This window comes from Colwellia marinimaniae, from assembly GCF_002207865.1.
Classification (GTDB): Bacteria; Pseudomonadota; Gammaproteobacteria; order Enterobacterales; family Alteromonadaceae; genus Colwellia; species Colwellia marinimaniae.
The window spans coordinates 115,344-173,014 of record NZ_BDQM01000006.1 but is presented as its reverse complement, the minus strand read 5'-3'; the positions used below and the strand labels follow the sequence as shown (position 1 = coordinate 173,014).

38 protein-coding genes (2 of these 38 cut by a window edge) are annotated in these 57,671 nt (G+C 41.0%); 19 read left to right on the top strand and 19 right to left on the bottom strand.

Translation table 11 applies throughout. The annotated features are described in order from the left end of the window. From glmS to MTCD1_RS05930, 10 genes are all read right to left on the bottom strand, one after another. A protein-coding gene (gene glmS, locus MTCD1_RS05975) for a glutamine--fructose-6-phosphate transaminase (isomerizing) (protein WP_057183337.1) crosses the window boundary here: on the bottom strand, positions 1-34 show its beginning. Its footprint begins 1,799 nt before the window's first position; the window shows 34 of its 1,833 coding nt (coding positions 1-34); the start codon lies at positions 32-34; its stop codon lies beyond the left edge, outside the window. Positions 35-128: 94 nt separating this feature from the next. Beyond that, the gene (locus MTCD1_RS05970) at positions 129-893 is read right to left on the bottom strand and encodes a DeoR/GlpR family DNA-binding transcription regulator (protein ID WP_057183339.1); all 765 of its coding nucleotides are present in this window, start codon (positions 891-893) and stop codon (positions 129-131) included. 212 nt (positions 894-1,105) lie between these two features. Beyond that, positions 1,106-2,494, bottom strand: a complete 1,389-nt coding sequence (glmU, locus tag MTCD1_RS05965) for a bifunctional UDP-N-acetylglucosamine diphosphorylase/glucosamine-1-phosphate N-acetyltransferase GlmU (protein ID WP_057183341.1) — start codon at positions 2,492-2,494, stop codon at positions 1,106-1,108. A gap of 127 nt (positions 2,495-2,621) precedes the next feature. Beyond that, complete coding sequence (locus MTCD1_RS05960) at positions 2,622-5,345, bottom strand: nitrate reductase (RefSeq protein WP_057183343.1); 2,724 nt, start codon at positions 5,343-5,345, stop codon at positions 2,622-2,624. Between the two features lie 47 nt (positions 5,346-5,392). After that, the gene (gene nirD, locus MTCD1_RS05955) at positions 5,393-5,749 is read right to left on the bottom strand and encodes a nitrite reductase small subunit NirD (RefSeq protein ID WP_057183345.1); all 357 of its coding nucleotides are present in this window, start codon (positions 5,747-5,749) and stop codon (positions 5,393-5,395) included. Positions 5,750-5,764: 15 nt separating this feature from the next. Further along, on the bottom strand, positions 5,765-8,353 hold the full coding sequence (gene nirB / locus MTCD1_RS05950) for a nitrite reductase large subunit NirB (protein WP_269432638.1): 2,589 nt from the start codon (positions 8,351-8,353) through the stop codon (positions 5,765-5,767). 484 nt (positions 8,354-8,837) lie between these two features. Further along, positions 8,838-11,603, bottom strand: a complete 2,766-nt coding sequence (locus tag MTCD1_RS05945; protein ID WP_057183350.1) for an EAL domain-containing protein — start codon at positions 11,601-11,603, stop codon at positions 8,838-8,840. A gap of 651 nt (positions 11,604-12,254) precedes the next feature. Next, a complete protein-coding gene (locus MTCD1_RS05940; protein WP_057183352.1) occupies positions 12,255-12,695 on the bottom strand; it encodes a hypothetical protein in 441 nt (146 codons plus the stop codon). A 165-nt stretch (positions 12,696-12,860) separates the two neighbouring features. Further along, the gene (locus tag MTCD1_RS05935; protein WP_057183353.1) at positions 12,861-14,639 is read right to left on the bottom strand and encodes a sodium:solute symporter family protein; all 1,779 of its coding nucleotides are present in this window, start codon (positions 14,637-14,639) and stop codon (positions 12,861-12,863) included. Positions 14,640-14,641: 2 nt separating this feature from the next. Next, positions 14,642-14,893 carry a DUF4212 domain-containing protein gene (locus MTCD1_RS05930; protein ID WP_057183355.1) on the bottom strand — a complete coding sequence of 84 codons (252 nt, stop codon included), beginning with the start codon at positions 14,891-14,893 and terminating at the stop codon, positions 14,642-14,644. A gap of 383 nt (positions 14,894-15,276) precedes the next feature. On the opposite strand from MTCD1_RS05930, the gene MTCD1_RS05925 reads away from it, so the two are divergent. The 3 genes from MTCD1_RS05925 to MTCD1_RS05915 all read left to right on the top strand — a co-directional run bounded on the left by MTCD1_RS05925 (position 15,277) and on the right by MTCD1_RS05915 (position 19,386). Further along, a complete protein-coding gene (locus MTCD1_RS05925; RefSeq protein ID WP_057183357.1) occupies positions 15,277-17,151 on the top strand; it encodes a putative nucleotidyltransferase substrate binding domain-containing protein in 1,875 nt (624 codons plus the stop codon). Then, positions 17,151-17,867: an exonuclease domain-containing protein gene (locus tag MTCD1_RS05920; RefSeq protein WP_231733108.1), complete on the top strand. Its 717-nt coding sequence runs from the start codon at positions 17,151-17,153 to the stop codon at positions 17,865-17,867. Before MTCD1_RS05925 ends, MTCD1_RS05920 begins: the two co-directional genes overlap by 1 nt. A gap of 157 nt (positions 17,868-18,024) precedes the next feature. Further along, positions 18,025-19,386, top strand: coding sequence for a leucyl aminopeptidase family protein (locus tag MTCD1_RS05915; protein ID WP_057183359.1), 1,362 nt, complete (start codon positions 18,025-18,027; stop codon positions 19,384-19,386). A 678-nt stretch (positions 19,387-20,064) separates the two neighbouring features. Here the strand turns inward: MTCD1_RS05915 and MTCD1_RS05910 are convergent. Together MTCD1_RS05910 and MTCD1_RS05905 are read right to left on the bottom strand one after the other, a co-directional pair. Beyond that, a complete protein-coding gene (locus MTCD1_RS05910) occupies positions 20,065-20,814 on the bottom strand; it encodes a substrate-binding periplasmic protein (protein WP_057183361.1) in 750 nt (249 codons plus the stop codon). 145 nt (positions 20,815-20,959) lie between these two features. After that, the gene (locus MTCD1_RS05905; RefSeq protein ID WP_057183363.1) at positions 20,960-22,405 is read right to left on the bottom strand and encodes an MFS transporter; all 1,446 of its coding nucleotides are present in this window, start codon (positions 22,403-22,405) and stop codon (positions 20,960-20,962) included. A 230-nt stretch (positions 22,406-22,635) separates the two neighbouring features. Here MTCD1_RS05905 and MTCD1_RS05900 point away from each other — a divergent pair, with 230 nt between their 5' ends. From MTCD1_RS05900 to MTCD1_RS05885, 4 genes are all read left to right on the top strand, one after another. Continuing rightward, on the top strand, positions 22,636-24,729 hold the full coding sequence (locus MTCD1_RS05900) for a S9 family peptidase (protein WP_057183365.1): 2,094 nt from the start codon (positions 22,636-22,638) through the stop codon (positions 24,727-24,729). Between the two features lie 817 nt (positions 24,730-25,546). Continuing rightward, the gene (locus MTCD1_RS05895; protein WP_057183367.1) at positions 25,547-26,641 is read left to right on the top strand and encodes a DcaP family trimeric outer membrane transporter; all 1,095 of its coding nucleotides are present in this window, start codon (positions 25,547-25,549) and stop codon (positions 26,639-26,641) included. A gap of 773 nt (positions 26,642-27,414) precedes the next feature. Next, positions 27,415-27,774, top strand: coding sequence for an ATP-binding protein (locus tag MTCD1_RS05890; protein WP_057183369.1), 360 nt, complete (start codon positions 27,415-27,417; stop codon positions 27,772-27,774). Positions 27,775-27,908: 134 nt separating this feature from the next. Next, positions 27,909-29,543, top strand: coding sequence for a methyl-accepting chemotaxis protein (locus MTCD1_RS05885; protein WP_088568915.1), 1,635 nt, complete (start codon positions 27,909-27,911; stop codon positions 29,541-29,543). A 760-nt stretch (positions 29,544-30,303) separates the two neighbouring features. Here the strand turns inward: MTCD1_RS05885 and MTCD1_RS05880 are convergent. After that, positions 30,304-32,682 carry a Tex family protein gene (locus MTCD1_RS05880; RefSeq protein ID WP_057183373.1) on the bottom strand — a complete coding sequence of 793 codons (2,379 nt, stop codon included), beginning with the start codon at positions 32,680-32,682 and terminating at the stop codon, positions 30,304-30,306. A gap of 239 nt (positions 32,683-32,921) precedes the next feature. Between MTCD1_RS05880 and greB the strand changes: the two genes are divergently transcribed. Continuing rightward, a complete protein-coding gene (gene greB / locus MTCD1_RS05875) occupies positions 32,922-33,404 on the top strand; it encodes a transcription elongation factor GreB (protein WP_057183375.1) in 483 nt (160 codons plus the stop codon). 34 nt (positions 33,405-33,438) lie between these two features. Here the strand turns inward: greB and traF are convergent, their stop codons facing one another. Next, entirely contained in the window at positions 33,439-34,947 is a 1,509-nt protein-coding gene (traF, locus tag MTCD1_RS05870; RefSeq protein ID WP_057183377.1) for a conjugal transfer protein TraF, read from the bottom strand. Positions 34,948-35,138: 191 nt separating this feature from the next. Beyond that, a complete protein-coding gene (locus tag MTCD1_RS05865; protein WP_057183379.1) occupies positions 35,139-36,002 on the bottom strand; it encodes a peptidylprolyl isomerase in 864 nt (287 codons plus the stop codon). An 85-nt stretch (positions 36,003-36,087) separates the two neighbouring features. Here MTCD1_RS05865 and MTCD1_RS05860 point away from each other — a divergent pair, with 85 nt between their 5' ends. The 10 genes from MTCD1_RS05860 (at position 36,088) to MTCD1_RS05815 (ending at position 48,383) form a co-directional block, all read left to right on the top strand. Continuing rightward, a complete protein-coding gene (locus MTCD1_RS05860; RefSeq protein ID WP_057183381.1) occupies positions 36,088-36,798 on the top strand; it encodes a DUF445 domain-containing protein in 711 nt (236 codons plus the stop codon). A 240-nt stretch (positions 36,799-37,038) separates the two neighbouring features. Beyond that, positions 37,039-38,229 (top strand): amino acid aminotransferase, encoded by a 1,191-nt coding sequence (locus MTCD1_RS05855; protein WP_057183383.1) that lies wholly within the window; start codon positions 37,039-37,041, stop codon positions 38,227-38,229. Positions 38,230-38,473: 244 nt separating this feature from the next. Continuing rightward, entirely contained in the window at positions 38,474-39,130 is a 657-nt protein-coding gene (gene gmk / locus MTCD1_RS05850) for a guanylate kinase (protein WP_082606612.1), read from the top strand. Between the two features lie 166 nt (positions 39,131-39,296). Next, positions 39,297-39,584, top strand: a complete 288-nt coding sequence (gene rpoZ / locus MTCD1_RS05845; RefSeq protein WP_057183385.1) for a DNA-directed RNA polymerase subunit omega — start codon at positions 39,297-39,299, stop codon at positions 39,582-39,584. 412 nt (positions 39,585-39,996) lie between these two features. Continuing rightward, positions 39,997-42,105, top strand: a complete 2,109-nt coding sequence (spoT, locus tag MTCD1_RS05840; protein WP_057183387.1) for a bifunctional GTP diphosphokinase/guanosine-3',5'-bis pyrophosphate 3'-pyrophosphohydrolase — start codon at positions 39,997-39,999, stop codon at positions 42,103-42,105. A gap of 124 nt (positions 42,106-42,229) precedes the next feature. Continuing rightward, positions 42,230-42,622, top strand: coding sequence for a RidA family protein (locus tag MTCD1_RS05835; protein ID WP_197410313.1), 393 nt, complete (start codon positions 42,230-42,232; stop codon positions 42,620-42,622). Between the two features lie 227 nt (positions 42,623-42,849). Further along, entirely contained in the window at positions 42,850-43,557 is a 708-nt protein-coding gene (gene trmH / locus MTCD1_RS05830) for a tRNA (guanosine(18)-2'-O)-methyltransferase TrmH (RefSeq protein ID WP_057183391.1), read from the top strand. Positions 43,558-43,566: 9 nt separating this feature from the next. Beyond that, positions 43,567-45,660, top strand: a complete 2,094-nt coding sequence (gene recG, locus MTCD1_RS05825) for an ATP-dependent DNA helicase RecG (RefSeq protein WP_057183393.1) — start codon at positions 43,567-43,569, stop codon at positions 45,658-45,660. A 259-nt stretch (positions 45,661-45,919) separates the two neighbouring features. Next, positions 45,920-47,296, top strand: coding sequence for an SLC13 family permease (locus MTCD1_RS05820; RefSeq protein ID WP_057183395.1), 1,377 nt, complete (start codon positions 45,920-45,922; stop codon positions 47,294-47,296). Between the two features lie 58 nt (positions 47,297-47,354). Beyond that, positions 47,355-48,383 (top strand): substrate-binding periplasmic protein, encoded by a 1,029-nt coding sequence (locus tag MTCD1_RS05815; RefSeq protein WP_082606613.1) that lies wholly within the window; start codon positions 47,355-47,357, stop codon positions 48,381-48,383. Positions 48,384-48,477: 94 nt separating this feature from the next. Here the strand turns inward: MTCD1_RS05815 and polA are convergent, their stop codons facing one another. From polA to MTCD1_RS05795, 4 genes are all read right to left on the bottom strand, one after another. Continuing rightward, positions 48,478-51,270 carry a DNA polymerase I gene (gene polA / locus MTCD1_RS05810; RefSeq protein WP_082606614.1) on the bottom strand — a complete coding sequence of 931 codons (2,793 nt, stop codon included), beginning with the start codon at positions 51,268-51,270 and terminating at the stop codon, positions 48,478-48,480. Positions 51,271-52,112: 842 nt separating this feature from the next. Continuing rightward, the gene (locus MTCD1_RS05805; RefSeq protein WP_057183397.1) at positions 52,113-55,286 is read right to left on the bottom strand and encodes an efflux RND transporter permease subunit; all 3,174 of its coding nucleotides are present in this window, start codon (positions 55,284-55,286) and stop codon (positions 52,113-52,115) included. A gap of 17 nt (positions 55,287-55,303) precedes the next feature. Then, on the bottom strand, positions 55,304-56,653 hold the full coding sequence (locus MTCD1_RS05800) for an efflux RND transporter periplasmic adaptor subunit (RefSeq protein WP_057183399.1): 1,350 nt from the start codon (positions 56,651-56,653) through the stop codon (positions 55,304-55,306). A 93-nt stretch (positions 56,654-56,746) separates the two neighbouring features. Continuing rightward, positions 56,747-57,142 carry a hypothetical protein gene (locus MTCD1_RS05795; protein WP_057183401.1) on the bottom strand — a complete coding sequence of 132 codons (396 nt, stop codon included), beginning with the start codon at positions 57,140-57,142 and terminating at the stop codon, positions 56,747-56,749. Positions 57,143-57,464: 322 nt separating this feature from the next. On the opposite strand from MTCD1_RS05795, the gene MTCD1_RS05790 reads away from it, so the two are divergent. Further along, positions 57,465-57,671, top strand: the start of a protein-coding gene (locus MTCD1_RS05790; RefSeq protein WP_057183402.1) for a DUF4399 domain-containing protein. Its footprint extends 234 nt past the window's final position; the window shows 207 of its 441 coding nt (coding positions 1-207); the start codon lies at positions 57,465-57,467; its stop codon lies beyond the right edge, outside the window.

Sequence of the window (57,671 nt, the reverse complement as noted above, 5' to 3'; positions counted from 1 at the left end):
CGCGTTGGGCTACTGCGCCGACTATGCCACACATAATGTTGATTCCTTTATTTTTACGTTATTTATTGTTTATGATTTATACACATCATTGCTTTAATCTGGGCTTAACAAAGCTTCTCTGAACTCAGTTAAGCTTTGGCGATAATTAGCTTTACGCCTTGTTCACTTAGCGCGGTTTGCATTTCATCTGAGAGACCATCATCGGTGATCAGGGTATGAATTTGTTGCCAAGTTAGCTCTAAATTAGGGATTTTCTTACTTATTTTGGCCGACTCAACCATGACAATGACTTCACGGGAGACTTCTGCCATAACCCGGCTTAAGCCAATTAATTCATTAAACGTGGTGGTACCACGGTTAATATCAATACCATCGGCACCAATAAATAACTGGTCAAAGTCGTAAGAGCGTAATACTTGCTCGGCAACTTGCCCTTGAAACGCCTCTGAATTGGCATCCCAAGTACCACCGGTCATCAATAATGTCGGTTCGTTTTCTAATGCGTGAATTTCGTTAGCTATGCTAAGAGCATTGGTCATCACCACTAAGCCTTTTTTATTGGCTAATTCACTCACTAAAGCCGAAGTGGTTTGGCCGCTATCAATAATAATGCGGTTATGATCACGAATAAGCGTTGCTGCTGTTTTGGCAATCAGTAATTTTTGTTGCGACAGTTGCTCGGTCTTTACTTCGGTAATTTCACTGGGCAAGGCCACCGCACCACCGTAACGCCTTAACAGCAAACCACTGGTTTCAAGGGCGGCTAGATCTTTTCTGATGGTTACTTCTGAAGTATCAAATTGCTTGGCTAAGCTGTCTACGCTCACTTCACCCTGAGCATTTAAGTCGGCAATAATATTATGACGACGTTGTTGAGTATTTCGTTTAGACATAGGATTTTTGTGTTTAACTGCTATGATTAATTTGTTTCGAAAAGTTTCGAAGTGCGTAACTTAGTTTCGCTATAACGGTTATTATGTTTCATACCGAAAGATAAAGCAATTTTTTCCTTTGATCTTGCCATCACTTACCTTAAAAATTTGTCACAAAAAAAGCGCTAAAAATAGCGCTTTTGTAAAGTATACTTACATTAAGCTAGTCCAAGTTAACGGCTATTTTTTACCGGTCGTTGCCAGCCGGTGACATTGCGCTGTTTAGCTCGACCCAGGGCTAAGTCATTTTCTGCTACATTTTTAGTGATCACAGAACCCGCACCTATGGTCGCTGACTTGCCAATAGTTACTGGTGCTACCAAGGAGCTGTTTGAACCAATAAAAACATTGTCACCAATTTCTGTGATCGACTTATTAACGCCGTCATAGTTACAGGTAATAGTACCAGCACCAATATTTACCTTGCTACCAATTTGGGCATTACCCAGGTAACTTAAATGACCGGCTTTACTGCCAGCACCTAAAGTGGTTTTCTTCATTTCAACAAAGTTGCCAATATGAGAATCTTGTTTCATTACTGAGCCCGGACGAATACGGGCAAAAGGACCAACAGAGCAGTCTGCTTCAATAACAGCGTCTTCAATAATACTGTTGGGCTTAATTTCGACATTATCGGCAATAGTGCTGTTGGTGATAATACAGTTAGCGCCGATAAGTACGTTATCACCTAAAGTGACGTCGCCGGCAAAGATACAGTTAATATCAATAGTTACTTCCATGCCTGTGGTTAACTTGCCACGAACATCAATGCGAGCTGGGTCGCGTAAACTCGCACCAGCAAGCATCAACTCTTCGGCTATACGAGCTTGGTAAGCGCGCTCTAACGTGGCTAATTGTACGCGGTTATTCGCGCCTTCCACTTCAATTTCAGTATCAGGGTGGGCGGTGGCAATGGTTTTACCTTCAGCATGGGCAGCAGCAATGATATCCGTTAAATAATACTCGCCTTGGGCATTATCACTGGATAAGTTACTTAACCAACGCTTTAAATCAGCACCGTTGGCAAGTAAAATACCGGTATTGGCTTCATTAATTTTTAACTGCTCGGCGCTGGCATCTTTTTGCTCAATAATACCAACCACTTGCTGTTGGCCGGCTATTTCTTCACGGACAATACGGCCATAACCCATAGGGTTGGCTAAATGTACGGTTAACAGCGCCATGCCATTTTCTGGTTTAGCCGCCAGCAAACGTGCCAAGGTAGATACTTTTGTTAAAGGTACATCCCCGTAAAGCACTAAGACGTTTTCATCATCTGATAAAAAAGGTGAAGCCTGAGCAACCGCATGTCCTGTACCTAGTTGTTCTTTTTGCTCAATAAACCTTAGGTCGTCACCGGTATTGTCTTTAGTGAGTGTCGCTTTTAACACCTCACCACCAAAGCCGTACACTAGGTAGATATTACTGGCGCCTAGTTGACGAGCACTATCGATAACATGAGCCACCATAGGTTTGTCAGCAATATTATGGAGTACTTTTGGTAAAGAAGAGCGCATGCGAGTACCTTTACCCGCAGCAAGAATAACAACAGAAAGTGACATGATAAATCCATTCATTGAGCATTTTTAAGAGCGCGTATTGTAACCAAGTTAGCCCTTACTTTGCTAGAGATTGTTTAGGGTGATCGCTTTACTGTGTTTTGTTTAGCAGCATCACGCTTTCATGCCATCAACCCGCACCGAGTTCATTTACAGCCAAGGGTTCTGAAGCTTTATGCAAACTAATCATGCTGGCCAATTCCGGCTTACATGATCCACACTTAGTACCACATTGCAGCTGTTCGCCCAATTTATCGACACTAGTACAACCTTGCGCTATGGCATTAACAATAGTTTTTTCACCAATATTGAAACAACTACACACTTGTTTACCTTGATTAAACTCATTACTGGCAATGCCCAACAATAGCGATTGTATGGTGGCAAACTCCAATGTTTCTTCACTTAAAACATGCTCAAGCCAGCTAACATCTAACACTGGCCATTGCTGAGAGAAGTACGCTAAGGCGACTAATTTTCCCGCTTGCAAGCAGACGATATAGGATTGACTGTCTTGATTAAATTGCAACCATTCTCCAGATAAACCGGTCGCTTGTTGGCACCACAACATGGCATCGACAATAGGTTCATCAAACGCGGCTTGATAAGCATCACCGTAAGCCGTGGTGTTTTTCAGCCAAAAATCTGCCGAGACTTCAAGTTCAACATCACTCACTGTGTGCAAGCTTAAATATTGACTATAACTTTTTTTCGTTAACGCCACCGCGCCTTGTTTACACTCGGCTTGGCCTGAAATGGGGTCAACAATGCTTTGATACAAAGCGCTGACATTAGCATGGGAAGCAAAACTTTTATTCCAATGTATTGGCATAAAACATTCACCCGCGCGCTGTTTATCATCTAACTTGACGTGGGCAATCGCGTGACCCGTACTGGCGGTAATGTTAAGCATATCGTCATCAACGACCGCTAAGGTTTTCGCATCACTGGGGTGCAGGTAAAGATAAGGTTTGTCGGTATGCGCGACCAGCTTACTGGTTTTGCCCGTGCGAGTCATGGTATGCCATTGATCACGAATACGACCACTGTTCAGCACAAAAGGAAACTGCTCGGAAGTTCTTTGTTTTGGCAGCTGAGGACTCACCGCGATAAATTGCGCTTTACCGGAGGCGGTATTGAATTGTCCATCGGCATAAACGCGATCACAACCTTGCGGGTATTGCTCGTTAACCGGCCATTGTATCGGTGTCAACTCATGGTATTCTTGCGCCGTTAATTGGCTTAAGCCGCTTAAATCAAGCAAGCGCTCACCATTATTTTCAAAGTGAGTTAATTGTGCATGTTCTTTAAAAACATCGCTAACGTCTGCAAAATCAAAGCCAGAAAAACCCATGGCTTGGGCAACATCACGGATAATTTGCCAATCATGCTTGGCTTGTCCTGCGGGTAAAACCGCATTACGTTGACGAGAAATACGTCGCTCAGAATTAGTCACTGTGCCATTTTTTTCTAACCAAGGTGTTGCTGGCAATTTAACATCGGCAAAAGCCAAGGTATCATTTTCGTCAACACAATCAGATACCACCACTAATTGACACTTTTTCAACGCTGCGGCAATTTTGTCGCGATCGGGCAAACTCACCATAGGATTGGTGGCCATTATCCACACCGCTTTAATTTCACCGCTAGCAATTTTATCAAACATATCTATGGCTTTAGCGCCTTGCTTAGTGGCTATGGTCGGTGATTGCCAAAAACGCTGCACTTTATCTTGATGTGCGGGGTTATCAATATCCATATGGGCAGCCAGTTGATTAGCTAAGCCACCGACTTCCCTACCGCCCATGGCATTAGGTTGCCCGGTAATTGAAAAAGGGCCACAACCGGTTTTGGCCATTTTTCCGCTGGCTAAATGACAGTTAATAATACTTTGACACTTATCGACGCCAGAAGATGATTGATTAATACCCATAGAATAGAAGGTTATCGCCTTTTTACTCTGGCAAAACAACTGATAAACCAGGGTTAATTCTTGCTCGCTAACGTGGCAATATTCAGCCACTTTCGCCACCGACCACGTTGTGGCTTGTGCCAGTGTTTCAGTAAAACCTTCGGTGTTTTTCGCTATATAGTCAGCGTCTAAACCGCCATTTTCACTTAAATAGTTCAACAAGCCATTAAAAAATGCACCATCACTGCCTGGTTTTAATTGAATAAAATTATCGGCTAGTTCACAAGTAGCTGTTTTTCTGGGATCAAGCACTACCACTTTCATCAAGGGATTGATTTTTTTTGCACGCTCAATACGTTGATATAAAACCGGATGTGTCCACGCGGCGTTCGAGCCGATCAGTAATAGCAAGTCTGTTTGCTCAAGATCTTGATAAGTACAAGGCACAACGTCTTCACCAAAGGCACGCTTATAAGCAGAAACTGCCGACGACATACACAATCTGGAATTAGTATCGATATTGCCTGAGCCGATATAACCCTTCATCAATTTGTTGGCCAGATAATAGTCTTCGGTCAAGAGTTGACCGGAGACATAAAAAGCAACGGCATCTTTACCGTGCTCTTTAATAATATCGCTGAATTTTTCCGCTACGTAATTCGTAGCTTGTTGCCAGCTAACTTTTTTACCATCGATTTCAGGCGCCAACAAGCGATTCGTTAAATCTATGGTATTGAGTAAGTTACTGCCTTTAACACATAACTTGCCATAGTTTGCCGGATGATCAGCTGAGCCCGTTAAGGAGGTAGCTTTGCCATCGGCGACCACAATATCAACACCACAACCAACACCACAATAGGCGCAGGTACTCTGAATAAGTGATGGCATCTTTTTTTCACTACTTGGTGAAACATGTGGTGAATCAGCGATTAATAAACTCATACTGAGCTCCTAAACAAGGTATTAATAAAACGATATGAAAGAACAAGTTAATAAAAAACTTGCACTTGTTCGTTTTCAATACGTATCTCGTACACAGCAATACTCTGCTCTTCCTGCAAACAACGCCCTGTTTTTAACGAAAAATGTTGCTTATATAAGGGCGAAGCAACCACAGGTTCATCGGCAATACAGCCAACAATACCGCGATAAAGCACGTTGGCTTTACCTATAGGGTCGTAGTTGCCAACGGCATATATTTTTTCTTCACTGTTAGGTAGGTGAAAAATGGCAATTTGTTCTTCGTTACCGGCCTCATCAGCAAGTAACGCGCAAATACCTGAATCTTTTACTAAGTCACTTGAGTCACAAATTGTGCGCCATGTTTTATTGGTAGTTGTAGTCATTTTTTTGTGCTCCTCTTAAGCGTCTTCAGCTACTGCTTCTTTTTCTGTAGCATCAATGATGGTTACCGCAATTTTTTCTTCATCGCGTGCTGGACGAATTTGCTCTCGTTCAGTAACAAACTGGATATTGCTATCACCTTTATCTGAGTTAACAAAAGGTTGGAAACGTTTTAATGCTTCAGGATCTGCCAAGGTCGTTTTCCATTCACATTGATAACTACCAACAATTGTCGCCATTTGCTCTTCTAGCGCATCAGTAATACCTAGACTGTCTTTCATGATAACGTCTTGTAAGTAAGCTAAACCGCCTGCTAAGTTTTCCAGCCAAACTGAAGTACGTTGTAACCTGTCACCCGTTTGTACATAAAACATTAAAATGCGATCAATATATTTCACTAAGGTTTCATCATCTAAATCGGTGGCAAATAAATCACCGTGACGTGGTTTCATACCACCGTTACCGCCGACAAAAAGGTTCCAACCATTTTCGGTGGCAATAATACCTATGTCTTTACCTTGTGCTTCAGCACATTCGCGGGTACAACCCGAAACACCAAATTTGATCTTATGTGGTGCACGTAAACCTTTGTATCTGTGCTCTAAATCGATGGCCATGCTCATGCTATCTTGCACGCCGTAACGACACCAAGTAGAACCAACACATGATTTAACGGTACGTAATGATTTACCGTAGGCGTGGCCGGTTTCAAAACCAGCATCAATCAACTCTTTCCAAATAGGGGGTAGCTGTTCAACACGGGCGCCGAATAAATCAACCCGTGCGCCACCAGTAATCTTGGTATAGAGATTATATTTTTTAGCCACTTGCCCTAAAACGATAAGTTTATCTGGGGTGATTTCGCCACCAGCAATACGTGGTACCACTGAATAAGTACCATCTTTTTGCATATTGCCTAGGTAAGTATCATTGGTGTCTTGTAATGATAAATGTGGTTTTTTAAGAATGTAGTCATTCCACACTGACGCCAATACCGAAGCCGCTACCGGTTTACAAATTTCACAACCTAAACCACGACCGTGTGAGCTAAGTAGTTCATCAAACGTTTTGATTTTTTCAACACTGACAATGTCAAATAATTCGCGGCGAGAATAAGCAAAATGTTCACAAATGTCTTTTTTAACAACAAGACCGCGTTTTTCAAACTCATTATCGGCAACACTTTTAACTAAGGCAGCACAACCACCACAGCCTGATCCGGCTTTAGTGCCGCTTTTCACTTGACCAACATCAACGGCGCCACAATCAATCGCGGCAATGATGTCGCCTTTAGTAACGTTATGACACGAACAAATGGTGGCAGTATCAGGTAAGGCATCCACACCTAAGGTTGGCTTATCTGCCGCCATTGGTAGAATAAGACCTTCTGGCGCTTCAGGTAATTCAATGGCATTAAGCATATATTGCAACAAGGTATCGTAGTCACTGGTATCCCCAATAAGCACAGCACCCAGTAAGGTTTTTTTGTCAGCCGATACCACTATTTTTTTATAAACGCCTTCAGGTTGGTTTTCATAGGTATAAGTTAATGAACCCTCTGTTTTACCGTGAGCATCACCAATAGAGCCAACTTCTACGCCCATTAGCTTTAATTTTGTGCTCATATCAGCGCCAGTAAATTCAGCCAACTCTCCGTTAGTACCCGTTACGCCGCCAATATGTTTTGCCGCCACTTTCGCCATGGCATAACCCGGAGCAACTAAACCAAAAATAAAGTTATTCCATAAGGCACACTCACCAATAGCATAGATATCGACGTCTGAGGTTTGACATTGATTGTTGACCACAATACCGCCACGCTCACCAATAGCTAAATCGAACTCGCGGGCAAGGTTGTCATAAGGACGAATACCGGCGGAGAATAAAATTAGATCGGTTTCTAATTCACTGCCATCGTTAAAACAAAGTTTATAACGACACTTATCACCTTTTTCAATGACGTTAGTGGCTTTGGAGGTGTGCACTTGCACACCCAGCTCTTCAATTTTACTTTTTAATAAACGACCACCGCCGCCATCAATTTGCACGCCCATTAACTGCGGAGCAAATTCAACAACGTGTGTTTGTAGGCCTAATTGTTTGATCGCATTTGCCGCTTCTAGACCTAATAATCCACCACCAATAACGACACCGACTTTACTCACTTTAGCGCTATTTGCTATGTCTTCTAAATCATCAATGGTACGATAAACTAGGCAGTGATCTTGATCTTTACCGGGAATAGGAGGCACAAAGGGATAAGAGCCGGTCGCTAAAATCAACTTGTCGTAGTGATATGTGGCACCGCTTTCGGTCGTAACACATTTAGCGACTTTATCAATCTTGGTCACTTTGGCATTGGTTTTAAAAGTAACACCAAGTTCGTCATAATGTTCTGGCGTGGTCATCGCCAAGTCTTCGGCAGTTTTGCCACCAAAGTATTCGGATAAGTGCACTCTATCATAAGCTAAACGTGATTCTGCCGAGAGCACTGTTATTTGATAATCTGAATTTTTAGCCATTTCTTCGACAAAGTGATGGCCAACCATGCCATTACCAACCACAACAATTTTAGCTTTGCTCAACAGCTGTTTATCTGTATTCATAAGGACAATCCTACTCATAGTGCGAGAATAGAATAAAACGCTTTAGCAAAGGCTTAATTGCCACCAAGGTTCTATTCAACATGGTATAAGTAGAGCAAGCTAAGTGCCAACTAAATTAATAGTTATATAACAAGTGGTTAGATAGTTTACATCTCTATATCTGTTAGTTGATGCACTAGAGTGATGACTATTGAGCACTGCTACGGTGCAAGTGCTGACAAAAACTTAAACAAGCTGCACCTGGCTCAATAAATGGCAATTGAGGGCTGCACTCGGGAAGTTTTAGGGTCTAATGATGAATGTTTTGCTATTAAAAAGGCGATATTATCTCGCTGGCATTATGTTAGCGACTGCTAATTTTAGTCGCTATGAGCTTTAGCCGAACAAAGGATGGATATAGCGCCTATATCGACTCCAACACATTAAGGCTCTACTATCCGTTACATGACTTTTCGCTACAAAGCCCTGAATAGCGCTACTTTGCTCACGTTGTTATAGAGGAGACCATCCCTGCTCGCTCCGCTAAGCTAGTGTCCTTGGCTCGCTTAAATGTTTCGATAAATTGGCTAGCTGGCATAGGTCTGCCGGTATAATATCCCTGGACAAAATCACACTTTTCGCCCTGTAGATATTGCAGTTGCGCCTTTGTTTCTACGCCTTCGGCAAGTACATCTAATCCTAACGAGTGGCTCATCTGAATAATTGCCGTGGTAATGGATTTATTATCATCATCATTTTCAAGATCAGAAATAAAACTACGATCTATTTTCACCTTTTGAATCGGAAAACGCTTCAAATAACTCAGCGAAGAATAACCGGTACCAAAATCATCCATTGCCAACTGAAAGCCTGCATCGTGCAAGGCTTGCATCATATCAATGGCTTGATCAACATTATCCATCACCGCGCCTTCGGTGATTTCAAGTTCGATACAATTGGCACTAACATCATGCTGTGCTAGGATCAGCAGCATTTGTTGTAAAAAATCTTTACGCTTAAATTGTACCGGTGAAATATTAATCGCTACCTTAATATCTAAAATCCCCGCATTGACAAAGTTTTTTATGTCACGACAGGCTTGTGCCAGGACCCAATCGCCCAACTCATTGATCAAGCCACTCTGCTCAGCAACGGCAATAAATTTATCCGGAGGGATCATGCCTTTGTCAGGGTGGTGCCAGCGTATCAGCGCTTCTGCGCCAACAAGTGTTTTATGGTCGATAGTAAAAAGCGGTTGATAATAGAGTTCAAAATGGTCTTGAGTCAAAGACTCGGCTAGATCAGTCAAAATCTCCTTGTTTTGTTGCAATTTAGCCTTCATTTCACGAGTAAAGAAACGGGTAGTATTACGACCATCATCCTTCGCCTGATACATGGCAATATCGGCATTGCGCAGTAATTCGTCACAGTTATCGGCATCGTCAGGATAAATAGTTACCCCGATGCTACTGCCGATATTAATATTGTTGCCGTTAACTGCTATCGGTGTTTTCAATAACTTATTGAGTCGCAGAGCAAAGTTCACCGCGTCTGCAATGCTATCAATCTTATTAATAATGAAAGCAAATTCATCTCCACCTAACCGCGCAACCGTATCCGTCTCTCGCCCTGTTTCTGAGAGCCTTAGCGCCACTTGTCTAAGTAGTTCATCGCCAGCTTCATGACCCATGGTGTCATTAATGATCTTGAAGTTGTCTAGATCCATAAAGAACACGGCAAATTTATGCCCATGACGTTTAGCCAGCGCTATCGCTTGCTGCAACCGATCTTGAAATAATAACCGATTAGGCAAACCCGTTAGAGGGTCATGCAGTGCCAAATGTTTTAATTGCTGTTCTGCCTGCTTACGTTCATTTATCTGTAGTGTAAGATCTCGGTTGTTCCTATCTAACGCTATTTTTGCTTGGTTAAAATGATAAGCCAGTAAACCAAATTCATCCTGTCTGCGGTCATCAAGTAATGCTGTGTGAGTATGCTCCCCTTCTGGCACCGATTGCTGCAGTTGCTTGACCATTTTATACATAGGCACGATTAAACTACGTCGGCAATAAATAAAGCCGAAAAAAGCCGCGATAATCATGATTGCGGTCAGTAATATTAAGATCAGGTTTGCCACCTTACTCGCGCTGTTTATCGCCACCTGTTGCGGTGTAACCACAATAACCTTCCACAGGGTTTTTGGCATAATAAATACCGACACGTTCACCGGTTCACCGAGTAAAAAATCCTGCTTACTGATCATCGAAATCGTCTTAGCATTACGGTCATATTTCTGCTCTCGTAGCAGCAACATATTGGCGACAATTAATTGCGCGTCTAAGAGCGATATTTGCTTACTTTGCTCGGCAATGTCCTCAGCCAGTAGTCTATTATTGTCTGCGACAGACTGAATAAACGTTTTATTTATCTCAGTCAATATATCGGCAATAGGCTGAAATAAATCAAGCTTTTCTGCTAGTTGCTTTACTGTTATATATTCTTGAGTTAAATTATTATTATCTCGATTGCTTATTTTAGTTAACTGCTCATCAGGAAAAGACAAAAACTTATTATTACGATCGACGGCATATGCGTAACCGCCAAGTTTAGCGCTACCCTCGCGTAATATACTCTTGAGTTGTTGTAGACTGACATCAACCGTGGCATTGCCGACAAATTTTTGCTGTTGGAACATTGCCACTGTACAGGTTACCATCGGCGCCAATGTATAGGGATCCATATAAGACTTGGACCAAAGGCACTCCCCTGGTTTGCTATAACGACCTGGCACATACCAATCTTCATTGTGGTAACCAGTACTCTCGACATCATTATATTGGTCGAAGTATTGCAACTTACCCAAGCTATCTCGACCCCAAAAAAAACTACGTAGCACTACGCCAGGAGTGAATTGTTCAGGTTCAGGCCACACGCCACCACCAACAATAAAGTCTTGGTTCTCTGGCATATCAAGCATCTGAGGAATAACTTGGCGGAATAGTTGCGGATCTTTAGGTAATGTTTCCCCTACGGCGGCCAAATTTCGAGCTAAAGTTTCCGCAATACTAATGCGCAGTGATATATCGGCGACGATATGCAAACCAGTCTCGTAGATCAACTCCTTATTTTTATTTATTAAATATTCTTTAGCAACGAGATCAACCACCATATACGTTGCTGTGATCATGACTAAAAACAGCACACTCATGCCAAAAGAAAACTTAAATAAAATCGTATTTTTGGGTCTTACCGTCGGTCGAATAACAGACACTCATTCTCCTAAGAACTAGGTATAGTCATAATACAAACTGAATTACAGGGTAAATATACAGCTATTCACTGTATAAACGTGATTAAAATTACCTTATTTATCAATCATATAAGTGTAATTAACTTCATAATTACCACTATCATTCATTAATGGCATTACCATGCAGCTTACGCATATTAAATAGAATATCAATAGGTTGTAATGCTGTGTAATATCACTTGCGCGCTGGAGACTAGCAAGCAAGTGCTTATTGCAAATATGGTCAAGGCGACATTGAGGATTAACAGGGCTTTTATTTCATTGCTGCGCTAACCTAAACTATCAGCAATAACAGCTAATAGTGACGCGTGCTTAAAGCAGCTAGGCAGTATTAAGTAGTTATAGGTGAGATAAGATGAAGCTTACGCTAGGTAAACTCATCTTTGGGTAAATTCAGGCAAGGTTTCATCAGCATCTACATTTTATCGAAGCAGCCTACTCACTAATGTTGCCATTAAGTTGCAGGCAAACAAACTGAATATCACCGGATAAAATGATGACAACAAAGCCCTTTGTATCTCATAAATCAGGCATTGCTTGGGAAAACTAGTCACAGTGACTAGTTCATCAACGACTGTGTTTTTTTTACCACTTACCCGTAAAGTTATTGGCTTACTTCACTGTTTGCGTATAAAACTCACTAATGTACTGTCCTCCTTTAATTTTAGCAATCAGGCGTAGTTTATAGCTATCACCTTTATGGCTAATTAACTTACGTAACTCAGTATTGCTGTGCCAATAATAAGGATTTTTTTGCATGCCTAAAGGGTAAGGTGTTGCCTTATCGTGTTTATCGACTAAAAATAGAGTGACGCTATCAAGCGGAAAAGTAGCGTTCACTTCAGTCACCCCTGCGACATCTGAAATGTTAACTTTAAACTCACCCGATTTCAGTACACAACTTTGATTGATAATATCGCAGTGCCCATCTGGAGATAAGGTGATAAGTTTACTGTCGTTTGCAACAGCCTCTTCATAATAATCAGCGCCAACAAAACCAAAAACAGCTAGGAAAGGGGCCACGATAAAGGCAATCCTTGTGTGTTTATTCATAGGGTATCTTCTTATATTTTTTCTTTAAAAAAACATTTAGTTATCTAAAGACATTAAAACAAATAACGCTAGAAAAAGAAAGGCTAGCGACTTTAGGAGAAACAGTCGTCTAGCCTTTGTATTTTAACCTGACGTGACCTAAGTCACATCTAATCACTTTACATGCTAGTGATCGTGTGCGGCACCAGCACCTGATGGTATACGCATATTTTCAACCATTTCTTGAATATGCTTAGGCGCAGGACCAGTCACTTGTAATGCCACAAAGGCAACACTAAAGTTAACTATCGCACCAATGACACCAAAGGCATTAGGTGAAATACCGAAGAACCAGTTAGGTTCCATGCCACCTAGGAACGAAGTACCTGGGATAAACATAATACCCTTATGTTGGAACACGTACAACATAGTGATACCAATACCTGAACACATACCTGCCACTGCCGCTGGGCCACTCATTTTCTTACAGAAAATACCCATCATTAGTGCCGGGAAGATACTGGATGCCGCTAAACCAAAGGCTAAGGCGACCGTTCCTGCAGCAAATCCAGGCGGATTCAGCCCTAAGTAACCCGAGACGATTATTGCGATAGTCATCACCACTCGGCTCGATAACAGCTCATTTTTCTCGGACATGTTTGGTGTTAATATACCCTTCATTAAATCGTGGGAGATGGAGGAGGATATCGCCAATAACAAACCAGCAGCGGTTGACAGTGCGGCGGCTAAACCACCCGCGGCAACTAAGGCGATAACCCAGTTAGGTAAGTTAGCAATAGCAGGGTTAGCAAGTACCATAATGTCACGGTCAACTTTAACCATTTCATTAATCGCTATTTCTTTACCCGTTTTTTCATCAATTATGATTTTATCGGTATTATTAGCCGTATATTGAATTTTACCATCACCATTTTTATCTTCATACTTTAACAGACCGGTTTTTTCCCAATCTTTAAACCATTGTGGACGCTCGTCATAAACAAGGTTTTGACCGGCTACTGGTTCAATAGTATTCATTAAATTCAAACGAGCCATAGCACCAACGGCTGGAGCAACAGTGTAAAGCAAGGCGATACATACTAAGGCGTAACCCGCTGAAGCACGTGCTGCTTGTACTGAAGGTACAGTGAAGAAGCGCATAATTACATGAGGAAGACCGGCAGTACCTATCATCAGAGATAAGGTGTAAGCGAACATGTTCACTGTGCCACCTAAGTTAGCTGTGGTGTACTCTTTAAAGCCTAAATCAGTTACTACTAAATCAAGTTTATCAAGTAAGTACATGCCACTACCGTCAGCTAAGGTTGAACCTAAACCAAGCTGTGGAATTGGGTTACCGGTAAGCTGTAATGAAATGAATACCGCTGGAATAGTATAAGCAAAAATCATCACCACGTATTGGGCAATTTGTGTATAAGTAATACCTTTCATACCACCAAGTACTGCGTATACCCAAACAACAAACATACCAATGTATAAACCGTTATCATAGTCAATTTCTAAGAAACGAGAGAAAGCAACACCGACACCTTTCATTTGACCAATGATGTAAGTTAATGAAGCGATGATTAAACAAGCAACCGCAACAACACGGGCAGTTTTAGAATAATATCTATCGTAGATAAATTCAGGTACGGTAAATTTACCGTGTTTACGCATATATGGCGCTAACAGCAAAGCCAATAAGACATAACCACCAGTCCAACCCATTAAAAATACTGAGCCGCCGTAGCCCATAAAGGAAATCATGCCAGCCATTGAAATAAACGACGCTGCCGACATCCAATCAGCACCAATTGCCATACCATTTTGTAATGGCGTAATACCACCACCAGCAACATAAAAATCACTGGTATTGGTCGCACGAGCCCACCAGGCAATAGCGAAATATAAGGCGAATGTGCCGAACACGGCAATGTAAGTATATAGTTTTAACTCTTCCATGCTTAGTCCTCCGAGTGATATTTTTTATCAAGCTTGTTCATTTTGGCACCATACCAAAAGATCAAACCTAAAAATGCGTAAATAGAGCCTTGTTGGGCAAACCAAAAACCAAGTTTGTAGCCACCTAGACGAAATTCATTTAATGGTTCAACTAACAGTAAACCTAAACCAAATGAAACTACAAACCAGATGGTGAGACAGATAAAGATCAGACGAAGATTCTCCGACCAATAGGTTGCTTTATTTTCTTCCACGATGTTCTCCTAGCGAATGTATAACGTTAATTAGCGTTTTATAGTTTTATTGCGCTTTGACGCCTTTTTTATAGAGAGTTATAAAAAACTTATAAAAGATAAGTTGTAATAATATAGTCAGTTATGACTGTAATTAATCTAACAAGCTTTTTTTGAGGCGGATATTAGCCTTTAGTCTAGATTGTGACGAAAGCCTACCAGTAAGGCGAAATCTGAGTAATTAGTCTATTTTTACTCATCAGCTGATACTTGTGATTTTACGCAAATAAAATAAAACTTTAGTCTAGGTTTGCGCGATAATTCTTGTCTATACCGCAACAAAACTCTAAATTAACGCTATTACTTGATATTTGATCATTACTGGCTAGATGACGGGGCAAAACATGGCTACTGAACTTTCAGAAATTAGCACGTTTATTCACAGTATTCCGCCTTTTGATAGCTTGCCTAAGCAGGTATTGGCGCAGCTGGTGCGGGAATTAACGATCAATTATGTGCGAAAAGGTGACTATCTGCCGCCAAAAGGCGTTAACGAGCCGAGATTATATATATTGCGTAAAGGGGCTATCAGCTGCCTTTCCTCTGACGGTGAATTAGTCAGCCGCTTGGGTGAAGGCGACTTGTGTGACGCTTTTTATCATCACGATGAGCAGACACTAAGTAATAGTAAAATCACCTCCGAAAGCCCGCTACAAGTTCAAACCGATGAAGATTGTTTGCTCTACAGCGTCAAGGCCGCTGTCTTAGATGAAATAGGAGCACGTTTCCCTAGTATTAGCGATTATTTTAGCCAAAACTCCGCCCAGCGTTTAAAAAATAAAATGAGTCAGGTCAACGAAGAAGCGATTTTATCGTCCACCTTGATGAATACTGCCGTCAGTAATTTCTACCAAAGTCCTATCGCCTCGATTAATGCTGAAAAAACCATTCAGCAAGCAGCTATGCAAATGAATGAAGAGGGCTATTCCTGTTTAGTTGTGATTGACAAAGAAAATCCCGTTGGCATCGTCACTGATAAAGATATCCGTCGCCGTTGTGTCGCTACCGGATTAGCAACCAGTGCAGCCATTAGCGAAATTATGACCCGTGATATGTATACTATTGAGGTGAAAAGCAACGCTTATGATGCGTTAATGATGATGACGGCTAAACATATCCATCACCTGCCCGTCACCCGACATGACCAGCTAGTTGGTATGGTTACCGTCACGGATTTGATTAATAACGAAGGCCATAATGCCATTAATTTGTCGAGCATTATCCACAAAGCACGTACCATTGCTGAGCTAAAAGAAATCAGTCAGTTATTACCTAAATTGCAAATTCGCCTAGCAAAACTAGGCAGCAGTGCCGACCACGTTGGTAAGAGTATCAGCGCTATTACCATGGCATTTACTAAGCGCTTAATTGCGATGGCCGAATATAAGTATGGCCAAGCGCCGGTACCCTATGCTTGGCTTGCTGCGGGATCACAAGCTAGACAAGAGCAGTTAGCACATTCAGATCAAGATAATGCCATTATTATTTGCAACTCCATGAAGCCTTATGATGATGCTTGGTTTGAAAGTCTCGCTACTTTTGTCTGTGATGGTTTAGCTGAGTGTGGTTTTATCTATTGTCCCGGCGATATTATGGCCACTAATCCTAAATGGCGCCAGCCACAAAAAATGTGGCATAAATACTTTACCGATTGGGTTGAGACACCTAGCCCGAAAGCACTATTAAACAGTAGTATCTTCTTTGATTTAGAGACCGTTTATGGTGATGTCTCTTTACTTAACCAGGTAAGAAAAAAACTACTCCATAAAACGCAAAACAACACGTTATTTATCGCTCATTTAACTAAAAACGCCTTAAACTTACGGCCGCCACTGGGATTTTTTCGCGACTTTGTTTTAAAGCAAAATGGTAAACATAGAGCCACTCTCGATTTGAAAAATAATGGCATAGCGCCTGTGGTCGATTTGGCGAGAATTTATGCTTTATCTGAAGGTATTAGTGCGGTAAATACCATTGAGCGAATTCAACAGGCAGCGGGCACACCTTCGCTAAGCAAAGAGTCAGCGGAAAACCTAATTGATGCTTATGAGTTTTTAGGTATGCTCAGAGTTGAGCATCAAGCGAAAGAGTTAATGCGTGGCAAGAGTGCTGATAACTTTTTGTCACCGAAAGAAATCTCTAAGTTAGAGCAAGGGCACCTTAAAGATGCCTTTAAGGTGATTAAAAATCTACAAGATGCTAGACAATCGAGCTACTAATGCCCAGTGCCTCCTTAATTAATTCACCAATGTTCTCTTGGCTGCTGGGTTATGAAGCCAAGCGTAAACTGTTATTAAAAAAAGCACCGGCCGGCGTGTTACATGATTTTTTATCTGTGCCTTTACCCAATATAAATACTCCCATTGATAAAGTCGCTATTTTGGCGGTGGATTTTGAAACAACGGGCCTTAATGCCAAACAAGATAAATTACTGAGTGTCGGTTATATCACCCTTCAACAGCAACAAATTTCACTCAAGTCCAGCTACCATCAAATTATCAAAAGCAAAGCACAACTTGAAGAAAGTAATGTCATTATTCATCACATTACTGATAGCCAAAAAGAGCAAGGACAAGCCTTAGCAACTGTGGTGGCATCTTTACTGCAAGCACTGGCGGGTAAAGTGATGCTGGTACATTTTGCTCGTATTGAAAAACAATTTTTGACTGAAGCTTGTTATGAGCTTTATGGCATGGCACCCAGTTTCCCTATGATAGATACCCTGGCACTGGCTAAGCGCCGCTTAGATAAACGCGATGTTGCTTATGATCCCTCCGAATTGCGCCTTGCCAGCCTACGTCATAAAATACAATTACCCGAGCACCATGGCCATAATGCCCTCAACGATGCTATTGCTACCGCCGAATTATTTATGGCACAAATGAGTAAAGTCAATAAAGATGGCAAGATTACGCTGAAAGATGTCTTACTCTAGAACTGTATAAAAAACATCCCTGATAAAGCTTCTGCTGCAATATCAATTTCAGCTCTATTTTGTCAAATAGTGCTCTCTTTTGAGCGCTAACGCTTCCGCTTTACTGTGCTTAGGTTACAATCAGGACATGCATAAAAATGCCAGACAAAGGATGCTCATGAATAATTTACTGAATGCAGAAAACAACGGTACAGCGTTAATAATCCTTGAAAAAACAGCCTATCCAGCATGGCTTGAACAGCAAGATAAACGTTGTCAGAACTGGTTAGAAAACACCCAGTACAAAGGTGATGGTTTAGCCCTTATCCCTAATAACCAAGGCAAGCTAAGCCAAGCTTTATTCGTGGTTACAGATGCGCATGATTATTTTGCTTGTGGCGACTTAATCAAGCAGTTACCCCAAGGTCAATATTTATTGCAAGCACAAGCCGAACACGTTACCGCGATCAGTTTTGGTTGGTTAGTTGGTGCTTATCAATATGATAGATATATCACCGACAAGTCAGATAAAACATTAGCTAGTTTAGCCATTAACAATGCCGAGATAGTTGCCAGCGCCATTAAATTTGCCCAAGCAACCGCCTTAACACGTGATCTCGTCAATACTCCTGCTGCCGATATGATGCCAGTAGATATAGCCCAAGCTACGTTAGAGCTTGCTGAGACATTTAATGGTGCAGTTACACAAATTATTGGTGACGAGCTATTAGTGCATAATTACCCCACTATTCATGCGGTAGGTCGCGCCAGTATTAATACCCCGCGTTTAATTGATTTAACTTGGGGTGATAAAAGTCATCCACAAGTAACACTTATTGGTAAAGGTGTCTGTTTTGACAGTGGTGGTTTAGATATGAAACCCGCTGCTGGCATGCGTAATATGAAAAAAGACATGGGCGGAGCTGCTCATGTTTTAGGTTTAGCGCAGCTGATCATGGCACATAACTTACCCATTTATTTACGAGTATTAATTCCAGCGGTAGAAAATGCAGTGTCAAGCAATGCCCTTCGTCCAGGCGATGTGGTTACTACGCGTAAAGGTCTTTCAGTTGAAATTCATAATACCGATGCCGAAGGTCGTTTGGTGCTATGTGATGCCTTAGCAGAAGCAGAAAACGATGAGCCTGAATTGATCATAGATTTTGCCACCTTAACCGGTGCTATGCGTGTTGCTTTAGGCACTGAAATAGCGGGATTTTTCTCCAACAATGATCAAATTGCTGCCGAGATCACCTCTGCCGGCAGTAAAATTAGCGATCCGGTATGGCGTATGCCCTTACATAAGCCTTATGATGATTTATTCCAAAGCACTATAGCTGATATGACTAACTGCCCAACCCAGCCTTTTGGCGGTGCTATTACGGCCGCATTATATTTACAGCGGTTTGTTGAAAAGACCGATTGGGTACACTTTGATGTTATGGCTTTTAATGTTCGTCATTTACCTGGTCGCCCCTTAGGTGGTGAGGCTTTTGGTATCCGTGCTGTGTTCGACTATTTACAAGCTAGGTTTAAATAGGATAGGCGGATTAGGTACAGTAGATGTTCGCCGCTGCAAAGTTACCCTGGTCGCCCTTAGGTGGTGAGGCTTTTGCTATCCGTGCGTTATTTATCGCTAGTATGCGACTATTTACAAGCTAGGTTTAAATAGGCTAGGCGGATTAGGTACAGTAGATGTTCGCCGCTGCATAGTGATAGCCTGGTCACCCCTTAGGTGGTGAGGCTTTTGCTATCCGTGCGTTATTTATCGCTAGTATGCGACTATTTACCAGCTAGGTTTAAATAGGCTAGGCGGATTAGGTACAGTAGATGTTCGCCGCTGCATAGTGATAGCCTGGTCGCCCCTTAGGTGGTGAGGCTTTTGCTATCCGTGCGTTATTTACCACTAGTATGCGACTATTTACCAGCTAGGTTTAAATAGGCTAGGCGGATTAGGTACAGTAGATGTTCGCCGCTGCATAGTGATAGCCTGGTCGCCCCTTAGGTGGTGAGGCTTTTGCTATCCGTGCGTTATTTACCACTAGTATGCGACTATTTACCAGCTAGGTTTAAATAGGCTAGGCGGATTAGGTACAGTAGATGTTCGCCGCTGCATAGTGATAGCCTGGTCGCCCCTTAGGCTAATTTACTTTTATAAAGTCACCCTGCCATAACTTAGGCAGGTTGACTTTTTATGCTTTACTCTTTGCACACACACTTAGTGTATTTGATATTTAGCATAGATTTTTTCAATAGTGCCATCGTGCTTTAGCTGTTTTATCACTTTATTGACCGCATCCCTTAAGTCAGCATCTTTAAAGGCCATATGTGAATACACATCCGGCCATAAGCGATGAATGTTAAAGTCACTTTTCTGTATAGGTGTTTCTCCTTGGTAATATTTATGTTCTAAGTCATGCCAAAATATATGAATATCACCTACTCGAATATCTTTCTGGCCCGCGGCCATTAAATAAGTAGTCTCTTTAGGGTGGGAGTGCTCTGAGTAATTAACATTAGCCAATGCCATTTTTTTATACTGCTCACCCAAGAGATCGGTTGCCCCTTGATAAGCGGCGATAGAAAAGGCCTGTAAGTCGTCGATACTTTCGATTTCAAGACCATGGTCCTTCTTAGACACAGCCACATCGGTATAACGGAAAAGCGCCGCAGATAAATAACCATTCACTTTTGCCGCAGAAAATATATTACAAGCGACGTCAATAATCTTGCCGCTGTTAATTTCATGTAGCAATCTATGATTACTCATAAAAATGAATTTAACTTCATATTCAGGTAATTGCTTAAATATTTCTCGGGTTATATCAAGAAACAAACCCTTGTTTTCCGCTTCGATAAAAAATGGCGGGAAATTACCGACACCAACACGCAGCTCTTGTTTGGCAAGTAACAAAGAAGGAAAAACCAGTAAAAAAACAATGAATACCTGCGGGTATATTTTAAACATAGACGAACAAATTGTTGAGAATACTGTAAATCAGTATAAACCAAGTGTTTACTAAATTTAAACAACTAAATTTAAATTACCATGAGTGAAATAGCCGTATAAATGCTCTTTATACGGCTAGAGTACGATTTAACCTAGCTAGGTGCTAAGCAGTTTGTTGTTCGACTGGCTTAACTGCAGTGCTATCAGCCTTAGCATCTAAACGCTTAATCACCCAGCCATAAATAACCAGGGCAATTGCCGAGACAGTCGCGATACCAGCAAAAACATACCAGATATAGTGGGCATTAACGGCTGCCGCTTGCCAAGCTTCATGGCTGGAAAATTTTCTTGGGTCTGGGCAATAAGCATTTAATAAGTAGCCCGACAAACCAAAACCGAGTAAGGAGCTAAAAAATGAATGTAAATGGGAGAAACCCAGGTATAAACCTTCTTCACCTTTAGGCGCTTGCAAAGAAAAATACTCTAAAAATCGCGGTGAAATAAACGACTCAGCTAAACCTTGGAAGACAATGCCGATAATCATCATAAAAGCAATGGGGTGCATTGTCATAAAGCCAAGATCTATATCCGTTGCAATTAAATTGCCCGAGGCCATCAACAAGGCTGACAGGGGCATAATCAACATACCTGTAGTCATGGAAAATAAAGCACTGCGCTTTCTCATCATGGCCGTAACCAGGCTCACCGTTAGTACCACAATTAAGGGGTTCACATTAGCATACCAAGAGGGTGACGCCCCTTCCCCCGCCATACGTAGCACATACTTAGGCATAGTGGCATACAATTGATGCTGCACCATCCAAAAGCCAGTAATAATTAAAATTAATGAAACTAAACGACCATTAGATAACACCTTAAACAAGGCGGCCCATATTTCGGATAAACTCTTACAGTCATCTTTATTTTTAGTATTTTTAAAGAAAAACAACACACTTACAAAAGCTAATAGGGTCATAGCAGCGGCAAAATAATTAAGGTTAATTAAACCCAAATCACCCATAGATTCACGTAAAGGCTTGACGATGGTCTTACCGGAAAAAGCACCGATATTAACCATCATATAAAAAATTGAAAAACCCTTAGCGCGATTAGCCGCCGTGGTTGATTTTGCCACGGTCGCAGTGATTACCGCCTTGATAAATGAGCCACCAATCATGATCACCACCATAATTGGCACTATGGCCCAACGAATGTCTGCTGCAAGCAAACCGGTAAACGTCACTTCTCGGCCATATTGCACCAATCCTTGTTCCTCTAATAAAGCAGGAAAAATAGCAAGACCGGCATAACCTATGGTTAATAAGCCAAAAGCTAGCAGCAAAGAATTGCGAAAGCCTATCTTATCGGCTAAGGCGCCCGTAAAAGTGGGTAATAAATATAAACCAGCAGAAAATGAACCTGAGATCCAAGCGGCTTCAATATCATCAAAACCTAGAATTCTTGAAAGGTATAAAGTAATCACAATGAACACACCATAATAGGCAGCCCGTTCAAGTAACTCTACGCCATTAGCGGTCCAAAAAATCTTTGGAAAACCTCGCCATAAAGTAACGTTTTTTTTCATCTCGGTACTTGCGTCAGTTGTCATAATTTTTATTCTTCTCCTTGTTATTTTTCTTAGTCGCTACATATTGTTACGTTAATTTATTGTCCATTTATGCTAATTGATAAATTTGACAAAATACACACGAGTAACCTCTATTTAATCTCGATTTTTCCTCTTTTCATCGAATTTAATACACTTTCCATTGGTTTCACGCTCAAAAAAACATAAACTCAGGACGTTGAAATTTTTCAAATAGACCTCTAGGACTAGAAATGAAACTAAAAATAAACTCGTTAAAACAGGCCTTAGCGCTCAGCTTAGGCTTGCTTACTTGCTCAGTCGCCACAGCGGAACAAACAAGCAAAGTTATTACCGCTGAAAACCTGGCCACCTTGCAATCCGTTAGCCAAGCACAAGTAAGCCCAAGTGGTGAATATATTGCCTATACTCGCTCAGTTCCTCGGGAAATCTATGTTGAAAAAGACGGTAAAAATTGGGCTGAGTTATACCTAGTGAATGATAAAGGCGTAGAGCGTGCTTTTATTACTGGCAAAGTAAATGTTAGAAATATTCAGTGGTCTGCTGATGGTGCATTAATTTACTTCTTAGCCAAAATGAATGATGATAAATTCACTGCTCTTTATCAAATCCCTACCAACGGTGGCCAAGCACAAAAATCAGTGCAGTTAAAAGACACCAACATTGCGCACTATGCGCTGAGCAGTGATAATAAAAAAATTGCTATATTGGCGAAAAAAGCCAAAGAAAAATCAGTTAAAAAACTACAAGATTTAGGCTTTAAAGCGGAAGTTTTCGAAGAAGAGCTAAGCAATCAACTTTTATACCTAATCGACCTTACTCAGTCTGATAAAGCGCTCACGCCTGAAGCATGGGACATCAAGGGTTATGTTGCTGATGTTCATTTTTCGCCAACAGGTAAAGAGTTATTAATAAAAACTCAACCTACCGCCTTAATTGATGACAAATATATGAAGTCACAATGGCACATTGTTGATATCGCTAAAAAAGTGGTTAAAACTTCTTTTGCTACCGCAGGAAAATTAGGCGCAGCTGAATTTTCCTATGATGGTAAATATGTTGCCTTACTTGGTGCTCAAGACCAGCATGACCCAGCAACAGGTCGCTTATTTATAGCGAATGTTAGCTCAGGCAAAGTAGCTAACTGGTTACCAGATTTTAACGGTCACGTCAGTGACTTCGAATGGTCTAATAAGCGCAATGAATTATATTTTATCGCCAATATAGGCACCCAGTCTGTTGTTGCCAAGATAAAGCCTGGCACTAACAAATACCAAACAATTATTGCCGGTGGACAATTCATCGCCGCTAACTTGAGTATTTCTGACTCAGACAAAACCATTGTGGTCAAAGCCAACAGTGCTCAGCATCCTAACGAAGTATTTATGCTGCGCGGCAAAAAGCAAACGCGTTTAACCGACTCAAATACTTGGTTAAATGATGTTGCCTTAGCGAAACAAGAAAGCCTTACTATTAAAGCCCGTGACGGTGTTGAAATTGGTGGTGTGTTAATTTATCCACTTAATTACAAAAAAGGTCAGCGTTATCCATTAATCATGTCAGTGCACGGTGGCCCAGAAAGCCATGATAAAGATGGCTGGTTAACCGCTTACTCTCGTCCTGGCCAATTAGCGGCTGCGCAAGGTTACGTGGTATTTCACCCTAACTACCGAGGTAGCACAGGTAAAGGCGTAGACTATTCTAAACTGGGTCAAAATGATTACGCGGGTAAAGAATTTGATGATTTAGTCGACCTTAAAAACCACCTGGTTAATATTGGTTTAGTGAATGAGAAAAAAGTGGGTATCACTGGCGGCTCATACGGTGGTTATGCTTCAGCTTGGGGTGCAACTAAATTAACTAAACACTTTGCCGCCAGTGTCATGTTTGTTGGTATTTCTAATCAGTTATCAAAGTTTGGTACTACCGATATTTCCAACGAAATGAACTTAGTTCATGCGCGTTCATATCCTTGGGACAAATGGCAATGGTACTTAGAGCGCAGCCCTATTTATTGGGTAGAGCAATCTGAAACACCATTACTCATTATGCACGGTAAAGCCGATCCACGTGTGCATCCAGCACAATCTATGGAAATGTACCGTTACATGAAAGTACGGGGTAAAACCGTGCGTTTAGTTTATTACCCAGGCGAAGGCCATGGTAATAAACGTGCCGCAGCAAAATACGATTACAGCTTACGTTTAATGCGTTGGATGGATAACTACTTAAAACATGATAACCAGCCAATGCCCGCACATGATTTACCTCATGCGGCGAACTTAACGGCGAAAAAAGAAACAGAAACAGAAACAGAAAAAAGCTAATTAAAGCATTCTAAATATTAGCCTAAGGCCAAGTACTGCTGTGCTTGGCCTTTTTTGTCTTTATCTTTTCAGAAACCGCCCCTGCATACAAATAGCTAGTCAATTAGCCACCACTTTAGCTGAGGTGCTCGGTAATGATGCTAGCTTAAATTCAAATCCCCTTGCTAGTACAATGTACTGAGATGATTTACGCCGGCGCCGTTGATATCAATGGGTTATACCAATGTCATTAAATTATTGCTCACTTATGGGGGTAAAATACTTCACGTCCGCGTTCCTCTCAATCCCAATAGCCAGTAATTTCTCAATCGAGCGTCTTGCCCTGATTTATTTTTTCTATGCACAATAAGACCACAAACTTAATGAAAGTGGTATTACTTCCCGACTCATAACAAGTGCTGCTCTAAACCTTTTACCGATAACACGGATAAATTCCTCTTACAAACCTAAAAACGAGATACCAGTGAAATTATGCACCAGGTCTCAACGGCCATTTTTATTCAAGGTATACATTGCGGCGGTTTTAGCATGGACTCACAGCTCAATAAATTTCAAATAATGAAGCTTTTTAATAAAAATCGACTAAAGTCTAAGTGATTTTTCTGGCAATGTAGACTTAGGTCTAATTCCTTTTGTTCACTTTACACTCTAAATTATTATTAGATAACAAAAAGAAAAAACACCATTAAATAAAATAACAAGCAGCATTTATAGCCAAAACAGCTCAAGTAACTTGGCTATAAAAGCACACAGAAAATTGCAACAAAGACATTACAATAAGTCACACTATAATAAGTAAGCAAAAATGGGGAATACCATGTTTAAGAATTCATTATTTAAGGTTAAAAAATTAGTACTGGCAACCACCTTATTAGCAGTTACCGGTGCCGCTAATGCCGGTTACACCATTAAACTAGATGACGGTGACAGCCTAACTTTTGGGGGTTACGTGAAAGTTGATGCTCGCTATATTAGTGGCGATATTGGCGCTACTGATTATTGGTACGGTGGTGGCACTGTCCTAGCAGAAAGTCATTCAAACTTTGGTATTTCTGCCAATGAAACTCGCTTTAATACTAAATATATCCATGGTGATGTTACCGGTTTTATTGAAATTGATTTTTATGGTGACGCGGTTAAAGGTGGCGGTAATGAACTCATTTCTAATTCGTCAAATGTGCGTTTACGCCATGCCTTCGTTAAGTATAAAAATGTGCTAGTGGGTCAAACATGGACTACGTTCCAAAATACTAGCTCGCTGGCTGAAGCAGCCGACTTTGGTGGCCCATTAGTGGCCTCGGCCTTTATTCGTCAAGGGCAAATTCGTTATACCATGGGCGCCTTACAACTTTCCATTGAAAACCCGGCATCATACGGCGGTAATAACATCGCCCAAGGTGGTACAGCAAACGACAGCATTCCAGACTTTATTGGTAAATACACCTTTAAGGGCGATTGGGGTAATGTGTCCTTATCCGGTTTAGCGCGCCAATTAGAAAGCAAATCAGGCAATACAGAAGCGGCAGTCGGTGTTGGTGTTGCTGGTCGTATTAATACTTTTGGTAAAGATGATTTCCGTTTTCAACTACATGCGGGTAATACCGGTCGTTATGTTGGTGTAACGGCGGCAACGGATATGGTCGGTGAAGAAATAGAAGAGTCTATTGCTGTTATGGCTGCCTATCGTCACTTCTGGACGGAAACCTTACGCAGTTCAGTGTTTTTCGGCTACCAAGAAACTGAAGAATCTGATAGAGAGCGCTATCATGTTGGTGTTAACTTATTCACCAACGTCACTAAGCAGCTTTCTTTTGGTATTGAAGTCGGTAGCTTTGCCATTGACGATAATGCACCGGGCGCCAAAACTGGCGACTCAGCGTACTTACAGTTCTCAACTAAATTCGTACTATAGTCTGAGCCAGAAAAGCACAGATAAAGCGAGGCAATTTAATGTGACATCTTGCGTTAGTTAACCTCTTTTGAGGTTATTTTATAGGGAAGCATTTGCTTCCCTTTTTTTATACCAAAGCATTAACTTGTCTATCCTATGACCTATACTAAAGTATTATTCTCCTACCTTAGGCTAATAAAATTCCCCCTAATACCGGCAAACAAGCCTTTCTAGCTGCACTCGCTTTTCTGATTTTTATCATACCGCTGCTCCTCGCCGATGAAGTCTCTTTGTTAACGACTTGGTTATTCATTTTTATTAGTTGGTCATTCATCATTTTATTATCTGCTTTGAGCCCATCAAAGGATGATAATAACACCGCCAAGCAAACTGATTAGCGCTACAGGAATAGCCCTAAGTGATTTCATTTAGCCAGATAATCATAATATTATCCATTTATATTATCTCACTGTTTTCTTGGCTCAATGGGGCAGTCGGACAGTAAAAGCGCGAAAAAAACACGCAACTCTGCCAACACCTACGCCTTGAGTCTTGCTGTTTTTTTTGTACCTCATGGACCTTTTTTGGCAATATTTCCGTCTCGACTAAACAAGGACTCTTTCCAGTTGCCTTATACCTAGGCACTACATTAACCTTCATTTTTATGACGCCATTGTTAAAAAATATGGTGCTATTGAAAAATGGATTTCACTCAACCAGTATTGCTGATTTCATCTCGGCTCGTTATAAAAGGTCGCAAGCGTTAGCGGCATTAATTAGCTTACTGTGTTTAGTTGGCATCATACCCTGGTGCCATTGCCCAAATCACCAATAACTTGATCATCAATAGTTTGGTACACGCCTTTAGTGAGCAAAACGATAGCGGTGACGAAATAACCATTCAAGTTAAAGCCTTAGCTGAAAGTATAGAGTTACTTTATGGCGATAATGGCTGCAAGTTAGATGAAATCACTAAAGCACAATTATTTGAACCTTTTTATACCACCAAAAGAGGCAAAGGTGGCTCAGGTCTAGGAGCACATATAGTCTACAACCTAGTTACGCAAAAATTAAAGGGCTCTATAGAGCTAATTACCGATCAAGCTCAAGGTAAAACGTTTAAAATAAATATCCCGCTAACGGTCGATTTATAGCAGATAAAACACTGACAGAATTAGCAATAAATTGTTGCTTTATCAACGACTTTATTTTTATTTTACTTTGAGTAATTATGATAAAAATTGAACTAAACTGATAAATACAGTTTGAAAATAGAGAAGAATAGCCTATGAGTTTTTTACGTGAATTCACCATACAGCAAAGATTAGCCATGCTGGTGGCATTAATTATTATTGGCCTCACGGCGCTAGATGCCATGAGTTTGTCGGAAGAATATCAGTCATTACTCGCACAAAAAAAATCAACCACTAACGAGTTAATCGATAGCACTTACGGCATTATTGAACATCATTATGCCTTACAACAAAAAGGTGAGTTAACTGAAGCACAAGCACAAAAGCAAGCGCTAAGTATTATTGCAAGTTTACGCTACGATACCAATAATTATTTTTGGATCAACGACTTTACCCCGACTATGATCATGCACCCCATAAAACCACAGCTCAATGGTAAAAATATTGGCGGTATTAAAGACCCAGATGGTAAAGCTTTATTTATTGATATGGTTAATATTACTCGGGCAAAAGGCCAAGGCTTTGTCTATTACAAATGGGCTAAACCTGGCTTTGATAAGCCGGTCGACAAAATTGGTTTTGTTAAAGGATTCACCCCTTGGCAATGGATTATTGGTACTGGTACCTATTTAGATGATATTGACGCTACTTTTGTCGAACAACGTAATAGGGTTATCATTGATAGCATAGTTATTGCCTTTATTATTATGGTTTTAAGTTACGTTATCGGCAATAGTATCTTAGTGCCGGCCCGCTCCGCCGCCGAGTTAATGAAAGATATAGCCCAAGGTGAAGGCGATCTGACCAACTCTTTAGATGATAGCGGACAAGATGAGATTTCTCATTTATCTAAATACTTTAATGAGTTCATCGGTAAGATGCGGCAGTTACTACAAGATGTCACCGATAATACCTCGCAAGTGTTAGACCATGCAGAAGCGGTTGCTGATGCCAGTGAGACCACCCAATCGCTGATACAAAGCCAAAATGATATTACTGCACAAGTTGCTACGGCAATGGAACAAATGACCTCACAAATTAAGGAAGTGAGTGATAATGCTAGCTCTGCTGAGCAAGCGGCCAATGATGCCAGAAATAATACCTCGGACGGCAAAGAAATCATCTCTCACACCATTACGCAAATGCAAACGCTGTCGAGCAATATTGATGAGGTTAGTCAAGTAGTCGCTAGTTTAGCCTCTGAAAGTGACAATATAGGCTCAGTACTTGATGTTATTAGAGGGATTGCCGAACAAACTAATTTATTAGCGCTAAATGCAGCGATAGAAGCAGCACGCGCCGGTGAACAAGGTCGCGGTTTTGCCGTAGTGGCTGATGAAGTACGTACCTTAGCTAACCGTACGGAACAAAGCACTAATAAAATTCAGCAAATGATACAGAAACTTCAATCTGGTGCTCAAGAAGCCGTTGCCGCGGTGAAAGTCAGCCAAGATATTTCCCTGAAAACCGTAGAGCAAACAGCAAAAGCCGATGGGTCTCTTAACGAAATAGATCGTTTGATGGTGGTTATTTCTGATATGAATACACAAATAGCCAGAGCTACCGAGCAACAAAGCCAAGCGGCTGACGAGGTTAATTTACGTATTAATGATTTAGCGGGCATGACCGAGGAATCACTGGCTACCACCGAGCAGCTTAGTGAAACGAGTCAGAAATTGAAAGTAAGTAGCAATGCCATGTCAGAGGTTGTTAGTCGCTTTAAAATTTAGCTTAAAACTGAAAAATACCAATACCAATGGCACTAACTAAGTGATCATGTGCAAATGGCATAAAAAAGCCAGTAATACCTATCGATTAAGATAATATTACTGGCTAAACCATCAAAAATTTTAAAGTCGAAGTGAACTCCGTAGAATTCTAAAGCTGTTACTTAGTGATTATGTGTCCTGGAGCATAACCACTAAGTTCCATGCTTTGCTGTTACTTACTTAGTGAGAGAGCATTCACTGCCTAAGCAACGAAACAAATGATAATCATTCTCATTACTATAGTCAACACTATTTGTTAACTTTTATTAAGTAATACCACTTTTATTAAGTTTGTGATCTTGTGGTGCATAGGAAAAATAAATCAGGGCAAGACGCTCGATTGAGCAATAGCGAGCTATTGGAATTGAGAGCAACGCTAACATGGAGTATTTTAACCCGCACAAGTGAGCGATATAAGTTAATGAAATTGCTATTAATGCTTACATTGATATGACGGGCATAAAAAAACCAGTAATACCTATCGATTAAGATAATATTACTGGCTAAACCATCAAAAATTTTAAAGTCGAATTAAACTCCGTATAAGGCCAAAGTAGGTACCTAGTGGTTATGTGTCCTGGAGCATAACCACTAAGTTCCGTGCTTTGCTGTTGCTTATTTAGTGAGAGAGCATTCACTGCCTAAGCAACGAAACGAATGATAATCATTCTCATTACGTTAGTCAACACTATTTCGACAGTTAATTTAATAAAACTGTCTTTTATTTCTTAAATTTAGCAAAAGCATCGGCGAAAGCGTTACCCATAGCGGCATTATCACCTTTTTTAACTTTCGATTTATTTTGCGTTGCTGATGGTTTTTTTTGATTATGGCTACTGTTTTGCTGATTTTTCACTTTATTGCTATCGCGCTTACCACCCTCTTTAGCTTGATAAGGCTTGTTAACTCGGGCATTAGTTTGCTCATCCAATCGCATGGTTAAACTGATACGCTTACGAGCCGCATCAACTTCTAACACTTTTACCTTAACAATTTCCCCCGCCTTGACAATTTCACGTGGGTCACTGATAAACTTATCAGTTATTGATGAAATATGTACTAAACCGTCTTGGTGTACACCAATATCAACAAAAGCACCGAAATTAGCCACATTAGAGACCACACCCTCAAGTATCATGCCAGGGATTAAGTCTGCCATAGTATGAACACCTTCAGCAAAACTCGCGGTTTTAAACTCAGGGCGCGGATCTCTCTTTGGTTTTGCTAGCTCTTCAATAATTCCCTTGACCGTGACTTCACCAAAGTCATCATTTGTTAACTGACTTATATCTAACGCTTTTAATTGTGCACTGTTATTTAGTACCTCAGTTACATTCAGTTGTAATTGTTTGATAATTTTCTCTACCAAGGCATAACTTTCCGGATGTAAGGCCGACTGATCTAACGGGTTATCTCCGTCAGTAATACGTAAAAAACCGGCTGCTTGCTCATAAGCTTTTGGCCCTAAGCGGGCAACTTTTTTCAATTGTTTTCTATTAGTAAAACGCCCGTGGCTATCTCGAAAAGCAACAATGTTATTAGCCATAGTTTTGTTTAACCCTGAAACACGTGTCAATAACGCTGCTGACGCACTGTTTAAGTCAACACCAACAGCATTGACACAATCTTCAACGACATCGTCAAGGGTTTTACTCAGTTGGCTCTGACTGACATCATGCTGATATTGGCCAACCCCTATTGCTTTCGGGTCAATTTTTACTAATTCAGCCAAGGGATCTTGTAATCGTCGGGCAATAGAAACTGCGCCACGTAATGATACATCTAGGTCAGGAAATTCATTGGCAGCAAATTCAGAGGCAGAATAAACAGAGGCGCCGGCCTCACTAACAATCATTTTAGTGAGTGTTAATTTACTTTCATCGTCTTTAAAGCTTTGTATAACCTCGGCAACTAATTTGTCACTTTCACGTGAACCAGTGCCATTACCAATAGCCACTAGCTCTACTTTATGTTGGCGACAAATACTGACTAGGGTGCGCACGGATTTATCCCAGTGTTTTTGTGGCACATGCGGGAATATAGTGGTGGTGTATAATAATTTTCCGGTGCCATCAACAATGGCAATTTTACAACCGGTTCTTAAACCCGGATCCAAGCCAAGAGTCACTTGTGGTCCAGCTGGTGCAGCCATTAACAAATCAGCAAGGTTATTAGAGAAAACATCGATCGCTTGTGTTTCTGCTTGCTCGCGTAAACTACTGAGTAATTCATTAGTTAAACTGATACTTAATTTAGCTTTCCAAGTTAATTGCACTACCTTGGTTAAGAATTCAGCACCTGCTTGTTTAGTTAACCGCAACGTTAAGTGCTCACTAATAATTTGTTCTGCGCTACTACATGCCCTGGCATCTTGTCCGGGATCGACATCAATATTAAGCTGTAAAAAACCTTCATTCCTACCACGTAACATCGCTAACATTCGATGTGAAGGTACAGTTCTCAGTTTCTCACTATGCTCAAAGTAATCACGAAATTTTGCGGCGGCTTTATCTTGGCCCTTAACAAGCTTGCTGGTTAAGTGCGCCTGTTTTAATAAGTGACGACGCAGCTTTGCTAATAAATTGGCATCTTCGCTAAAACGTTCGGCTAAAATATAACTCGCCCCCTCAAGTACCGCTTTTACCTCGGCAAAACCAGCCGCCTCATTTATAAAAGCTTTAGCTTCCTGCTCAGGAGAAAGTTGCCAGTTATTGAATAGTTTATTCGCCAAAGGCGTGATACCGGCCTCACTGGCTATCTTGCCTTTAGTACGGCGCTTTGGCTTATAGGGTAAATATAAGTCTTCTAAACGAGTTTTATTATCGGCTTGCTGAATTGATTTTTCCAGCTCAGCGCTAAGCTTATCTTGCTGCTTGATACTGGTTAAAATCACCTGACGGCGATCCTCTAGTTCCCGTAAATAACTTAACCGCTGTGCTAAATGACGCAAATGATTATCGTCTAACCCTTGGGTGACTTCTTTACGGTAACGGGCAATAAATGGCACGGTAGAGCCATCATCAAGTAAGGTAATAGCGGCATTAATTTGTACCGCGTTAACATTGAGTTCTTGAGCAATTTGCTCGGCAATAGTTAACATTAAATTGAAATTCCAACAGCATTAAGAGTAGACAGACATGATAACAGAAAACTATTCTGACGAAAATTACCTAGGCTAAGGTAATGAAATTACTCACTGCCAAGCGGACTCTGTTCGCTACTTGCTACACTTTTATCGCTCGCAATGAGGTAAAACATATAAAAAAGCATTAATAGCAATAAACAGATTATTATTGATATTATGTGCTGCGAAGCGAAACCAATAAAAGATATCTTGCTATGAAAAGATCAAATTACATTACCCGCGCAGGCTGGGACCGTTTAGATAAAGAGTTAAAATTTCTTTGGAAAGATGAACGCCCTAAAGTTACTCGCTCAGTCAGTGAAGCAGCAGCGCAAGGCGATCGCAGTGATAATGCTGAGTATATCTATGGCAAGCGCCGTTTACGTGAGATAGACCGAAGAGTACGTTTTTTAATGAAGCGTACCGAAGACTTAAATATAGTCTATCCAGATCCCCAGCAAGAAGGACGGGTATTTTTTGGTGCTTGGGTGACCTTAGTTACTGAAGATGATATTGAAGTGGTTTATCGTCTGGTTGGCCCGGATGAATGGGACGTTAAACGAGGAGAAATCAGTATCGATTCGCCTATGGCTCGCGCATTATTAGGCAAATCTATTGACGATGAAGTGGTAGTAAAAGCCCCTGAAGGTGAGCGTATTTTTGATATTATTAAGATTAGCTATAAAGCTGCACTATAAAGCTACATTATAAAAGCACTATTGTGCTAGCCAGCTAGTAATCAAATTGTATACCTAAACGCAGATTAATGCCGCGCCGCAGCTCATTTCCATTTAAAATAACCTTATCTATGGTAGTGGCAACATCAAGATTAATAAATTTCAGTACGGTAACGCCGGCATTAACATAACCTAAGCCAGTACCGGCTAAATTTCTGCTCATACCTAAACGTGCGCTGGGTAACCACCAACTATCGCCAGCATAGCCTGCCGTTAAGGTAAACCATTGATACTCGTCATGCATAGGGTCATCAATAGGGTTAGCATCTAATTCAACATTTAAGCTCCAATGGCGCTGATCGGTATATATACCGGCTTCAAGCTTCAGCTGACGTTCCATGGTAAATACCTCGTGCTCATTCAACAGGCTGAGAATACTTGCGGAACTAAACCGCCGTCTATCAAGCTCAGGAAAGTCATAGGTGTGTTCGAATAAGCTAGTCAATGCAGCACCCAGCTGATAATGATCAGCTGCCCAAACAATACCTAAATCAAGGTCATAACCATTCTCATAAATAAAGTCAGCATTTTTTATATCGTCAAACAAGCCTTCGGTATCGGTAATATCACCAATACGCGTACCGACATTCGTTAAACCAACACGATAAAAAGTCGGCTTAACCCCCCAGTATAAATCTCCTGCATCACTTGCCAGTGCCTTACGACTATAAGACAAGGAGAACTGTGATACTTTTGCCGCTTTAATCAATAATAGACTGTCATTGTCCACAGACATTTTGAATTTATTATTGGCCGGATTATAAAATAAACTGATACCGCCGGAGAGATCAAGCTCTTGCACTGGGTCATTTTCAGTAAAAGTCGGAATTCTTTGCAACTCACTTCGCGCTTGCTCGACATCAAGGTTAATATCCTCAAAAATCCCTACCGCTTTTGAATTACCTTTAAAAGACATGCCAAACAATAAAGTACCACCTAATAAGTCTTTACTCAGCACAAGGCTGGCATTACTAGTGGCTTCGGCTTTGCCATAGCCCTCAGTAGCAATCAAAGCTAACGCTGCTGCAGTAGTGGCTATTTTGACTTTAATGATATCAAGGCGATCGGCTAACTCAGGAGTATTGGCAAAGAGATCTTGCCAAGTGTAATCTCTGCTTGGGTTTTCTACTGTTGGCGATGATGGTGGTTCAGATGGCTGACTACCATCATCGCCTGCACCGGGTGGATTAAACAAAAAAGATAATTCATCGATTTTGGCAAATAATTCATCGAGATTGCCGTATTCAATGCCGCCACCCAATTCGATAGAGCCACCCGTCATCACCTGCGGATCTTTTCGGGCAACAATTAAGGCCGCCGCCGCAGGGTTACCGGCATTAGATAATGATTTTTGCGAATAATTAAGGCTAGCACTGCGGGGTTGAATGTCTGCCCAAGCATTGCTACTTAGTGCGGACAGACTGAGTAAAGTAACAACAGCTAGGGCATTGTGCTTAGCGGTTAGTTCAAGAAAACGTGTTTTTAATAAGCTTAATGACGGCAAAATATCGACCCTAATTAGTTATTAGTGATAGGTAACAGCTACTATTAATAACCTAGTTTAACATGTTGATAAAATTACACCTTCATAAAGCAATAAAACCACCAAATAATGACAACTTTATACAAGCGACTATACTCATGCCACTTGCCGCTAGTGGAATTAGCTAGTTAACGGTTAAACTAGCTTAATATTTACTTAATTAGCCTACTTCTAATTGGAATTTGGCAAACATCGAGTACTGGCGGTGGTTTTTTGTAGAAAAAGGCACTGTCACGTGTACGGCGTTGTACCAAGCGCTCGGCAAATGCCGTTGATTCAGTATTCTCGACTTCAAGATGTATTTGCTCAGCTTTTGCTACATCACTCATTAACTGCATACTGACTATTTTAGTAAAGTGACGCGGCTTAACTGCATCATCGCCGTCAATAACTGCAGTGCGCTGTATTGCTTGAATATGTTGCATACCATAAACCACGCGACCAAATATGGTCATAATTCGGTCTAAATAACGCGGCGCTTGGCCAATAACAAAGTAAAAATGACTCGAGGCAGAATCCGCAGCATTGTTTCTAGCCATTGCTATAGTACCTGGGCAATGTGTTAACCACGCTGTACCTAGGCTATCATTTTCACCTGCTTGATAAGCCAAAGCAAAACCCTGTTTAAAGCCAGTTTGCGGGGCAAATAAATCGTGTTGCTGTACTGGCGTATAGGTCCATTTACTATCAGTTTGCCATTCTGATTCCATTGCTAATAGCGGTACGGACTTGTCTTTTTTACTACCATCTTTTGGCCCGGCTTGCGCAACAAACCCGTCGATAACACGATAGAACTTGGTACCATCATAAAAACCTTGTTGCGTTAACTTGCTAAATTGCGCGGCATTTTTTGGCGAAAATTGTGGCGCCAATTCGATCACCACTTGGCCATGGGGTAAGGTTAATAACACAGTATTGTTCAGTGACAATTTTCGCCACGAAGAATCATCGGCACCGCAAACACTAATAAAAAATAACGTTGCTAACGTCAGCACAGTTTTTAAAGTAACTTTCATGGCACAATCGCATCTATTTTTAAGGCAAGTAAATTAAATGCTATCATAGCCGCCTTTATTTAACCAAATCATTGTGGAGTAGCTCGTGAACAAAAGCCTTATTACCAACCTTATTGCGTTAACTTTTACATTAGCGGGCTATGTTAGCGAACAACATCTTCTTTTTACTGTGGGACTTTTTGCTTTATCTGGTGCCATCACTAACTGGCTTGCCGTGCATATGCTCTTTGAAAAAGTACCACTACTATACGGCTCTGGCGTTATTCCTGCGCGTTTTGAAGAATTCAAAGTAGCCATTGGTCAATTAATGATGGAAGAATTTTTTACCGAAGCAAACATCGACCGATTTCTTTCTGACAGTTCAGGTAAAGCCAGCACCATTAACTTAGCCCCCGTTATTGATAAAGTCGACCTTAGTCCGGCATTCAATAGTTTAGTTGAAGTTATTGAACAATCGTCATTTGGACCTATGCTTGACATGGTTGGCGGCAGTGAAGCAATTCAGCCAATGAGAGAACCCTTTATTGCCAAGATGAAACTCGCCATGCAGGAAATCACCCAAAGTGAGCAATTTAATACTCTACTGCGAGAAGAATTAGAACAACCGGATATGATTTCCGGTATACGGGATAAAGTTAGCGATATTATCGAAAAGCGCCTCAGTGAATTAACACCGCTGTTAGTCAAAGAGATCATTCAAAAAATGATCAAAAAACACTTAGGTTGGTTAGTGGTCTGGGGCGGTATATTTGGTGGTGTTATTGGCCTGGTTGCAGCACTTACTAATAGTTTCTAATTATTATTTACCCTGATAGCTATTCAGGGTTTTATTGAACAACGCGATGGCACTTATAAAATAAAGCCAAAATCCGTACAAATTAATCTTAGTTTTGTCACTATATGGCATAGAAATCTCTTTAATTGCGCCCTAACTTTACGTTATGCTTGAGTGATTAAAAATTAGAGAGTTTAGACTCATAAGCGCGATGATGCCTTATTGAGGTAACTCTCCTCTAACATAAGGTAAACTTCTGTCATGTTTGGTAGTTTAAAGGCTTTGCCTGCCGATCCAATTCTTGGATTATTAGCTAAATATAGAAAAGATAACAACCCAAATAAAATCGATTTAGGTGTTGGCGTATACAAAAATGAAGCAGGTCACACTGCCATACTTAATTGTGTAAAAAAAGCCGAACAACATCGCCTAAAGACAGAAGACACCAAGGTTTATATTGGTCCTACTGGTTCAGAGTTATTCAACGATGAAATGGCTAAGCTTATTTTTACCGCTGAGCATAAAGTATTAAACCAAAATCGTGCTCGTACCGTATCTACCCCTGGTGGTACTGGTGCTTTACGTGTTGCTGCTGAATTTATCAAATCTTGTAAAGCCGGCGCTACCATTTGGGTAAGTAATCCAACCTGGGCAAATCACACCGGTTTATTTAAAGCTGCGGGTTTAACCGTTAAAACGTATCCTTATTACGATTATGAAAACAAAAGCTTAGACTTTGATGGCATGTTAAATGCGCTTAAAGAAGTTAGCAGTGATGATGTGGTGTTATTACACGCTTGTTGTCATAACCCAAGTGGTATGGATTTAAACAAAGAACAATGGCAACAAGTTGCTGAAGTCGCTAAAAATGTTGGTTTTATGCCGTTAATTGATATGGCTTACCAAGGTTTTGGCGCTGGTTTAGACGAAGATGCTTACGGTTTACGTTTAATGGCTGACACGGTTAAAGAAATGATCGTCTGTAGTTCATGCTCGAAAAACTTCGGTCTATACCGTGACCGTATTGGTGCTTGTACCATCATAGGTGAATCCAGCACAGCGGTTGATATCGCTAAGTCGGTCTTACTTTATGTGATACGTGTTATTTATTCTATGCCACCAGCACATGGTGCCGCTATTGTAGAAACTATCCTAAGTTCTGATGAACTACGTAATGAATGGTATGGCGAATTAAAAGAAATGCGTGATCGCATTAATGGCAACCGCAAATTAATCGTTGATAAGCTTGTAGAAAATGGCGTAACTCGCGACTTTAGCTTTATTCAACGTCAAAGTGGTATGTTCTCTTTCTTAGGTATTACCCCTGAGCAAGTGCAACAGCTACAAGATGAATACAGCATTTATATGGTCGGCTCTAGCCGTATGAGTATCGCTGGTATTGCCAATAGTAATGTTGATTACTTAGCAAAATCTATTGCTAAAATATTGTAAAGAGCGCGAACAAGTTCCCGCCTACTGGCAATAACGGTAGGCGGCTTATTTTTAAGAAAAGTAATCGCGCAAATACAAAAATTAATATTGCTTACCGTCAGACAGGCTGAGCTTTTTTTATTCTAATAGAGTAAAATAATGCCCAGCCTTTTTTATTGGCAAAAATTTATAACTAAATGAGTAATTAATCACTCAATTTAGTACTACTCATCTGTGATGCAAGTTTGTTTTAAAGGAAAACCCTGTGATTGTTCCCGGTAATTTATTTATTCTTTCTGCGCCAAGTGGTGCCGGAAAATCAAGCCTTATTAAGGCTTTACTAAAGCAAGATAAGCAAACATCAGCCAGAGCTATGCAGGTATCAGTTTCACATACCACGCGAGATGCTCGTCCTGGTGAAAATAATGGCGAACATTATCATTTTGTTAGTGTTACCGAGTTTAAAAAACAAATAAATAACCATGCCTTTTATGAGTATGCGGAAGTATTTGGTAACTATTACGGTACGTCTGCTGCCGCTATCGATGCACAACTTGCCCAAGGTATTGATGTATTTCTTGATATTGATTGGCAAGGCGCTCAACAAGTTCGCATGAAAAAACCGAACGTAACCACTATTTTTATTAGCCCGCCTTCAAAAGAAGAGCTAGAAAGTCGCTTACGATCTCGCGGCCAAGACAGTGATGAAGTAATCGCCAGCCGTATGGCGCAATCGCAAGCAGAATGCTCTCATTATCATGAATTTGATTACATTATCGTTAATGACAACTTCGACCAAGCCTTGCTTGATCTAACTACTGTGGTAAATAATCAACGGCTAAAATGCCGCCAGCAAACCATTGCCCAACAAGAATTATTTAGCACGCTATTAAATAATGAAGCAACAAAAACTGCTAAATAAGTACTATAATAAGATATGCCCTTGGTTGTGTGGCGATAATACCAATGCTATTAATTTCCATTGAGTGGGATATAACTTAATAGACATGGTATTGCTTGCTTAATTAGTGAGTGGGCAGTAGACTACGCAGCTATTTTGTAAGTTGTTTATTAGTTGGAGTGACCGGATGGCTCGCATAACTGTTGAAGAGGCCGTAGAGAAAATCGGTAATCGTTTTGATTTGGTGCTAGTTGCATCACGTCGTGCTCGTCAAATCGCAACGGGCGGAAAAGAACCATTGGTTGACGTCGAAAACGACAAACCAACGGTAATTGCTTTGCGTGAAATCGAAGCAGGCTTAATTACTACCGAAATTATGGATGCTTCTGATCGTCAACAGCAAATCCAGCGAGATACAGCTGAATTAGATGCTGTTGCCGCGATTGTTGGTGGTCAACAAGACGAATTAAGCTAGAGTTGATGCCTTCTATCTAGAGAAGGCTTTAGTTTTAAGCACTTAAAACGCGTACCTTATTCTGCTTTATCTCAGAAAATAGGCTACGCGTTTTTTATTCGTTCAGCTTTAAATAGCAGTTTAACTAAGTTACTGGCCACTGGTGCTGGTTAAAATACGCCAAGGCGACGTTGCTCTCAATGCCAATAGCCAGCTATTGGTCAATAGTACACCTTGCCCTGATTTATTTTCCCTGCCGACAACAAGATCATAAACTTAATGAACTGGTATGATTTTCCTTGTAAATAGAGCGTATTGCCGCGTATTCTATCTAAACTCAAGAAACTTCAACTATGCAGTTCGAGGTAACATGAGTATATACTAGGGTAGATACTCGAACTCCCCCTTTTTCCCCCTTAATTTGGAGTATTAGGTGTACCTATTTGAACCATTAAAAGAACTTACCTCGACCTACCTATCAAAAGTACAAGTTGATCTGCTTAAACACGCCTATGTCGTAGCACGTGATGCCCATGATGGCCAAATGCGCTCAAGTGGTGATCCTTATATTACTCATCCAGTTGCCGTAGCGATTAACTTAGCCCAAATGCATTTAGACCATGAAACCCTCATGGCTGCTTTATTACACGATGTTATTGAAGATACCGACGTTACCAAGGATGAATTAGCGGAACTTTTCGGTCATACCGTAGCAGAACTCGTTGAAGGCGTAAGTAAACTCGATAAATTAAAGTTTACTAACCAAGAAGAGAGGCAAGCGGAAAACTTCCGTAAAATGGTACTTGCCATGGTGCAAGACATTCGTGTTATTTTAATTAAACTTGCCGACCGTACCCATAATATGCGCACCCTTGGTTCTTTACGACCTGATAAACGACGTCGTATTGCCCGCGAAACCTTAGAGATTTATGCCCCCATAGCGAACCGTTTAGGTATTCATGATATAAAAAACGAATTAGAGCTATTAGGCTTTGAAGCGCTTTACCCTATGCGGTCACGTGCTTTAAAATCAGCGGTAAAAAGCGCCCGTGGTAATCGTAAAGCTATTATTGATAATATTGAAAAAGAAATTTCGGCTCGTTTAAAGGAAAGCGGTATTGAAGCACAGGTTATCGGTAGAGAAAAGCACCTGTATTCGATTTATAAGAAGATGCTTAATAAGGAATTAATGTTCAATGAAGTCATGGATATCTATGCTTTTCGCGTTATCGTTACTGAGAAAATTGACAACTGCTACCGCGCCTTAGGTGCCGTGCATAATCTCTTCAAACCCATTGAATCACGGTTTAAAGATTACATCGCTATCCCTAAAACTAACGGTTACCAATCACTGCATACATCATTAATTGGCCCCCATGGCATTCCGGTAGAAATTCAAATTCGTACCCAAGATATGGATCAAATGGCGGATAAAGGTATTGCCGCTCACTGGCTCTACAAGCAAGACGGTAAAAACACTGGCACAACGGCACAAATGAAAGCGCGTCGTTGGATGCAAAGTTTACTTGAGCTACAACAAAGCGCAGGTAGCTCTTTTGAGTTTATTGAAAACGTTAAATCAGACTTATTTCCAGAAGAAATTTATGTCTTTACCCCTAATGGCCGAATTATTGAGTTGCCCATGGGCGCCACCGCTATAGATTTTGCTTATGCAGTGCACACCGATGTCGGCAACTCTTGTGTTGGTGTGAAGGTCGACCGAAAACCTTATCCAATGAGCCAACCGATAGATTCAGGACAAACCATAGAAGTAATTACCTCTACGGCAGCCCGACCGAATGCGACCTGGCTAAACTTTGTTGTCACCTCCAAAGCACGTTTACAAATCAGAACTTACTTAAGAAGTTGCGAAAAAGACGAATCCCATGCTTTAGGCCTGCGTTTATTAAGTCATGCCCTGGGTGAAACAAAACTTGAAGATTTAGCCAAAGAAAAAATTGATGAAGTAGTACAACAAAGTGGTAATGCTAATTTTGATGATTTACTGACCAATATTGGTTTGGGTAATGCGCTGAGTATAGGTATTGCCCGACAGCTAACCGATGGTTTTACCGAAGAGACCGAGCTAGACCCGAACAGCACTAAAGCTAAAATGCCGATAAGAGGCACCGAAGGCATGTTAGTAAATTACGGTAAATGTTGTCGCCCTATCCCAGGTGATGCAATTTTAGCTTACTTAAGTCCAGGTAAAGGCTTAATGGTCCACCAGCAAGGTTGCCGCAATATCAAAGGTCATGACCAAGTTAGCTTGTTCCCAGTAAGATGGGACAATGATATTGATAAAGAATTTATTGCTAAGCTACGAGTGGAAATCGTCAATCATCAAGGTGCGCTGGCATTACTAACCAATGTTATCGCTCGATGCAACTCCAATGTCCATAGCTTAAACTCAGGTGAAAAAGAAGCGGGTTTATACGTAATCGATATGGAAATCACCTGCCGCGATCGTATTCACTTAGCTGATATTATTCGCAAGATTAAAGTAATGATTGATGTACAACGTGTCATCCGCAATAAATAATAACAGTGCTTTGCCCATTAATGACGGCAAGGCCTAAGACCATTTTGTCTAATTTAGTACTCAATGATGACACGGAAAAATTAGCAAATTGAGCGATAAGCTCCAGCAGTTAACAACAGGAAGTATTATGAAAAGTATTATCAGTACAGACAAAGCTCCAAGTGCCATTGGTACATACAGCCAAGCGGTAAAAGTAAATAATACTGTTTATTTATCAGGACAAATTCCTCTTATTGCCGAAACCATGGCAGTGGTTGAAGGTGGTTTTACTGAACAAGCTGAACAAGTATTTAAAAACCTAGTCGCTGTCTGTGAAGCGGCGGGTGGTGAAATTAACAATATGGTAAAAGTAAATATCTACCTTACGGACCTAAGTAACTTTGCCACGGTAAATGATATTATGAGCCGTTACTTTACTCAGCCTTATCCAGCAAGAGCTGCGGTACAAGTGTCTAGATTGCCTAAAGATGTTGAAATAGAAATTGACGGTATAATGGAACTGCCTAGCGTTAATTAATATATGTGTCATGCCTGATATTTATTCGGCATTGTCTGCGCTGTTCGTTCAAGTCACTGTGCTTATTCTTTTATAGAAAAGCATAAGCTCCATGAACTCACAGCGTGACGGCTTTGCCTAAATTTCATTCATTTAACATATTGGCTATGTTTACGCGTCTTGCTTGTTCGTGCAGCAACACTTAAAACTAACAGATTAGACTTTTTACCTTTACAGAATAAACCACAATGACTCCAGAAAGATTAAAACGTATTAACGCCATGTTAGACCAACGCCAGCCAGATTTAACCATTTGCATGGAAGGTCTGCATAAAAGCCATAATTTAGCCGCGGTTGTACGTACTTGTGATGCCATTGGTGTTAGTGATGTTCATGCTGTATGGAAAAGTGATGCCGCTGAAGTACGTGGTGGCAGTGCTGCCGGCAGTCAGAACTGGATTGACGTGCATAACTATCAAAAAACAGCTGATGCCATTGCCGCATTAAAAGCACAGGGCATGCAGATATTGGTGACAAATTTGTCTGCTACTGCAGTTAATTTTACCGAAATTGATTATACCAAACCAACCGCTATTATTTTAGGGCAAGAAAAATTTGGCGCCTCTGATGTAGCCCTAGAGCTTGCCGATCAACATATTGTCATTCCTATGGTTGGCATGGTGCAATCATTAAATGTTTCAGTGGCTTGTTCCGTTGTTTTATACGAAGCACAACGCCAGCGTCAATTAGCCGGTATGTATAATAAACCTCGCTTAAGCCATGAACGTCGTCAGCGTACTTTATTTGAAGGTGGTCATCCGATTTTTGCCGATGCCTGTCAGCGTAAGGGCTTACCTTACCCTGAAATTGATGAGGATGGTCAAATTGTTGCTAATGAAGTCTGGTGGCAAAAAATGCAAATGAATAAAAGTGCTTGGCAACACATTGATGACTAGGTATTAACAATGGCAGAAGAAGCGTTAAGCCTATTATCACAAGTTCCTCTGAGTACACTCAAAGGTGTCGGGCCTAGTTTAGCGGAAAAATTAGCAAAAATTGGCTTGCTGTCAGTACAAGATATGCTCTTTCATCTACCGATGCGTTATGAAGATAAAACCCGTGTCACCACAGTACGCAATTTATTAGTGGGTACCTCAACCAATATTATTGGTGAAATTACCGACAACCAAATAACTCATGGTAAACGCCGCATGCTGGTGGTTACTCTCCATGATGGCACCGGCAGCATACAACTGTGTTTTTTCAGCTTCTCTGCCAGCCAAAAAAACAGCTTAGCCATAGGTAAAAATATTCGTTGTTACGGTGAAGTAAAACGCGGACCCCGTGGCTATCAAATTGTCCATCCTGAATATAAAAGCCTTGATGACGACAGAGCCTTAACCTCCGCTGAAGAAACCTTAACACCGATTTACCCTAGTACCGATGGTCTAAGGCAAATATCGTTACGCAATCTAACCGAGCAAGCCTTGCTGCGATTACAGCGCGGCCAGGTAGAAGAGTTACTGCCCAGCAATCTTTTTAATGAACAATACTCTCTCGGTGAAGCCTTAGCGATTATTCATCGTCCGCCACCAGACGTTTCTATTGAGCAATTAGAGCAAGGCCGCCACCCAGCACAGCAACGTTTAATTAAAGAAGAGTTACTGGCTCACAACTTAAGCATGCTTAAGATCAGACAAAATAGTGATAGCCATGATGCAATACCTTTATTGGGTGATGAGCAAGTCAATCAAAAATTCCTCAACGCTTTACCGTTTACGCCAACCAAGGCGCAAACACGTGTGGTAGCTGAAATAAAAGCTGACCTAGCTAAAAGTCAGCCAATGATGCGTTTGGTACAAGGCGATGTCGGCTCAGGAAAAACCCTAGTTGCTGCCCTTGCCGCATTAACCGCCATTAGTGAGGGCTATCAAGTTGCCTTGATGGCACCCACTGAAATTCTTGCCGAACAACACGCTATTAATTTCAGCAACTGGTTTACCCCGCTAGATATCAGTGTCGGTTGGCTGGTAGGGAAAACTAAAGTAAAAGCAAAAAGACTGGCGCTCGAGCAGATTGCAAGTGGTGCCATGCAAATGATTATTGGCACACACGCGCTCTTTCAAGCCGATGTGGTCTTTAAAAACCTGGTACTGGTTATTATTGATGAACAACATAAATTTGGTGTTCATCAACGTCTAACGTTGCGCGAAAAAGGCGTTTTTGATAATAAATACCCACATCAACTGATCATGACAGCCACTCCTATTCCCCGCACTTTATCGATGACAGCTTATGCGGATTTAGATGCCTCAATTATTGATGAATTACCTCCAGGTCGCACCCCGATAAATACCGTGGCATTACCTGATTCACGCCGCGCCGATGTGATTGAACGTATCCGCCAAGGCTGTGTGAATGATGGTAGACAAGCGTATTGGGTATGTACTTTAATCGAAGAATCTGAAGTATTACAGTGCCAAGCCGCCGAAGCAACTGCGCTTTTATTAACGGCTCAACTACCAGAATTAAAAATTGGCTTAGTGCATGGCCGCATGAAATCTGCTGAAAAAAAACAAGTTATGGATGCCTTTAAAGCAGGTGATCTACACCTACTTATTGCCACCACAGTCATTGAAGTTGGCGTTGATGTACCTAACTCCAGTTTAATGGTCATTGAGAACCCAGAGCGTTTAGGCTTAGCGCAATTGCACCAGTTACGTGGCCGTGTTGGTCGTGGCTCGGTCGCCTCTTTTTGTGTGTTGATGTATAAAGCACCACTATCAAAAACCGCCGTCAAACGCTTAAAAGTATTACGTGAAAGTAATGATGGTTTTGTTATCGCCGAAAAAGATCTGGAAATCCGTGGTCCGGGTGAGTTATTAGGCACCAAACAGACCGGTCTAGCCGATCTTAAAATTGCCGATCTAGTACGTGATGGTTACCTCATACCTGAAATACAGCAAAAAGCGTATTTATTATCACGCCAACAACCTGAATGTGCGCAAGCATTAATTCAGCGCTGGTTAGGCAATAAAGAACGTTACTCAAATGCTTAGCGAACGACTGAAATAAATAACCCTATCGACCCGCCTCTTACTGATAACAGTAAATCAGTAAACAATGGCTTTAAGCAAAAGACACTAGTATTAAGAAAATAGATGAATTACGATAAATAACAATGGAGTAGATAAATAGAACTGTTGGTAAAATATGTCATTCAAACCATTGCTACAAAATAACCTTGCTGGCTAAGTAAAAAAACAATAATAAAGCACCGCTAATTGAGTGCTATTAATAATAGAGTTTGCCATCATTATGAAATTAACCCGTCAGCACTTTATCCTTCTAGGGCCAGCGCTGGCTTTTGGCTGTTACTTATTGCTTAGCCACTTTGGTTTAGCCGAGCAACCTGCCATAGCCTCAGCCATTACCCTACTGACAGTAATATGGTGGGTCACCGAAGCCATTCCTATCCCTGCCACATCACTGGTGCCATTTGCACTGCTGCCAATGTTCGGAATACTTGATCACAAAACCGTGGCTTCCTCATTAGGAAGCCATGTCATCTTATTATTGATGGGCGCCTTTATGCTGTCAAAAGCATTAGAGAAAAGTGGCGCGCATGAAAGGTTAGCTGTTTACATGGTTCGGCTTGTAGGTGTCTCTAGCGGTAGACGATTAGTGCTAGGCTTTATGCTGGCTGCTGGTTTCTTGAGTATGTGGATATCAAACACTGCTACTACTTTAATCATGTTACCTATGGCGTTAGCAATACTAAGCCATGTAGATAATAAAAAGTTGAAGGTGGCTCTGATCTTAGGTATCGCTTATGCGGCTAGTGTTGGTGGACTAGGTACTTTGATTGGCACTCCTCCTAACATAATCTTCGCGGCTATCTATGAAGAGCATACCGGTAAAGAGTTTGGCTTCCTTGCCTGGATGAAAATCGGTGTTCCTGTGGTGCTTATATCATTGCCGATAATGGCGCTATGGTTAACACGTAACGTTAAACTTGAGCATGAGATACACTTACCTGAGTTGGGTAAATGGAGAGCTGAAGAAAAGCGTACCTTATGGGTATTTGGTTTAACGGCTCTAGCTTGGATAACTAGAGGTGAACCCTTTGGTGGCTGGAGTTCATTGCTGGAGATAAAGATTGCCGGTGATAGCACAGTAGCGCTGTTGGCCGTAGTTATTATGTTTGTCGTACCTAATGGCAAAGGCGGTAGATTACTTGATTGGAAAACGGCTAATTCAATCCCGTGGGGCATGTTGTTATTGTTTGCCGGTGGTATTGCAATCGCTAAAGGTTTTACTGCTTCGGGTCTTAGTACCATTCTTGGCGAGTGGTTAACGTCACTATCTAGCCTACCGCCAATGCTAATGATATTGACTATTTGTTTGGTGGTTACCTACTTGACTGAAATAACCAGTAATACGGCAACGGCAACGTTACTAATGCCTATATTAGCTGCTGCAGCTATATCATCCGGAATAAACCCTGAGGTACTTATGATACCCGCAGCGATGGCTGCTAGTTGTGCCTTCATGCTGCCTGTGGCGACAGCTCCTAATGCTATTGCCTATGGTACAGGAGAGATTGAGATTGAAGATATGGTTAAAGAAGGATTCTTCTTAAGTATTATCGTCTCAAGTATTGTCGCTATGGTTTGTTATGCATTTCTTATTTAAAAAGAAGTGATAAACAGCTACAGTAGCAGTAGCTCACCTCAGTAATGGGCCTTTCCTAATGTACTTATTTTTCTCAGCGAGACAAAAACAAAGCCTCTTATCTATAAAAGCTAAGAGGCATACGTTTGCCTTAGCTTTACTTTTTAGTACTCGGCAAAGTATCACTTTAACGCTTACCGTCATTATTTGCTTTAGCTTCAGCCAAGTCGTATCAGCTAAAATTCAAGACGACATTCAAAACGAACAGTTAACGGTTACTTATTTCACCCATGGATTACAGCATACCATCCAAGGGAAAAAAACAGCTAAAGGCTATCGATTTAATGGCAGTTCTAACAAGATAATCAATCTAGCCACCTTAAATTGGCCACCTTATATCAGCGAAGAGCTCTGCAATAAAGGCTGGGTTTTCCAATTTACCGTGGCAATACTTGTCAGTAAAGGTTATCAAGTAAATATCCACTTTTATCCTTGGGCAAGGTCAGTAATGTTGGTTGAAAAGGGCCAGATGGACATACTCTTCCCAGAGTACTTTATTGAAAGTTCAGCCCCTTCAGATATTGTGCTCGGTAAAAAGCGTAGAGAACTGCTGGTACTTTCAAATAAGTTTTCCGGTGGCGAGTTATCCTTACTGAAAAGACCAGATTACTCGTTCGACTTACAAGAAAATTTAGGTAATTTAACAGGTAAAATAATTGGCGTGGTGCGCGGCTATCAAAATACCCCTGAGTTTGATGCCGTGATGGATTCAAAGCAATTTTCCATTGTTGAAGCGGTAGATGAATTACAATTAGTAAAACTACTGGTCGCTAAACGAGTTGACTTAATCATTGGCGATCCTAAGGTGTTTACCTATAGTATCAATTACTCCAGTTTATCAAATCGTAACAAACAAGCACTACTCAATGGCATTGAAATAGTTCAGCCTGCGCTAAAATACAACCATTTGTATTTTGCCATCAGCCATAGTTATCCACAATGGTCGCAATTACTTGCTGACGTTAATTTAGCGCTACTCGAGTTTCAACAAAGTGGTGAAAGCGATAGATTTATCAAGGTCGGCAGTGGCTGTACCTTAGATTTATAAACGGATTTTAATACCCGCAATAAAAAGGCAGTAAGCTATTCCATGTGGAATAAGTAACTGCCTTATTGTTTACTGTTTTGAATAGACTCTTAGCTTAGTGGGCTTCATCCCAGTTATCACCTATGCCCGCTTCGGCAATTAATGGCACGTTTAACACCACCGCATTATTCATTAATTCAACTAGTTTTTTCGTGGTCTGTTCAACAATATCTTGATGAATTTCAAAAATCAATTCATCGTGCACCTGCATGGTCATTTTAATACGGTCATCATTTTGCTCTAGTAACCAAGCATCTACGGCTAACATCGCCTTTTTAATGATATCAGCAGCTGTGCCTTGCATTGGTGCATTGATGGCAGCACGCTCGGCGGCTTTTTTACGTATGCCATTTTTAGCATTTATGTCCGGTAAATATAAACGACGGCCATACAAGGTTTCCACATAACCCTGTTCACTCGCTTTTTTGCGCGTCTCTGCCATATACATTAATACACCAGGGTAGCGTTGGAAATACTTATCTTGATACTCTTGTGCTTGCTGACGGCCAATATTCAATTGCTTGGCTAAACCAAAGGCTGACATACCATAAATCAAACCAAAGTTAATGGCTTTGGCACTGCGACGTTGATCGATAGTGACTTCATCAAGTTCGACCGCAAAAATTTCTGCGGCTGTCGCCCGATGAATATCTTTACCTTCGCTAAAAGCGGTTACTAAGCCTTCATCGGCGGACAAATGCGCCATGATGCGTAATTCAATTTGCGAGTAATCTATCGCGACTATTTTGTGATCTTTTGGCGCAATAAAGGCTTGACGAATTTTGCGACCTTGCTCACTACGAATTGGAATATTTTGTAAATTTGGATCGGTTGAAGATAAACGTCCCGTCGCCGTAACCGCTTGATGATACGAAGTATGCAAACGCCCAGTTTTATCACTAACCATTAACGGTAATTTGTCGGTATAGGTCGACTTTAATTTACTTAGTCCCCTATTCTCGATAATAACTTTAGGTAATGGATAATCAAGTGCTAGCTCTTGCAAGACATCTTCTGCGGTAGATGGTGCACCTTTTGGCGTTTTTTTGATGACCGGAATTTTTAACTCTTCAAAAAGAATTTGTTGTAATTGCTTCGGCGATGCCAAGTTAAAACTCTTACCTGCTAAATTGTGTGCTTCAATTTCCAGCTCATCTAAGCGCTGCCCTAAGATCAGGCTTTGCTCCGCTAAGATATCACTATCAATTAATACCCCAGTTTGTTCCATACGGGCCAGTACGGGTAATAGTGGCATCTCGATGTCATTAAAAACACTGAGCAGCGCAGGTGATTGCGCTAGTGCTGGAAAAATAGCCTTATGTAACCGCAAAGTGATATCGGCATCTTCGGCAGCATAGTGACCGGCTTTTTCCACATCAATTTGATTGAAAGTAAGCTGTTTAGCACCTTTACCCGCAATATCTTCAAATTTCACCATTTTATAATCGAGATATTTCAGTGCCAGCGCATCCATATTATGACGCGTAGCAACACTGTTGTAGCAGTAAGATTCAATCATGGTATCAAATTCAATACCCTGCAACGTAATATCATAATGACTTAGCACATTGGCATCATATTTAAGGTTTTGACCGATTTTTTTAATCTTGGTACTTTCTAATAGCGGCTTTAATTGCGCTAATACCCAATCTATATCAAGTTGTTCCGGTGCATCAGTATAATCATGAGTCAATGGCACATAAGCGGCCTTGCCCACTTCAATGGCAAATGATAGCCCGACTAATTCGGCTTTCATATAATCAACACTGGTGGTTTCAGTATCAAAGGCAAAAGCATCACACCCTTGTAGTTTATTAAGCCACTCGGTAAATAAGGCTTTATCTAAGATGATATCGTATTGGCTTTCGGCCACGGCCTCGGCATGGATTTCAATAACCTGTTCACCGGCAGAGCTAGACGTTTTACCGGCTTTAGTCGTGGTACTGCCAGTGCTATCACCTTTACCTAAACCCGCTAATAAACGCTTTAATTCGAATTTTTGATAAAGCTCAGTTAGCGCCTCAATATCGGGTTCATTGGCAGCTAATTGTGCTGCGGTTTGTGCTAATTCAACATCACATTTAATAGTCGCTAATTTATATGACAAAGGTAGCTGTTCTAACGCATCACGTAGATTTTCGCCTATTTTTCCTTTCACTTTATCCGCATTAGCGATAACTTCAGCCATGGTGCCATGCTCTGCCAACCATTTAACCGCCGTTTTTGGACCACATTTTACCACGCCGGGAATGTTATCTACTTTATCGCCCATCAAGGCGAGGTAATCAATTATTTGATCAGGACGCACACCAAACTTTTCCATCACACCCGCTTCATCCATTTCTACATCAGTCATGGTATTAATTAAACGCACATGCTTAGTAACTAGCTGTGCCATATCTTTATCACCCGTAGAAATGACGGTTTCGATACCTAGTTCATCGGCTTGTTTAGCCAAGGTGCCAATAACATCATCGGCTTCAACGCCAGGAATGACCAATAAAGGCAGACCCATAGCGGTAATAATCTCATGTAAAGGCGCGATTTGACTGCGTAAATCATCCGGCATGGGTGGACGATTGGCTTTGTATTCTGGGTACATGTCATTGCGGAAAGTTTTACCTTTAGCATCAAAAATAGCGATGATATTGCCATTGGGGTAGTCTTTTTTCAAACTACCTAACATATTTAATACACCGGTTATGGCACCTGTTGGTTGGCCATCTGCGGTTGAAAGTGCTTGTAAATAGGGCACGTGATAGGCTCGAAATAAATACGAAGAACCATCGACTAATATCAGGGGTGATTGCATGTTATTAGCATCAGGTGAGGTTGCAGGAGTTGTCATAAAAAATACGCGAAGTGACTAAAATAAGCTAAAGGTGGCTAAGCATGCCACAAAGCATAATACCAAGTCCATTAAGTTTGTTCACATTCAGCGAGAGTTAAAAGGCTTAGAGGCAAGGCATTGATTGAAGATAATGGTTATTCCCTTGTTAAAATCAATAACGCTGCATGTAAGCCTTTTAAACTCGCCCTTTGGGAGTTTGTCAGCAATTAGATAACTGCACAGAATTTCCTTAATATAGAATGACTATATACAAAAAAATTCTATTTGTTCTCAAACCGCTGACAAGCTCTGAATGGGAAAAAACTTAATGGAATTGGTATACGTTGGCTCCACTTTATCGCTAGGCTTTATTGTTTACTTTAAGGATCCTCTTGTGGATAACCTTGTGATCAAGTACAAAAAGTAGCCAGACATTTACGCTAAAAAGATCAAAATAAATAAATATAACAATTTGATTTAATTGAAATAAACACATGTACTAGCGTCTCTTAATAGCCAGATTATTTATTTTTATACTATGTGGATAGTTTTGTTATTAAGTTATTTTTTAGTTGTACAAAAAAACAACTGATGGAAATAACGAGGTAAGAGATTATCAGAATTTGGCGTGATTACCAGCGCATTTTTAAACTTTTTTTACCGAGTTGTTACACTTTTAAAGAACAAAAAAACATAAGCGAGTAAGGGCAGTAGCTAGCAAGTGATCCACCAGTTAAATTTTCTTTTTTCTGCAAAAAAATAAATATATTTATGGTGAAAATGAAGAATATTTACGAAAATATTCTTCATTTTTATTTTCTTAAAAAACATGCTTATTGGTGTTTTTTGTTCACTTGGTTTTAGTTAACTTGGCTTATTTTTCCTAATGAGAATTTCTGGTAAAGCACCGGCAGTACAAACAAAGTTAACAAGGTCGCACTGACCAAGCCGCCAACAATAACCGTAGCCAATGGTTTTTGTATTTCAGCACCCACTCCGGTAGATATTAACATAGGTAATAAACCTAACAGTGAGGTTAGCGCGGTCATTAATACCGGGCGTAAGCGTGCTAATGCACCCGTAAATATTGCGCTCTTTATCTGTGTGTCGGTAGCACGACCTTTAGCCAGTAATAATTTTATCTCAGCATTAATACTTTCCACCATGACCACACCATTCAGTACGGCGACACCAAATAAGGTAATAAAACCCACTGAACTAGGCACCGACAAATATTGCCCTGATAAATATAAAGCAACAATGCCACCTATAGTGGCTAAGGGTACGTTAAGTAGAATCAATAAGGCTTGGCCAACCGAATTAAAGGCAAAATAAAGCAATAGGGTAATCAAGGCTAATGACAGCGGTACTACCAACATTAAGCGTTTCTGCGCCCGTTGTTGTGATTCAAATTGACCACCAATTTGCACACTATATCCCCCAGGTAGCTCTACTTGTTGCGCTATGGCTTGACGAATGTCAGCCACCACACTGCCCATATCACGGCCTTGTACATTAGCTTGAATAACCACACGCCTTTGTACATCATCACGACGCACTTGTGGTGGCCCAGATTCAATGGCTATGTCAGCAATATCAGCTAAGCGTAACCAAGCACCACTAGGTGCTAATAAACGCAAGTCACTAATTGCCGCCACATCTTGTCGGTATGCACTAGCAAGACGCACATAGATATCATAGCGCTCATTACCATTAATAATTTGCCCCGCCACACGTCCACCAAGACCGTCACTGACCACATTCATCACATCCGCAACCGATAAACCATAACGAGATAATTGTCGACGTTTAGGCTTAATAACAAGCTGTGCTTCCCCTGAAATTTGCTCCATGGCGACATCTTTCGTGCCAGTAACACCTTGTACCGCCTGGACGATTTGCTGTCCCTTCTCAGCTAATACCGCCAAATCATTGCCAAATAACTTTATCGCCAGTTGAGCTTTCACCCCAGAGAGTAATTCATCAACACGAGTCGCTATCGGTTGTGAAAAATTAAACAGTAAACCTGGGAATTGCTCAAGTTTTTCCGCCATTTTATCTTGCAGCTCTTTACGGTTACTGGCACTTTGCCATGTAGCCACCGGCTTTAGGCCCAAATAAATTTCAATATTATTGACCGGCTCTGGATCGCCGCCTATTTCTGGGCGGCCAATACGACTCAGCGCATAGGTAACTTCAGGAAAGCCAAGCAGAATTTTTTCTAACTTAGGGGCAACCGCTAATGCCGTTGCTAAACTGGCTGAAGGAGCTAAGGTAACCCGTAAGTTAATGGTGCCCTCTTCGAGTTCAGGGACAAATTCAGTGCCCAATTGTGGCACCAGTGCTATTGCCGCAACCATCAAGGTTAGTGCGAAGCCAATAATTGTTTTTTTCCACAGCAGCGCTTTAGTTAAGCTAAACCGATATAAAGCAGTCAGCGGTTTTAACACCATGCTTTCCCTGACTTTGATACCACGCTTAAATAAGATACTCGCCAATGCTGGCACAATAATAATGGCGACCATTAAAGCCGCCAACATAGCTAACATTATACTAATAGCCATGGGCTGAAATAGCTTAGCTTCAACACCTTCGAAGCTAAATAATGGCATAAAGACCACCAGTATAATCGCGGTAGCAAAGAAGATAGGACGAACGACAGCCCGCGCAGCTTGGCTTATGGTATTTTGTATCTGCTCTGGAGTTAACTTCTGCTTAGCCTTACTTTGGGCCAGATGCAAATTTTTGAAAATATTCTCAACCATCACTACCGAGCCATCAACCAGCATACCTATGGCTACCGCCAAGCCACCTAATGACATTAGGTTAGCTGAGAGGCCTAACCAAACCATCACCATAAGCGCTAAGCCAATCGAAATAGGAATAGAAATCAGCACCAAAAATGTTGCTGATAAGTTCAGCAGAAATAACGCTAAAATAATGATTATCAAAACAAAGGCCAACAATAGTGCATCAATAACGGTAGTCACTGCTTGTTGGATTAAATCGGCTTGATCATAGAGCACAACAAATTTTACCCCCTCAGGTAAAGCTTGATTAATCATCACCGCTCGAGCATTAATACCATCTATAGTGGTTTTGGTATTAGCGCCCATACGTTTTAAGACAATACCGGTAACTACTTCACCAGCACTTTTAATTTGTCCTTGTGCATCACGGCTAGACATAGTGACCGCCCCTTGACGAATTTCACTGCCTATGCTCACCGTAGCGACATCACCAACGGTAACGACCACGCCATCAATAGTTTTAATTGGCACTTGGGCAATTTCCTCTAAGGTATTTTCTCCCGAGGTTAACCAACCCATACCTCTGATAACTAACTGCTCTTGGCCTCGATTTAGATACCAACCGCCAGCATTCTGGTTGTTATTTTCGATAGCCTCTATCACTTGTTGCTGATTCAACTGATAAGCTAATAGTTTATTCGGCTCAATATTAACCTGATATTGTTTTACTTCACCGCCAAAGGACAGCACTTCAGTAACACCATCAATAGGCATTAACATCAACTTAACCAACCAATCATTTAAGCTGCGCAACGCCATAATATCTATATCCACACCTTCTTCTGTGGTGAGTAAATACTGATAAATCTGCCCTAAACCTGAGGTGTTTGGTCCTATTTCAGGCGTACCAATACCTTGGGGAATAAGTTCCTTAGCGGCTTGTAAGCGTTCAAAAACCAGCTGCCGAGCAAAATAAATATCCGTAGCGTCTTTAAAAACCACCGTTATGCTAGACAAGCCAGTTTTAGAAATAGAGCGTACTTGTTCGACATCAGGTAAGGCATACATTACCGCTTCTATTGGAAAAGTAATGAGTTGCTCAACTTCTTCCGCGGCTAGACCCGGCGCTTCCGTATTAATGACCACTTGCACATTAGTGACATCGGGAAACGCATCAAGGTTAAGTTTTGGCAGCACCATGACACTGCTAATAAGAAGGCTGAATAAAGCAATGACCACCAGCAATTTATTGCTGATAGCCCAATCAATTAAACGATTTAACATGAAAAAACTCCAAAAAATTAGTGGTTATGGGCATCAAAGCCGCTTTTAGCGCCTTGTGAGGCAATAAAAAACGCGCCTGTGATGGCAAAATAACTATTGGCTTCGACACCCGTTATTTCGCGCCAGCTTAACCACTGCTGAGTTTTTTCAGAAAACACTCGATATACCGCACCGAGTTCGACTTCTTGGGCGATAAAAGTTGTTGGCTCTTGCTGCTCTTGTTGGTGTTCAAGTACAGCGTCATGGACAAGTTCCCCGCTAAGACTAACGGAAAGCACTTGCTCATGTGCTTCACCATGCTCAAGAGCTTCTTCATGTTGGTGTTGATCACCTTGATGAGAATTTTCTTGTTTACTGTGCTCTTGTTTTAGGTACTCTTGTTTACTGTGCTCTTGTTTTAGGTATAGGTACCAATCACCGTCAGCGCCTCTTAGTAAGGCGCTTTCAGGTACCACAAGCACAGGATTTTTGCTTAGCTGCGAGAAATATACATCAACAAACAAACCCGGGTGTAATTGGTGATTGGTATTTTTTACTTTCAAGCGCACAATTCGAGTACGGGTTTTGGGATCTATGGTATGGGCTTGCTGAATGACTTCAGCTTGATAAGTAGTATTTTCACTCGGCTTACTAGCTAAGAGAATAACTTGGGCTTTAGTGCCCTTCGTTAGCGGCACGCTATTATTGGCAGCAAGGCGAGCCTCAACCCAAAGTTCATTTTCATCGGTGAGTACCATAATGGTATCGCCAGCACTAACACGTTGACCTTGCTGAAAATCATCCAAAAGTACTGTACCAGAACGCTCGGCTTTTAAGGTGTACTCACCTAGCGCAGAGCTAGTGTTTTTGGTAATAGCGTCAATTGCTTGTTTTGATAAGCCATAAGCTTTTAAACGGCTAAAGGCAGCAATATAATTAGTTTCCGCAGACAGTAACTGACTTTCACTGATCACGGAGTTACCTACTTTTTTAGCCCGTTGCCAATCAGCCGATGAAATACGATAAAGTGCTTGTGCTTGGGCAACCTCTTCACTAAACAAAGTCACTAACGCTTGACCTTTTTCAACATACTCACCCAAGATGGCATGACGGCGCACTATCACTGACTCTACCCTAGGGGAGACAACATAACTGGTATAGCCGTTAGCTTGCACTTCTCCTGGGGCATAAAGTCGCTTATCCATATACTGTGGGATTAATTGGGCCACTTGAATGTCGGCCATTTGCATTTGCGTAGCGGTAAAACTGAGTAACTGCGCTTCATTTTCATGCTTATCACTATTATTTGTTTGCGCCACACTCACTTGCAGAGAAATTACTGGCAAGAATACAGCCGCCAGCAAGCTGAATGATTTGAAAAAATTCATATAAATCTCGTTTAATGGCAAGTGGCTTAATTGACCACTTGCTCTGTCTTATTAAAAAATGGGCGAGCTTAGTCGCTCTGGGATAAATAAGAATTAAACGATGGGAGGGCGAGAGTCTGGACTGAGTGGTAAAGAGTTAAATAGTACGGTTTTATTGCTTACTTGCTTATCAATAGTCTTGGATAAATACACTGGCGAGGAAAAATCTAAGTAGAGCAAGTTACTGTGATGACAATGATTCGTATGACAATCAGGATGATCGGCATCGCTATGCACTGATTTACCATCAAGTGCTTGTATTTGAAAAGCTAAGAGCTCGGCTGCACTATGGTGATCACTGTCTTGGTGGCTATTTGAATGAGAGTTTTGATGAGCAGTCAAATGCGAATTTTGCTGAGCGTCATTCTGGCTAATACTAATCGCGGCGATCGCATTAACCGATTGCAGGACAATCAAGATAATAACAAGATAACAGCATAAGATACGCACAAATTAAATCCACACTACAAGGAGAATGACGGTTTAGCAACAGCTTATTCTAGCAAAACTGTATAAATAATAACAACTATTTTACCACGAAAAATATCTACCCGTTTTAATAATAGCCATTATTACCGCTTATCCCACTGTCATTAAGTTTGTTAACTTACTGTGCTTAGGAAAAACAATTCCGCACAAGTGGCCGATAATTGTATAAAATTGTTATAACTATTGACTGGTGTATTGAGTAGCGCTATTTTTATCACAACCCTATAAAAATCAATTAAAATAATCAATTGAAACTATTTACTTTAAATAAGCGAATTATATTATGAAAAAACTTGTGCAATTATCACTGTTAACTTTGGCTTTAAGTCCTGCGCTATTAGTCGCTGAACTAGCTAACGCTAGTAGTATGCCGCAATCTGTTGCTCCGGCGAGTGCTAATGTTTATATTATTTCACCAAGCGATGGTGCCACAGTGTCAGCTACCTTTACGGTGAAATTTGGTTTAAAAGATATGGGCGTGGCGCCAGCG

Excerpts from the sequence above, each read along its gene's own strand:
- MTCD1_RS05855 (WP_057183383.1), top strand. The coding sequence starts at position 37,039 with ATGTTTGGTAGTTTAAAGGCTTTGCCTGCCGATCCAATTCTTGGATTA.
- MTCD1_RS05940 (WP_057183352.1), bottom strand. The coding sequence starts at position 12,695 with ATGAATAAACACACAAGGATTGCCTTTATCGTGGCCCCTTTCCTAGCT.
- polA (WP_082606614.1), bottom strand. The coding sequence starts at position 51,270 with ATGACAACTCCTGCAACCTCACCTGATGCTAATAACATGCAATCACCC.
- MTCD1_RS05880 (WP_057183373.1), bottom strand. The coding sequence starts at position 32,682 with ATGTTAACTATTGCCGAGCAAATTGCTCAAGAACTCAATGTTAACGCG.
- MTCD1_RS05925 (WP_057183357.1), top strand. The coding sequence starts at position 15,277 with ATGGCTACTGAACTTTCAGAAATTAGCACGTTTATTCACAGTATTCCG.
- nirD (WP_057183345.1), bottom strand. The coding sequence starts at position 5,749 with ATGACTACAACTACCAATAAAACATGGCGCACAATTTGTGACTCAAGT.
- MTCD1_RS05815 (WP_082606613.1), top strand. The coding sequence starts at position 47,355 with ATGTACTTATTTTTCTCAGCGAGACAAAAACAAAGCCTCTTATCTATA.
- MTCD1_RS05920 (WP_231733108.1), top strand. The coding sequence starts at position 17,151 with ATGCCCAGTGCCTCCTTAATTAATTCACCAATGTTCTCTTGGCTGCTG.
- recG (WP_057183393.1), top strand. The coding sequence starts at position 43,567 with ATGGCAGAAGAAGCGTTAAGCCTATTATCACAAGTTCCTCTGAGTACA.
- rpoZ (WP_057183385.1), top strand. The coding sequence starts at position 39,297 with ATGGCTCGCATAACTGTTGAAGAGGCCGTAGAGAAAATCGGTAATCGT.
- glmU (WP_057183341.1), bottom strand. The coding sequence starts at position 2,494 with ATGTCACTTTCTGTTGTTATTCTTGCTGCGGGTAAAGGTACTCGCATG.
- greB (WP_057183375.1), top strand. The coding sequence starts at position 32,922 with ATGAAAAGATCAAATTACATTACCCGCGCAGGCTGGGACCGTTTAGAT.
- MTCD1_RS05960 (WP_057183343.1), bottom strand. The coding sequence starts at position 5,345 with ATGAGTTTATTAATCGCTGATTCACCACATGTTTCACCAAGTAGTGAA.
- MTCD1_RS05800 (WP_057183399.1), bottom strand. The coding sequence starts at position 56,653 with ATGAATTTTTTCAAATCATTCAGCTTGCTGGCGGCTGTATTCTTGCCA.
- MTCD1_RS05910 (WP_057183361.1), bottom strand. The coding sequence starts at position 20,814 with ATGTTTAAAATATACCCGCAGGTATTCATTGTTTTTTTACTGGTTTTT.
- MTCD1_RS05865 (WP_057183379.1), bottom strand. The coding sequence starts at position 36,002 with ATGAAAGTTACTTTAAAAACTGTGCTGACGTTAGCAACGTTATTTTTT.
- MTCD1_RS05900 (WP_057183365.1), top strand. The coding sequence starts at position 22,636 with ATGAAACTAAAAATAAACTCGTTAAAACAGGCCTTAGCGCTCAGCTTA.
- MTCD1_RS05970 (WP_057183339.1), bottom strand. The coding sequence starts at position 893 with ATGTCTAAACGAAATACTCAACAACGTCGTCATAATATTATTGCCGAC.
- MTCD1_RS05895 (WP_057183367.1), top strand. The coding sequence starts at position 25,547 with ATGTTTAAGAATTCATTATTTAAGGTTAAAAAATTAGTACTGGCAACC.
- MTCD1_RS05915 (WP_057183359.1), top strand. The coding sequence starts at position 18,025 with ATGAATAATTTACTGAATGCAGAAAACAACGGTACAGCGTTAATAATC.
- trmH (WP_057183391.1), top strand. The coding sequence starts at position 42,850 with ATGACTCCAGAAAGATTAAAACGTATTAACGCCATGTTAGACCAACGC.
- MTCD1_RS05935 (WP_057183353.1), bottom strand. The coding sequence starts at position 14,639 with ATGGAAGAGTTAAAACTATATACTTACATTGCCGTGTTCGGCACATTC.
- MTCD1_RS05805 (WP_057183397.1), bottom strand. The coding sequence starts at position 55,286 with ATGTTAAATCGTTTAATTGATTGGGCTATCAGCAATAAATTGCTGGTG.
- MTCD1_RS05885 (WP_088568915.1), top strand. The coding sequence starts at position 27,909 with ATGAGTTTTTTACGTGAATTCACCATACAGCAAAGATTAGCCATGCTG.
- nirB (WP_269432638.1), bottom strand. The coding sequence starts at position 8,353 with ATGAATACAGATAAACAGCTGTTGAGCAAAGCTAAAATTGTTGTGGTT.
- MTCD1_RS05820 (WP_057183395.1), top strand. The coding sequence starts at position 45,920 with ATGAAATTAACCCGTCAGCACTTTATCCTTCTAGGGCCAGCGCTGGCT.
- MTCD1_RS05905 (WP_057183363.1), bottom strand. The coding sequence starts at position 22,405 with ATGACAACTGACGCAAGTACCGAGATGAAAAAAAACGTTACTTTATGG.